Origin of the sequence: Curvibacter delicatus NBRC 14919 (assembly GCF_001592265.1) — a bacterium.
Taxonomy (GTDB): Bacteria; Pseudomonadota; Gammaproteobacteria; order Burkholderiales; family Burkholderiaceae_C; genus Hylemonella; species Hylemonella delicata.
The window spans coordinates 1-56577 of the sequence record NZ_BCWP01000002.1 but is presented as its reverse complement, the minus strand read 5'-3'; the positions used below and the strand labels follow the sequence as shown (position 1 = coordinate 56577).

Genomic DNA, 56577 nt, shown 5'->3' with positions numbered 1-56577 from the left:
GCAGTCGGTCACCGTCTTGGCGGCGCTGTACACGCGGATGGGGGCGCCGTGGTCGGTCACGGTCTGGATACCGTCGCTAAAGGCAGTGCCGCGCAGGCGCGTGATGCGCAGCGTGGGGTAGCTCAGCGCCGGGGTCTGGGTGCCTTCAGGCAGCGCAATCCACACTTCGTGCGGCAGTTGCGTACCGATCTCATGGAATTGCAGCGCACTCAGCAGGCACAGCACGGCCTTGGGCACGCGTTGGCAGACCTCGATCAGCGTCTGGTGCTCGGTGACTTCAGCATCGGGCAGTCCATACAGGCCACGGTCCAGCCGTTGCAGCTTGCCGGCGTGGTGCAGCCGGATCAGCAGCTGCGGCGACCAGCCGTGCTCGCGCACATCCGCCGCCCGCAGCACGCGTCGGTGCCGGGCCAGTTCGAGGATGTGGTCAGACTGGTTCATGAGGAGTGAGTTTAATATCCGCACTACTTTTGTTCAAGTGATGCGAAATTCAATCGGCCCCGCGCCGTGGGGTTCTACTGCTCGCCGATCTTGCGCATGGCCGCCGTGGCTTCTTCCATGGCGTTGCGAACCGGGGCGACGATCAATCGAGCGTAGACCTTGGTGGCTTCCGGGGTCTTGTGATTCAGAACCCTGCCGATGATGGGTAGGCTGGTGCCGCTGCTGGCAAGCCAAGATCCCAGTGTGCGGCGCAGGTCATGAATGTGCAGGTCACGCATCTCGTAGTGCTGCAAGTGCAGCCCGTGCTTCTCCGCCAATGGCGTGTAGCGTTCGATGGTCTGGACCGGGAAGTCGATGGCCTCTTCCAGGGCCAGTTGGTAGTCGAAGGTCTTGGCCGTTGCCTTCTCCGCCAACGCCTCAACCAAACCCAACGCCGTGCCGCGCGCCAGCATGCGCTCCCAAGCCCCTCGTGGCTCCACCAAATGACCGCATTCGCCGGAACCAGGGAACACGAAAAGAGAATTGCTGCCTTCGGCTGCCTTCTTTCTTCGCTTCAGAACCTCGATGGCCTCGGGGGTCAGCAGCACGGTCTGTGGCTCGCCATTCTTGGTTCTCTCGATGCTCCATTCCTTGCGTTCAAGGTGCACGTCTGGCCATTGCATAGCCAGGACATTGCTGCGGCGTGCCCCCGTGTACAGGGCGAGTTTCACGAAGTCACGCACCAGCTCGTTCGTTTCATGCTCCATGGCCAGCATGAGGCGGGGCATCTCATCGGGGAGTACGAATCTTGAGCGGGACTTCTCCCTGTACTTGTCCATTCCCCGGCAGGGATGGTTGCCGTCGAAGTAGCCCCACTGGATGGCACGGCTGTACATCGAGCTGATGAGTGCGATCACGCGGTTGGCCGTCGTCGGGATGTGGCCCATCTTTGCGTGATGGGAGATCAGCTGAGCACGCGTGATGTCCGACAGCCGCAGTTTTGCAAGGTTGACTCCGTAGTTATTCGTGTCGATGTGGCGCTCGAACTTCTCGAGGTCTTCCTTGTGGGAGATCTTGCGGACGGATGCGTGGCGCTCGTAGTACACCTTGAAGAAGTCGGCCAGCGTCATCTCATTGCGTCGGTCGCGCATCGACTCGGCAGGATTGAGGTCCTGCGCGATGTCTGCATTCAGCGCCGCGACGGTCTTGCGAGCTTGCTCAATGCTCACATCCGGGTAGCGCCCGATCTTGATGCGCTCCGGTCTGCCCTGGATGCGTCGGTAGAGCAAGAAACTCTTTCGGCCGGTCTTGCCGACGCAGATCGCGAGTCCTTTGGTGTCTGTGTCGTAGAAGTAGGCCACACCTTCGGACGGCAGCGTCAGCCGGTCGAGGACTCGTTTGGTGAAATTTAGGCGGTTGCTGGGGGTTGGTTGGTCTTTGTGCATGCGGGAAATCTTGCTACGCGGTGGCTACGAGCCACGTGCCTTTTGCAGAGATAGATCGCACGCTTGCTACGCCGAGCGTTGATCGAGGCCGGTCACGGTTTACCGAGACTTGCCGTTTGACCCGCAGGGCTGTTGAGGTTGTTAACGTCCGTTGTCCGCAGATGGCGACGAGTGGCGAAAAACAACATTAGCCGTAACCATGCTCATAATCCCTTGGTCGGGGGTTCAAGTCCCTCACGCCCTACCATTTCTCTGCCTTTTTCTTGTGCAATGTTTGCCGGCTCAATGCCGGTGCGGGTCGCGCGAGTTGTTCTTCAAGTTGTCCACAACTTAGGCCACAGGCATTGGGGGTAATTTGTTCGATTTGCGACCTCCTTTCGGAAGTCATCAAAGATCGTGCTATAATTTCATTTTTAGCGGCTGTAGCTCAGCTGGATAGAGTACTTGGCTACGAACCAAGGGGTCGTGGGTTCGATTCCTGCCAGCCGCACCAAAATAAAAAGCCTGCAACTGAAAAGTTGCAGGCTTTTTTCTTGTACCCACAATTCTGGTTCGAGGGGAAACGCCATGAGCAAGGCCTTTACCAGGGAATCTGACGCTGCGGACGACGACGATCCGCAACTGCCCTCATTGCCTACCGGCGGCAAGAACTACATCACACCGCAGGGTTACGCGCGTCTGCGCGCGGAGTTGCTGGATCTGATCGACAACGAACGCCCGAAGGTGGTCGACATCGTGCATTGGGCCGCCAGCAACGGTGATCGTTCGGAAAACGGGGATTACCTTTATGGCAAGAAACGACTGCGCGAGATTGACCGACGCATCCGTTTCCTGACCAAACGGCTGGAGATTGCCGAGGTGACGGATCCGAGCGTCCATCACGGCAGCGACCAGGTTTTTTTCGGTGCCACCGTCACTTATGTGGATCAGGCGGGGGTGGAGCGCACCATCACCATTCTCGGTATTGATGAAGCCGACAGCTTGCAGGGGCAGGTGAGCTGGATCGCGCCGATTGCGCGTGCGCTGCTCAAGTCGCGCGAGGGCGACGTGGTCAAGCTGGTCACGCCGCTCGGCGCGGAAGAGGTGGAGGTGCTGGCAGTGCGTTACCCCGCGCCAGCAGCCAGCTGAGATTTCTCAGGCCGCCTTGTTGCGTTCTGCGTGCAACACAGAAGGGGTGCGGCGCAGGTTGCGCAGTGCCGCTTCCAGGTGCGCCCGATCGCGCACCGAGATGACAAAACGCAGATCGGTGGTCTCCTGGGCGGCTTCCTGTCCCATGTCGATGTGGATGATGTCGGCTTCCGATGCGGCCAGTGCCGATGCGACGCGTGCCAGCACCCCCTGGCCATTGGTGACGGTGACCACCAGACCGGTTTCGAAGGCGCGGACAGGCTCGTCCGACCAGTCGACGCCGATGAAGCGTTCGCTGTCCTTGTTCAGAAGCTTGCGGGCGACGGCGCAATCCTCGATGTGAACGACCAGACCTTCGCCGCGGCCCAAGTAGCCGACGATGCTGTCACCCGGGACCGGCCGGCAGCAAGTCGCGAACTGGACGGAGGAGTTTTCGCTGCCGTCAATGGTGACCGCACCTTGCACGGCCGATTCGCGTGCCATCAGCCGCCCGCGGGTCAGTGTGAGTGCATCCGGTTTCTCGCCACTCTCGACCAGCAGGGTGGCGAGGCGTTTGGCGACAATGTTGGCAATGCGCTTGCCCAGCCCGATGTCCGTCAGCAATTCGGCGCGGCTGCGGTTGCCCGTGAAGCGCAACAGTTTGTCCCACAGGCCGGAGCGGATGGTTGCATCGTCATCGGTCGGGAATTTGTCGATGCCTTCGGCGCGCAGCGCCTGCAGCAGCAGTTTTTCGCCCAGTGCCTCGGATTCGGCATGCGCCATGGTCTTGAGGTGGTGCCGGATCTTGGAGCGCGCCCGCCCGGTGCGCACGAAGCTCAGCCAAGCCGGATTGGGCGTCGAGACCGGCGCTGTGACGACCTCGACCACATCGCCGCTCTTCAGCTCGGTGCGCAGCGGCACCTGCTCGCCGTTGATCCGCGCCGCCATGGCCCGGTCACCAATATTGCTGTGGATGGCGTAGGCGAAATCCACCACGGTGGCACCGCGCGGCAGCGCCATGATCTTGCTCTTGGGCGTGAAGACGTAGACAGCTTCCGGGAACAGGTCGACCTTGACGTGGTCCCAGAACTCGGCGGCATCGCGTGTCTCGCTCTGGATGTCGAGCAGAGACTGCAGCCACTGGGCCCCCAACCGTGCGGTGGTCGGGCTGTCGGGTTCCTTGGCCTTGTAGAGCCAGTGGGCGGCCACGCCCGATTCGGCCACGATGTGCATGGCCTCGGTGCGCAACTGGAATTCGACGTTCACGCCGGACGGCCCCACCAGTGTGGTGTGCAGCGACTGGTAACCGTTGACCTTGGGGATGGCGATGTGGTCCTTGAACTTGCCCGGCACCGGCTTGTAGAGCTGGTGCAGGGTGCCGAGCGCGGTGTAGCAGTCGCCGAGTGTGGGGACGATGACGCGAAAGCCGTACATGTCACTGATCTGGGCAAAGCTCAGGTGTTTTTCGTCCATCTTGCGGTAGATGGAGTAGAGCGTCTTCTCCCGTCCGGCAATGCGCACCGGCATGCCGATGGTGGCAAAAGCGCCTTCCACTTCCTTCTGCACTTTCTGGATCAGGTCACGCCGGCGGCCGCGCGATTTGGCGATGGCCTTGGCCAGAATGGCATAACGCCAGGGGCGCAGGTGCCGGAAGGCCAGATCCTGCAACTCCCGGTAGGTCTGGTTCAGCCCCAGCCGGTAGGCGATGGGTGCGTAGATTTCCAGCGTTTCCGACGAGATGCGTCCCCACTTGCTGCGCGGAACGTCGGACAGCGTGCGCATGTTGTGGGTGCGGTCGGCCAGCTTGATGAGGATGACGCGCACGTCGCGCGCCATGGCCAGCAGCATCTTGCGGAAGGATTCGGCTTGGCTCTCTTCGCGGGTGTTGAACTGCAGCTTGTCCAGCTTGGTCAGGCCGTCCACCAGCTCCGCCACAGGGGCACCAAAGCGTTCGATCAGTTCGATCTTGGTGACGCCGCAGTCTTCCAGGGCATCGTGCAGCAGGGCGGCCATCAGTGCCTGGGCGTCGAGTTTCCATTCGGCGCACTGCGCCGCCACGGCGATCGGGTGGGTGATGTAAGGCTCGCCACTGTTGCGCAGCTGGCCCAGGTGGGCTTCGTCGGCAAAACGGTAGGCCAGGCGCACCTGTTCCAGATCGGAGGGGGACAGGTAGTCCAGCTTGGCGGTGAGGCCGGCAAAACTGGCCGCAGTCGCATTGGCTGCGGCCGGGTTGGACGCAGCCTCCTGTGCGCCGGCGGGCAGACGCACCGGCGTGGTGGAGGTGGATTTGAGCAGGCTACTCACCCCCCAAATATAGCCTGAGGTCGACGTGGCTGCCGGGCCATAAAAAAAGCACCGCGATGCGGTGCTTTTTCTGTCTGGCGAATCCTGTGGTCAGGTCGGCACTTTCTTGAGCATTTCAATGCCAACCTTGCCGGCGGCAATTTCACGCAGGGCTGTCACGGCCGGCTTGTTCTTGCTTTCGATCTTGGGCGTGTGGCCCTGGCTCAGCATGCGCGCACGGTAGGTCGCGGCCAGCACCAGTTGAAAACGGTTGGGGATCTGCTGCAGGCAGTCTTCGACGGTAATACGGGCCATGAGAATTTCTCCGGAAAGCCAAAGGAGGCGGCAATTAAGGCAGTTGCAGCGCCTGGAAAGTTTCTGCACGGACGCGGCGCTGGGTCGGGTACCTGAGCCGCTGGGCGTGCACCACCGACTGGATGTCGGCAAGCGCGCGATCGAACAAGTCGTTGATTATAACGAAATCGAATTTTTCGGCCTGCGCCATCTCGGTGGCGGCGTTCTGGAGCCGCAGTGCGATCACTTCCGGCGAATCCTCGCCCCGCTTCTCCAGCCGGGCGCGCAACTCGTCCCAGCTCGGCGGCAGGATGAAGATGGTGATGGCATTGGCGAACTGTTTCTTGATCTGCATCGCGCCCTGGAAGTCGATTTCCAGCACGATGTCATCGCCCGCCAGGATCTTGTCCTCCACTGCCTGGCGCGAGGTGCCGTAGCGGTGGTTGTGCACATGCGCCCATTCGACGAAGGCATTGGCCAGCACCATGGCGTCAAAGGCGGCAGGCGAGATGAAGAAGTACTCCCGGCCGTTCTGTTCCTGGCCGCGCGGCGCGCGCGTGGTGTGCGAAACCGAGAGCTGGAGCTTGGGATCGCGCTCCAGCAGCGCCTTGACCAGGCTGGACTTGCCGGCCCCACTGGGGGCGGCGATGACAAACAGGTTTCCGGGATGATGATCCATGTGGGGGGGCGGCTGCAGGAGGATCGGCCTATTCTATGTTCTGGACCTGCTCGCGCATCTGCTCGATCAGCACCTTCATGTCGACCGAGATGTGGGTCAACTCCAGCGCGGCAGACTTGGAGCCCAGGGTGTTGGCCTCGCGGTGCAGTTCCTGGATCAGGAAGTCGAGCCGCTTGCCGATCTCGCCGCCTTTTTTGATCAGGCGTTCCAGTTCGTCCAGGTGCGAGTTCAGGCGTGTGATTTCTTCCGCCACGTCGATGCGGATGGCGAAGGCGGTGGCCTCGGTCAGCGCACGGTCCTGCGCTGCTTCGGGCAGGACGGCGCCATCAGTCAGGGCCATGGCCTCTTTCCAGCGTTCCAGGAAACGCTGGCGCTGCTGTTCCACCAGCTGCGGCACCAGCGGGCCGGCTTGCGCTGCCAGGGCTCGCAACTGGCCGATGCGCTCCAGCAGCATGGCGGCCAGGCGCTCGCCTTCACGCTGGCGTGCGGTCAGCAAGGCCTTGAGGGCTTTCTCGGCCAGCGGCATGACGTCCTGGCTCCAGTCGCGCGTGCCGGACTGCTCGCTGGCCGCCAGCCGCAGGATGTCGGCCACACTCAGGGCTTGAGCCTGCGGCAGCCAGGCCTTGATGCTGTCCTGCACGGTGTTGAGTCGCTGCATCAGCCGCGGCGAGGGCTCGCTGACGGCAGTGGCTGTGCCGCTTTCGATGAAGGCCCGCACTTCCACCTTGCCGCGCTTGAGCTTGGCGGTCAGCAGTTCACGCAGCGCCGGTTCGAAGGGGCGCAACTCCTCGGGCAGACGGAAAGTCAGGTCCAGGAAGCGGCTGTTGACCGAACGGATTTCAAGGCCGAGCCGACTGCTGGCCGCGTTGCGCGGCTCGCTTTCGCTGGGGGTGTTGGCTGCGCCGTGCTGGGCACTGGCATAGCCAGTCATGCTGTAAACTGGCATTGCGATGTCTTAATCTGTGGAATGTGCCCAAGAATAACCGGGTTGCGCCCGATCATCGAGCGCCTGCCGCTCTGAATTATGTCAAAGCTCAAACCCGCGCCCTTGCCTCCGGACACCCTTCTTGGGGGTTACCGCATATCCCGCAAGCTGGCCGCCGGCGGGTTTGGCGTGGTCTACCTGGCACAGGATCCGGACGGCCAGCAGGTCGCCATCAAGGAATACCTGCCTGCCTCGCTGGTGTCGCGCGCGCCGGGCAAGCTGTTGCCGGAGGTGCCACCGGAAAAGCTCTCGCTCTACCGCCTGGGTCTCAAGAGTTTTTTTGAAGAGGGCCGCGCTCTGGCGCAGATCTCCCACCCTTCGGTGGTGAGCGTGCTCAATTTCTTCCGCGAGAACGAAACCGTCTACATGGTGATGAACTACCTGGAAGGGGCGTCCCTGCAGGAATTCATCATCACCGCGCGCGACCTCAAGCAGCAGAAGGTATTCCGCGAGTCCACCATCCGCTCGCTGTTTGATGAGATCCTGCGCGGTCTGCGCATCGTGCACCAGCACAAGATGCTGCACCTGGACATCAAGCCGGCCAACATCTTCATCACCGACGACAACCGCTCGGTGCTGATCGACTTCGGCGCCGCGCGCGAGGTGCTGAGCAAGGAAGGCAACTTCATCCGTCCGATGTACACGCCCGGTTTTGCCGCGCCCGAGATGTACAGGCGTGATGCTGCCATGGGGCCGTGGACCGACATCTACGCCATCGGTGCCTGCATCTACGCCTGCATGCAGGGTTATCCACCCAACGAGGCGCCACAGCGGCTGGAGAAGGACCGTATCGGCGTTGCGCTTTCCAGGCTGCGCGGCATTTATTCGGACAACCTGATCGAAGTGGTCGAGTGGTGCATGGCGCTGGACCCGCTCTCAAGGCCGCAGTCGGTGTTTGCCCTGCAGAAGGAGCTGAGCCGCGAGAGTGAGCGTCGTTACACCAAACTCACCATGGGCGAGAAAGTGCGCCTGCAGTTCGACACCATGGTGGCCGACACCAAGAAGAGCGTGAAGGGCATGCCTGGACTGGGCGGAAAACAACGATGAGATTTTCGGTTTACCAAGTCAGCCGCAAGGGCGGCCGGGAGATGAATGAAGACCGCATGGGTTATTGCTACACGCGCAATACCGGTCTTTTCCTGTTGGCCGATGGCATGGGCGGCCACCCCGAAGGCGAGATTGCTGCCCAGATGACGCTGCAGGTCATGGCGGCCATGTTCCAGAAGGAAGCGCGGCCCGAAATCGCCGACCCGCGTGCTTTCCTGGCATCGGCGGTCATGGCGGCGCATCGCCAGATCCTGCGTTACGCTGCCGAGAAGGGCATGCTCGATTCCCCGCGCACCACGGTGGTGGCGGCCCTGATCCAGGGTGGCAGTGTGACCTGGGTTCACTGCGGCGACTCGCGCCTGTACATGGTGCGCGACGGCGAAATGCTGGCGCGCACGCGCGACCACTCCTACATGGAGCAGCGGCAGGACGAAGTGCCGCTCACCAAGGCCGGCGAGAAGATCAACCGCAACATCCTGTTCACCTGTCTGGGTTCGCCGGCCAACCCGGTGTTCGACATCACCGGTCCGGTCAGCCTGCAGCAGGGCGACAAGATCCTGCTGTGCTCCGATGGCCTGTGGGGCAGCCTGAGCGACGTCGAAATCGTCTACGACCTGGGCCTCAAGCCGGTCTCGCACGCCGTGCCGGACCTGGTGGAAAAAGCCTTGGCCAAGGCCGGTACCAGCAGCGACAACGTGACCGTGATTGCCCTGGAATGGGAAACGCCGGACGCCTTCGAGGCCACCCAAGGCGGCGTGACAACCGACAGCATCAACGAAGGCGTGTTTGCCTCCACGGTGCAGGCCAGCCTGCTGGACAATGTGGTGGAAGACCTGGATGACGAGGCGATCGAGCGCTCGATTGCCGAAATCAACGAGGCCATCCGCCGTACCGCGGCCCGTCGCGGTAGTGAACCGAAAGAACCATGAGCAAATACATCCGAGGCGGCGGGCGTGCCGCTGACCAGTTGCGCCCGGTGCGCATCACGCGCGGCTACACCATGCACGCCGAAGGTTCGGTGCTGATCGAATTCGGCAACACGCGCGTGCTCTGCACCGCCTCGGTCGAAGACCGGGTGCCGCCGCACAAGCGCGGCAGCGGCGAGGGTTGGGTTACGGCTGAGTACGGCATGCTGCCGCGCGCCACCCACACCCGCAGTGACCGCGAGGCCGCACGCGGCAAGCAGAGCGGCCGCACGCAGGAAATCCAGCGCCTGATCGGCCGTTCCCTGCGCGCCGTGTTCGACCTGACCAAACTCGGCGAGCGCACCATCACGCTCGACTGCGACGTGATCCAGGCCGACGGCGGCACGCGCACGGCCGCCATCACTGGCGCTTTTGTGGCGGCGCAGGATGCTGTCAATACCCTGCTGGCCGCCGGCAAGCTGAGCGAGTCGCCCATCACCGGCCACGTGGCTGCGGTGTCGGTGGGGGTCGTGCAGGGCACGCCGCTGCTCGACCTGGAGTACACCGAGGACTCGGCCTGCGACACCGACATGAATGTGGTGATGACCGGGGCCGGCCACTTTATCGAGGTGCAGGGCACGGCCGAAGGTGCTGCCTTCAGCCGCCAGGAGATGGATCTCCTGCTTGAGCTGGCCGACCAGGGCATCCGCGAACTGGTTCGTCTGCAAACCGAATCGCTATCAAAATAATAGCTGTTGGCGCAATATTCACGAGGCGTAAGGCCTGATTTGATGATGAAAATCGTATTGGCCTCCAACAACCAGGGCAAACTGCGCGAACTGCAGGACATGCTGGCACCGCTCGGGCTGGAACTGGTGCGCCAGGGCGAACTGGGCATTCCCGAAGCCGAAGAACCGTTTCGTACCTTCGTCGAGAACGCGCTGGCCAAGGCGCGCCATGCGGCCAGCCTGAGCGGCCTGCCGGCGCTGGCCGACGATGCCGGTTTGTGTGTGGATGCCTTCGGCGGTCTGCCGGGGGTGGACACGGCGTTCTACGCCACCCAGTTCGGCTACGCCAAGAGCGACGACAACAATGTGCGTGCGCTGCTGGAGCAGATGCAGGCCATCGACAACCGCCGTGCCGCCATGGTCAGCACCCTGGTGGCGGTGCGTTCGGCCGACGACCCGGAGCCGCTGATTGCGGTGGGTCGTGTCACGGGCGAGATCGCGCGCGAGCGCCGCGGCACCAATGGCTTCGGCTTTGACCCGGTGATGTTCATCCCCGAGTTCGGCAAGACCTTCGCCGAGTTGCCCACCGATGTGAAGAACGCCAACAGCCACCGTGGTCGCGCCGCGCGGCAGATGGTGGAGCTGATCCGTCAGAATTGGCTTTGAGCAACGTGCAACAGCCCGACATTCAACACTACCTGCGCCCCGGCACGCTGCAACTCAGCAGCCTGCCGCCGTTGGCGCTCTACGTGCACCTGCCCTGGTGCATCCGCAAGTGCCCGTATTGCGACTTCAACTCGCACGAGATGCGTGCCGGTGACATGCCCGAGCAGCGCTACATCGATGCGCTGGTGGCTGATCTGGAGGCTGCGCTGCCGCTGGTGTGGGGCCGCACGGTGCACAGCATCTTCCTGGGTGGCGGCACGCCCAGCCTGTTTTCGCCGCAGGCGATCGACCAGCTGCTGGCCGCCATCCGCGCGCGCCTCAAGCTGTCGGCCGACTGCGAGATCACGCTGGAAGCCAACCCCGGCACCTTCGAGAAAGACCGCTTCCGCGCCTTCCGCAGCGCTGGCGTCACGCGCCTGTCGGTCGGTGTGCAGAGTTTCAACGACGAACACCTGAAGGCCATCGGCCGCGTGCACGACCGCGCCCAGGCCATCGCGGCACTGGAAGAGGCCGCGCGCAGCTTCGACACCTTCAACCTTGACCTGATGTACGCGCTGCCGGGTCAGACCCAGGCGCAGCTGCGGCAGGATGTGGACCAGGCGCTGGCCTTTGCGCCGCCGCACCTGTCGATCTACCACCTCACCATCGAGCCCAACACCTGGTTCGCCAAGTACCCGCCCCAGGTGCCGGAAGACGACGAGGCCTATGCCATGCTCGACATCATCACCGAGCGCACCGGCCTGGCTGGCCTGCAGCGCTACGAGGTGTCGGCCTACGCACGCAGCGGCCACCACTGCCGGCACAACCTCAACTACTGGCAGTTCGGCGACTATCTCGGCATCGGTGCCGGTGCCCACAGCAAGCTCAGTTTTGCGCACCGCATCGTGCGCCAGGTGCGCCTGCGCGAGCCACGGCTTTACATGGACAAGGCGCTGCAGGGCTTGCCGATAGCGCAGGAAGAAGAGATCCGCCGCGCCGACCTGCCCTTCGAGTACATGCTTAATGCGCTGCGCCTGCGCCAGGGCTTTGCACTGGCCGAATTCAGCGAACGTACCGGCCTCGCCCTGACCGCCATCCAGCACGGGCTGGAAGAGGCGGAACGCAAGGGCCTGGTCACGCGCGACCTGGCCCGCGTGATGCCGACCGAACGCGGCTTCGATTTCCTGAGCGATCTGCAGTCCCTGTTCCTGGCCGGCGATTGATCCTGGGGGCGCCTTTCCACGGGCCGGTATATTGCGCACTATCGACAGCGCAAAGAGGCAAGCAACATGTTCTCGGTTTACGGCGTCACGGGGCGAGTGTTCAAAGGGGCGATGGAGGAGTTGCGGCAGGTCACGGCCGTGGGCGCTGTCGCACGCACGCGCGGCATCGAACCGCTGAGTCCGCAGGTCATGCCTGAGACGACCGCGGGCAGTACGGCATCCCATGCGGCAGCATCTGCGGGGCGTCGCAGCCCACTGGCGGCCTATGCGCAGGCCGGCGCGGCACAGACGCAGCGTCACCCGCTCAGCAAGGTCGTCGACGTGATGAGTCGTGGCGTGACGTCCGTGCCGGCCGACATGCCGGTGCTGGATGCCTGGCAGCTGCTGGCCGCACAGGGGCTGGGGCAGGCGCCAGTGGTCGACGCGCGGGGCTGGCTGGTCGGCCTGCTCACGCGTGCCGACCTGCTGCAGCCTGACAAGCTGCCGCTGCCCGGCGCCAACTCCCTGGTCTGGCGTGCCATGCTGAACCAGCCGGTGGCCGACATCATGTGGACCCCGGTGCCCGCCGTCGGCCCCGATACCGATCTGCGCCGTGTTGCACGTGTGCTGCTCGACACCCACCTGCCTGGTCTGCCGGTGGTCAACGATGACGGCACGGTCACCGGTTTCGTGTCGCGCACCGACATCCTGCGCGCCGTGGTGAACGACCCGCCGCTTGACCTCTGGAGCTGAGCCAAGAAGAACGCCATGCTTGGTGGGCATGACGTTGGTGTCAGTCGGGGGATGGCTACGGCGTGGGCATGAGCCCGAGCCGCATTCCCGTGTCGCGCTGAGGCCCGATGTTCCAGGCGGTTGCAGGCTTCGAACTCGATCCCCATGCACGCGGGGTGTCGACCACTTCACTGACAAAGGCGTGCAGCTCCACGAGTTCTGCATTCGTCAGCTTGAAGAGTTCACTGCCATCCGCCATGGCCGCGCGAATACCGTAGCAGATGCAGGCCGGGTCTTCGATGTTGGCCCGGACGTATGCTTTGGCAAGTTCAAGGCTGTTGTGCATGGCAGACTCCTTCATGGGTGTCATTTGTACTCACCTGCAGCGATCCCAAACACCGTAATAAGACGGAAAATCCCGGTCTTTTGCGTCGTCCGCTGGCAGCTTGCCCGCTGGGGTGAGTGCAATTAATGGGATGATCGGCCAGGACGAAAGCGTTGGGTCCAACAACAAAAAAGGGTGAAAGTGTTCAAGAATTTGATGGTGTATCGAGTCGGACCCGATTGGTCCGCAACCCTGGCGGAGATGGAAGACGGTCTGGATGGCGCCCGGTTCACGCCTTGCGGCGCCAGCCAGGAAAAGTCGGTGGGCTGGGTCGAACCGCGCGGCGAGGCCCACGGCCCGCTGGTGGAATCAGTCGGCAGGCAGCTGATCCTGAAGCTGAAGATTGAAACCAAAACGGTGCCCGGTTCGGTGGTGACCCGCAAGGCCAAGGAGCGTGCGGCCCAGATCGAGGAGAGTACCGGACGCAAACCCGGCAAGAAGGCCATCCGCGAACTGAAGGACGACATCAAGCTGGAATTGATGCCCATGGCCTTCGCCAAGGAGGCCTCGGTTTTTGTCTGGATCGATCCGGATGCCAGGCTGCTGGTGATCGATGCCGGCAGCCAGGCCAAGGCCGACGATGTCGTCACGATGCTGGTGAAATGCCTGGAGGGACTGGCCGTGACGCTGCTCCAGACCCAGCAAACCCCGACGGCGGCAATGTCCGAGTGGTTGATCGCCCAGGAGGCACCGGCCGGTTTCAGCGTGGACCGGGAGTGTGAACTCAAGGCCGCGGATGAATCCAAGGCGGTCGTGCGTTACACCCGCCACCCGCTGGACACCGAAGAGGTCAAGCAATACGTGCAAAGCGGCAAGCTGCCCACGCGGCTGGCCCTCACCTGGAACAGCCGTGTGTCATTTGTACTGACCGAGGGGCTGCAGCTCAAGAAGCTGGCGTTCCTGGATGTGGTGTTTGAAGGGGCCTCCACCGACAAGGACGACGGCTTCGATGCCGATGCGGCAATTGCAACCGGAGAACTGTCCAAACTCCTGCCGGATTTGATCGACGCGCTGGGTGGTGAGATGCCGCTTGCGTGAAGATGGTGCGTCAGTTGGCGCATCCAGGATTCGTGTTGCCACTTGATGCTGAACGGCACAAGGACCATTGTGGCAAGCAGTTGACTCGCTGGCGGAAGCGGTGAGATTCGAACTCACGGACGGTTGCCCGTCGCCGGTTTTCAAGACCGGTGCAATCGACCACTCTGCCACGCTTCCGGGAGTCGCTGGATCGAAGGCGTCATTCTACCGTTGAACCTGCCACGGCTTCGTCGGCGGGTTCGACCGAGCGTGAGCCGGTGCGCAGCCGCAGGGCGCCGGCTTCGCGCTTGGGTTCGCCCAGCGTGGGGCGTACGCTGGCAGGGCCGAAACGGGTGCGCAGTTCCTGCACGACGGCGGTCAGTTGCTCCAGGTCTTCGACCTTGGCGGCATAACGCTGCAGCACCAGATAGGCGGTTTCAACCAGCTTGGCGTTTTGCGTTTCCTCGCCATGGGCAATCAGGTCCTTGACGGCCGCCGTGGGGTTGCCGCCCATGCTCAGTGTCATGGCGTTCTCGGCGTACTTGAGGACTTGGGCGTTGCGCAGCCGGATACGTTCCGCATAGGTGGGATACACCGCAGCCGAGCCGGCCAGCAATTCGGCCAGCGAGCGGCTGGTGCAAAAGCGCATGCCCAGCGTGTCCACCACCCGGTCGACTTCGTCGAGCTGGATGGCTTTGTTGGCCAATTGGCCCATGAGGGCCAGCAGGTTGGATGCGGATTCGAAGTCGAAGCTGGGCTCCATGACCCGGGCGGCCATGTCGCGCACCGCATCTACCGAACGGGCGAACTGGCGGTCCAGGATCAGGATCAGGGCGTCGACGATCGCCGCCAGCCGTCGGTAGCGCGGATTGTCGCCATGGCGTTCCAGCAGTTTGATGAAGTCGTCCTGGCAGTGCTGCACACCTTTGCGGTCGTTGTTTTCCAGACGAGCAAAAGCCAGCAACACCAGGGTCTGGGGGTCGAACATCTTGGAGTCCAGGCCCACGCGCGCTGTTTTGCCCAGGATTTTTTCCGCCTCGGCCCGGTCGCCGCTGTAGTAGGTCATCATGCCCAGGTTCTGCAACCGGACGACGGAATGCGGGGTCATGGTGCACGCCATCTTGTAGGTGTCGAGCGCACGGTCGAAGCGGCCGAGTTCGAACTGGGCGCGACCGAGCACGTCGTAGGCATCGGCATAGGTCGGGTCTTCGGCGATCAGGTTTTCCAGCGTGCTGATGGCGCGTGTCGGCTCACCACTGCCGAGCAGGGAACGCGCCACGCCCAGCTTGGCCCAGGGCACCGTCTTGGCGGCAACCACAGCTTCATACAGGCGCTGGGCATCGGCGTATTTTTCGATGCGCATCAGCAATTCGGCACCGATGCGTGCGGCATAGAGCCAGAACTGGCCGCGGCTTTCGAAGCGTTCCATGCACAGCGTGGCCGCGCGCTTGAAATCGTCGACCTCAATGGCGGCAAAGATGTCCTGCAGCGAGATCTTGCGCTGGCGCGCCTGGAACAGACGGTCGCCCAGGTTGGTGGCCGTGTGCGGTTTGAGCAGGTAGCCGTCGAGTGCCGATTCGGCCGCTTCGGCCACCTTGGCGTAGCTGGCCTCGCCCGTGACCATGACGAATACGGTGGAGAACGGCAACAGCTGGTTGCGGCGCAGATCGTCCAGCAGGTCCTGGCCGGTGGCGGAGTCCTTGCCGAAGTGGTGTTCGCACAGCACGATGTCGAAAGTCTTGAACTCCAGCTGGCGCCGTGCATCCACCACGCGTGTGCACTGGGACACCGAGCCCACGCCGAAATCGCGCAGCTGGTTGACCAGAATCGCCCGGGAGGTGGGGTTGCTGTCGACTACAAGTGCGCTTGCCGAGGAGAGGTCGTCTTCAATCTGGGCAGATTCAAGATTCGTCAAAGGCCACAACGACGTTCTCCATTCTGGGTGTTAGGCATGCTTGTGATCGGGACAGGCAAGGACAACGGTCAGGCGGAATGGCCTGCGGTCTGCAAGTGCTTGATGACTTATATCGGCAAAAATGATAACACCCTGAGCCCTTTCTGAAAAGAGCGCAGGGTGTCTGCCGTGCAAGACGGTGGGGCTGTTTCAGGCGTCAGGTGCCACCGGATGCTGGGCCAGCGCTTCCAGCGCTTTCACCAGCGCAGAATGGTCGGCCTGACCGTGGCCAAGGGCGGCGCAGGCCTGCATCAGCTGTGCAGCGTTGGCGGTCTGTGGCAGCGCCACGTTGAGCGCCTTGGCGCCCTGCAAAGCCAGGTTGAGGTCCTTCTGGTGCAGCGCAATCCGAAAGCCCGGGTTGAAGGTGCGCTTGATCATGCGCTCGCCGTGCACTTCCAGGATGCGCGAGGAGGCGAAGCCGCCCATCAGCGCTGCACGCACCTTGGCCGGGTCGGCGCCGGCCTTGGAGGCGAACACCAGCGCTTCGCTCACGGCGGCAATGTTCAGCGCCACGATGATCTGGTTGGCCACCTTGCAGGTCTGGCCGTCGCCGTTGCCGCCGATCAGGTTGATGTTCTTGCCCATCAGGTCGAACAGCGGCTTGACGCGGTCGAACACGGCCTGCTCGCCGCCGACCATGATGGTGAGCGAGGCCGCCTTGGCACCGACTTCACCGCCGGAGACCGGGGCGTCGAGGTAGTCGCAGCCGAGTTCGTTGATCTTCTTCGCGAAGGCCTTGGTGGCGATCGGGTCGATGGAACTCATGTCCACCACTACCTTGCCCTTGCTCAACCCCTTGGTCACGCCGTTGTCGCCGAACAGCACTTTTTCCACATCGGGCGTGTCGGGCACCATGATGAAGATGATGTCGGCGCGCTCGGCCACACCGGCCGGGGAGGTGCACACCGTGGCGCCGGCTTGCGCCAGTTCCGGCGCAACCTTGCTGCGCGTGTTGACGAACAGCACGTGGCCGCCGTTGATCAGGTTCATGGCCATGGGCGTGCCCATGATGCCCAGGCCGATGAAGCCCACTTTGAGTCCGGATTTGGTCATGTTGTCTCTCTGTCTCTCAATCGCTTTTACTTGTTCAGGGTCTTGATCCAGCCCAGGCCTTCGACCGTGCTGGTCTTGGGCTTGTACTCGCAGCCGATCCAGCCGGTGTAGCCGATGGCGTCGAGGTGGCGGAACAGGAAAGCATAGTTGATTTCTCCCGTGCCGGGCTCGTTGCGGCCGGGGTTGTCGGCCAGCTGGATGTGGGCAATGCGCGGCAGGTATTTCTGCACCGTGGCGGCCAGTTCGCCCTCCATGCGCTGCGCGTGGTAGAGGTCGTACTGGATGAACAGGTTGTCGCTGCCCACCGCGTCGAGGATGGCAGCGGCCTGTGCCGTGGTGTTGAGGAAGAAGCCCGGGATGTCGTAGCTGTTGATCGGCTCGATCAGCAGCTTGAGGCCGGCGGCCTTGAGCTTGTCGGCGGCGAACTTCAGGTTGGTCACGAAGGTGGCCTGCGCCTGCTCGCGGCTCACGCCGGCGGGCAGCTTGCCGGCCAGGCAGTTCAGCTGCGGGCAGCCCAAGGCCCGGGCGTAGTCGATGGCGCGGTCCACACCGGCGCGGAATTCGTCCACGCGGTCGGGGTGGCAGGCGATGCCGCGCTCGCCGGCATCCCAGTCGCCGGCCGGCAGGTTGTGCAGTACCTGCTTCAGGCCGTGGGTCTTGAGGGCTTGCGCCAGTTCGTTCTTGTCAAAAGCGTAGGGGAACAGGTATTCCACCGCCTCGAACCCGGCCGCCTTGGCAGCAGCGAAGCGCTCCATGAAGGGCACTTCGTTGAACAGCATGGTCAGGTTGGCTGCAAATTTGGGCATCTCAGTCAGTCTCCATTGTCTCTGTCTTAGTCCAGCATCGAGGCGACGGCGGTCGGTGCATCGGCACGCGTTTGCGCCAGGTCCTCGAACTCCATGATATTGTCGATTTCCGTGCCCATGGCGATGTTGGTCACGCGTTCCAGGATGACCTCGATCACCACCGGCACCTGGTGCTGCGCCATCCAGGCCTCGGCCTGCTTGATGGCCGAGGCCAGCTGCTCCGGCTTGTGCACGCGGATGGCCTTGCAGCCCAGGCCTTCCACCACCTTGATGTGGTCGATGCCGTAACCTTTGGCCACCGCGTCGGTTTCGGTGTTGATGTTGTCGAAGCCGAGCTGCACGCAGTAGTCCATGTCGAAGCCGCGCTGCGCCTGGCGGATCAGGCCGAGGTAGGAGTTGTTGACCACCATGTGGATGTAGGGTAGCTTGAACTGCGCGCCCACGGCCAGCTCCTCGATCATGAACTGGAAGTCGTAGTCGCCCGACAGCGCCACGATCTTGCGCGTCGGATCGGCGGCGCGCACGCCCAGAGCGGCCGGCACCGTCCAGCCCAGCGGGCCGGCCTGACCGCAGTTGATCCAGTGGCGAGGCTTGTAGACGTGCAGCATCTGCGCGCCGGCGATCTGCGACAGGCCGATGGTGCTGACGTAGCAGACGTTCTCGCCGAAGGCCTCGTTCATGGCCTGGTAGACGCGCTGCGGCTTCATCGGCACGGCATCAAAGTTGGTCTTGCGGTGCAGCGTGCCCTTGCGCTGCAGGCACTCGGCGGCCCAGGCGCTGCGGTCGGTCAGTTTGCCGGCGGCCTTCCATTCCCGGGCCACCTGCACGAACAATTCGAGTGCGGCCTTGGCGTCCGACACGATGCCGTAGTCGGGTGCGAAGACACGGCCGATCTGGGTCGGCTCGATGTCCACGTGCACGAAGGTGCGGCCCTTGGTGTAGACCTCGACCGAGCCGGTGTGGCGGTTGGCCCAGCGGTTGCCAATGCCCAGCACGAAGTCGGAGGCCAGCATGCTGGCGTTGCCGTAGCGGTGGCTGGTCTGCAGGCCGCACATGCCGGCCATCAGCGGGTGGTTGTCAGGGATCGAGCCCCAGCCCATCAGGGTCGGAATCACGGGCACGCCGGTGAGTTCGGCGAACTGCACCAGCAGCTCGGAGGCGTCGGCATTGATGATGCCGCCGCCGGCGACCAGCAGCGGACGGGCCGACGCGTTGAGCATGGCCAGCGCCTTCTCCACCTGGGCGCGCGTGGCGGTCGGCTTGTAGACCGGCAGGGGTGAGTAGGTGTCGGGGTCGAACTCGATCTCGGCCATTTGCACATCGAACGGCAGGTCGATCAGCACCGGACCGGGGCGGCCCGAGCGCATCAGGTGGAAGGCCTGCTGGAAGGCGCGCGGCACCTGGGCCGGCTCGCGCACGGTGACCGACCACTTGGTAACCGGCTTGGCGATGGATTCGATGTCCACCGCCTGGAAGTCTTCCTTGTGCAGGCGCGCGCGCGGTGCCTGGCCGGTGATGCACAGGATCGGGATGGAGTCGGCCTGCGCCGAGTACAGGCCGGTGATCATGTCGGTGCCGGCCGGGCCCGAGGTGCCGATGCACACGCCGATGTTGCCGGCGTTGGCGCGGGTGTAGCCCTCGGCCATGTGCGAGGCACCCTCCACGTGGCGCGCCAGGATGTGGCTGATGCTGCCCTGTTTGCGCAGCGCCGCATAAAGCGGGTTGATGGCGGCGCCGGGCACGCCGAAGGCCTGCGTGATGCCTTCCTTTTCCATCACCCAGACCGCAGCTTCGATTGCTTTCATTTTGGCCATGTCTTGTCTCCTTGGATTCCATCGAACAATGGGCGAACTGTATGAACCCCTGTGCGCTTGCGGAAGACGGCTGCGCTCCATAACATCTATTCCAGATTGGAATGAATCAGGAGAAGGTGATGGATCGACTGCAGGCCATGAATGTGTTTGTGCGGGTGGTGGAAACCGGCAGTTTTTCGCGCGCGGCGCGCGAGTTCGCCATCACGCAGCCTACTGTGACCAAGCTGGTGGCCAGCATTGAAGAGCGACTGAAAGTGCGCCTGCTCAACCGCAACACGCGCGGTGTCAGCGTCACCGAGTCGGGCGCGCTGTACTACGAGAAATGCAAGGTCATCGTGCGCGAGTCGGACGAGGCCGAGAACATCGTACGTCTGCGCCAGACCCAGGCGCAGGGGTTGCTGCGCATTGGCACCTCGGTGGCGTTCGGGCGGCGCGTCATCACGCCGTTGGCGCTCGAGTTCATGGCCAAGCACCCGCAGGTGCAACTCGACCTCAGCTTCGAGGACCGCTACACCGACCTGGTGGCCAACGGCATCGATCTGGCCATCCGCATGGGCAAGCTGGCGGATTCCGGCCTGGGCGCGCGCTTTCTCGGCGTCAACCCCTGGCTGATGGTGGCAGCACCGAAGTACCTGCGCAAGCACGGTACGCCGAAGCAGGCCATGGACCTGAGCCAGCACCCGGCGCTGATCTACAGCAGCGTACTGGGGGACGACGTCTGGCGACTGACGTCACCAAAGGGCGAGACGGTGACGGTACCGGTAAGCGGTCGGTTGCGCTCCAACAACCTGTCGGCCGTGCTCGCGGCAGCGCGCAACGGCTTCGGTATCGCGGCCATGCCGCGTTATGTGGCCAGCAACTCGCTGCAGTCCGGCCATGTGGTGGAGGTGCTCAAGGGCCATACGCTGCCCGAGCAGGAAATTCATGCCGTGTTTCCTTCGCCCAAGCTGGTGCCGGGCAAGGTGCTGGCTTTCATTGCCTTCATGCAGGGGCGTCTGGGCGAGCGCTGGTGGGACAGCTTGGCGAGGGTGTGAGTATTGGCATACCCCCAGGCTGCGCGCACTTCGTGTCGCTCATCGCCGTGGGGCCTCGGCCAGAGTCCGAAGCTCTTCGACCTGTCCAAGCCTGCGTATGCAGGCTTGGAGCCGCAGGTCTCGGCCCCCTTGCAGGGGGCAACGCCAGTGGCCCGGCAAAGCCGGTTCCACGGCGTTTTCTGGTTGGAACCCTTCACTCGGCGTGGTTTGTGGCGCTTGGGAGCGCTTGCCTATGTCAAAAAAACGGCCCGCATCAGGCGGGCCGTTGTGTGTGTGCCAAGTCAGACGATCAGGCCTGGCCTTCGGTCAGGGTGTCGAGCTGGAAGCGGCCGCTCTTGTGCCACAGCCAGGTGTCGGTGTAGGTCACGCGGCCCATGCGTACCGGGGCCGGGAAAGGCGCTGCCTGGCGCACGGTGCGCTCAATCTCGGCCATCACTTCAGGGGCATGGCGCGGTGCGCGCATCCAGCTGGTGCCGATCACCTGGCCGCGGCTGTCCACTTCCACCTGCAGCACACCGACTGCGTAAAGCAGGGGAGGCATTCTGCCTTTGAAGATGCGTTCGCCGTTTTTGCCATACAGGTGGCTGGCCGCGTCGCGGCGGTAGGCGCGCGGTGTGGTGGCGGCTGATACCTTGTCGGGCGGCGGCAGGGTGGCGACCGGCTCAGGCGTGGGCGTCTCGGCCTTCTCGACCGGGGGCGTGGAACAGGCGGCCAGCAGCGTGGCGATGCCCGTGGCCGAGGCGGCCAGCAGCAGCTGGCGGCGTTCAGTGGACTGTTGCATGGGGGCTCTCCTCATCCGGTGGGCCGCCCAAGGGTGAGGGCGGCAGTTCATGAAGAGGAATTTGCCACAAATCGCGGTGCTTGTGGCACGAAATTACGTGTCCAGAGGTGACAGTTTGTGCCTTTAGGTGTCACCGCCCCGGCTGCCAGGCCAGGCCAGGGCGGCAGGCTCAGTCGGCCGTGATGCCGGCGCTTTTGATGGTTTTGGCCCAGAACTCGGTCTCGCGTTTCACCAGGGCATCGAGCGCGGCGGGCGGCAGGTAACGGATTTCAATACCGGCGGCGTTGGCGCGGGTCTTGGTGTCAGGCTGTTCCATGGCCTGCTTGATGCTGCTGCTCAGCTTGGCGATCACCTCGGGTGGCGTGCCGGCCGGTGCAAAGATGCCGACCCAGGCCTCCAGCTCGAAACCCTTGAGGCCGGCCTCGGCGGTGGTCGGCACGTTGGGGATGCCGGGGTGGCGCGCCTTGCCGGCCACGGCCAGCCCCTTGAGCTTGCCGGCCTGGATGTGGCCCATGATCGACGGCGGCGTGGTGATGAACACCTGCACCTGGCCCGACAGCACGTCCTGCACCGCCGGACCGGAGCCGCGGTAGGGGATGTGGACCATGCTGGTGTGGGTCTGCATCTTGAACATCTCGGTGCCGATGTGCGAGAGCGAACCGTTGCCTTGCGAAGCGTAGCTCAGCTTGCCCGGATTGGCCTTGAGGTAGCTGATGAACTCGCCCAGGGTGTTGGCCGGGACCGAGGGGTGGATGGCAATCACGTTGGTGGCCACGGTGATCAGGGCCACCGGGGCCAGGTCTTTCTGCGCCCAGGGCAGCTTGGGGTTGAGGTTGGGATTGCCGACGTGGTAGGCCGAATAGGAGGTCAGCAGGGTGTAGCCGTCAGGGGTGGACCGTGCCACCAGGCCATAGGCCACATTGCCGCTGCCGCCACCCTTGTTGTCCACCACCACGGACTGGCCCAGCACACGCGACAGCGGTTCGCTCAGCAGCCTGGCCGAGGCATCCACGAAGCCGCCCGGCGGGTTGGGCACCACCAGCGTGACGGGCTTGCTGGGAAAGCTCTGGGCGGCGGCCAGTCCGCTCAACAAGACGGTGGCGGCGGCCAGGGTGCGCAGGGAATAACGGCGTGTGGTCATGAACATGTGTCTCCGGGTGAGGTGTGCGTGGCTGAACGCACGGCAGTTTTTTTTGATCAGTTTAGTGGGTTTGCCAAGGGTGCTGCGGTTCAAACTGTTTTGCCGGTTCAGCCGCCGGTTCCTGACCACCCACAGCCGGCACAATGGCAGCAGGAGACACCAAGAATGACATGCCCAGATCCCCGCACCCAACCGCGCGAGTTCCTGACCCATCTTTATGAAACCGCGGTGCGGCGTGCCCTGCCGCTGCACAACACGGCCGCTTACCTGCCCTCGCCACCCAAAGGCCGCACCATCGTGATCGGTGCCGGCAAGGCAGCCGGCTCGATGGCGCAGGCGGTCGAGGCCTTGTGGCCGGTCGATGCACCGCTGTCGGGTGTGGTGGTGACACGCTACCACCACACGCCGCAGCGGCCGGCCGGACTGCCGCACCGCATCGAGGTGCTGGAGGCATCGCATCCGGTGCCCGATGCCGCCGGGCTGGCGGCATCGCAGCGCATCCTGTCATTGGTGCAGGGGCTGACGTCGGACGACCTGGTGCTGTGCCTGATCTCCGGTGGCGGCTCGGCCCTGCTGACCTTGCCGGCCGAGGGCCTGACCTTGCAGGACAAGCAGCGCATCAACCGCGACCTGTTGCACAGTGGCGCCAACATCGGCGAGATGAACTGCGTGCGCAAACACTTGTCGCGCATCAAGGGCGGGCGGCTCGCCGCGGCCTGCGCACCGGCGCGCGTGGTGACGCTGACCATCAGCGATGTGCCGGGTGACGACCCGTCGGTGATCGCCAGCGGGCCGACCGTGCCGGACGCCACGACCTGTGCCGATGCGCTGGCGATCCTGAAGCGCTATCGCATTGATATTCCGGCGCCGGTGCTGGCCCAATTGGAACAAGGTACGCTGGAAACACCCAAGCCCGGTGATGCGCTGTTCACGGGCCATGCGGTGCACATGATTGCCACGCCGCAGCAGTCGCTCGAGGCAGCCGCAGCTGCCGCGCGCGCCGCGGGTCTGGCGACCTACATCCTGAGCGACGAGATGGAAGGCGAGTCGCGCGAGGTGGGCAAGGTGCAGGCCGCCCTGGCACGCGCGGTCGCGCAACGCGAGCAGCCGTTTGCCAAACCCTGCGTGATCCTGAGCGGCGGTGAGACCACCGTCACGGTGCGTCCGGTGCCGGCCGGTGAGACACGTGGCCGTGGCGGCCGTGCCGGCGAGTTCTGTCTGGGGCTGGCGGCGGCATTGCAGGGGCAGCCGGGCGTGTGGGCGCTGGCGGCCGATACCGACGGCATCGACGGCATGGAAGAGAATGCCGGTGCCTGGGTCGAACCCGGCACGCTGGCGCGGGCGCAGGCCTTGGGCATGAAGGTGGACCGCTACCTGGACCGCAACGACGCCTACGGTTTCTTCCAGCCGCTGGGCGATCTGGTGGTGAGCGGACCGACCCACACCAACGTCAACGATTTCCGTGCGTTGCTGATCATCTAGGGCCTGATCAATGTGAACAGGCCCTAGTTCGCGCCATTCCCGACTGATTTCGTGCGTTTTGTTTGATTTTGCTCAAGGTCAACGAGCGGCAAGGAGCGCACAGTTGCGTCCATGCTACCCGCCGAATTCATGGACCAATCTGCCGAGCGACGCGTTATCGCGCCCGGATCGGTACTGCTCAAGCGCGGCGCTTCGCCAGCGTGGGCCATGTACATCGAAAGCGGTCGCGTGGCACTGGGCGTGATGGAGGGCGACGCCATGGAGCATCAGCTCGGTGAAGTCGAAGGCCCGTTCTGGCTGGAAGCCACTGCTGCCGTGCTGAACCTGCCGAGTGCGGTGGACGCCGTGGCCGAAGGCGAAGTGGTGATGCGGCGCATTGCCTTGCCCAAGTTCCGCCAGTCGCTGGCGGCCATGCCGGTGGCAGCACGCACCGTGCTGCAGGACGTGGCCACGGCGCACCGGCGCCAGACCGAACTGGCGGTGAGCCGGCTGGCCAAGGACGCCGAGGCGCGCTGTGCCGAATGGCTGCTGCGCCATGCCAAACCGGGTGAAAAAGGCTGTCAGTCGGTGCTGCTGCAGCAACGCAAGCGCCTGATTGCCGCCCAGCTGGGTATTGCGCCGGAAACACTGTCGCGTGTGCTGCGTCATCTGCGTGAACGCAGCCTGATCAGCGGCACCGGACGGGTGCTCAACCTGCTCGATCCGGGTGGCCTGCGCATGCTGGCCGGCGTCTAGCGCTGCATCCACTCAAAAAAAAGCCGCCTGATGAGGCGGCTTTTTGTTTACGAGCACAGCGCTTTTATCTCTGCCGGGACTGGGATGGCGCGGATGCCCTTGCCGTCTTCCCGGTGGGCGGCAAAGATGCGCACTTCGTCGCATTCCATGATCAGGTCGCCGCCGCGCATGACCCGATAGCGTTGCACATAACTCTTGTCGCGCCATTCGGCCACGCTGGTGTGAATGTCCAGCGTGTCGCCATAGCTGGCGGTCTTGACGAACTTTGCATGGGTGTCGACCAGCGGCGTGCCGATCAGGCCCATGGTTTTTTCCGTTTCGTGCCAGGGCGGTACGCCGCACTGGAGGAAGAAGTGGCGCGAGGCCGCATCGATCCAGCGGAAGAAGTTGGGAAACCACACGATGCGTGCCGGATCGCAGTCGCCGAACTCGACGCGCACGGTGTAGACGATGACCCGCGAGGTGGCGGGTGTTGCAGAGGTGTCAGTCATGGGGTCAGGAGCCCCTCTCCGTTCATGGACGAGGGGCGCGGGTGATAGCTTAATCGCCAACGATCTTGCGTTCCTTGATGATGGCACCAAAGCGCTTGGAATCTTCCATCGCCTTGGCGTGGAACTGGGCCGGGGTCAGCGGCAGCGGTGCGCCGCCCAGGCTGTTGATGCGCTCCTTCACCGCCGGCTGGCTCAGGGTCTTGTTGATCTCGCTGTTGAGGCGGTTGATGACGGCTGCCGGTGTGCCGGCCGGGGCGTAGAAGCCGAACACGGTGTCGGCGTCGAAGCCCTTCAGGCCCACTTCGTCGAGCGTCGGCACGTCGGGGAACAGCGGCGAACGGTGCAGGCTGCCCACGGCCAGCAGCTTGAGCTTGCCGGCGCGCACCTGGTTCAGGCCGATGCCCGGGTCGAAGGCGTAGTCGATCTGGCCGGCCAGCAGGTCCTGCAGGGCCGGCGCGGCGCCGCGGTAGGGTACGTGCACGGTGTAGAGGCCGGCCTGGCTCTTGAACATTTCACCGGCCAGGTGCGGCGAGCTGCCGTTGCCCGGCGAGCCATAGGACAGCTTGCCCGGGTTGGCCTTCACGTAGGCCATGAATTCCTTGATGTTGTTGACCGGCAGCGTCGGGCGCACCGTCAGGTACACCAGCACGCGCGCGGCCGAAGCCACGGGCACCAGGTCCTTGGCCGGGTCGAAGGGCATCTTGGGGTAGATGTGCGGGTTGACCGACACCATGCCGCCCGAGCTCATCAGCAGGGTGTAGCCGTCGGCCGGCGACTTGGCCACCACGTCGCCGCCGATGTTGCCGCCGGAGCCGCCACGGTTGTCGATCACCACCGGCTGGCCCAAGGCCTCCTGCAGCGGCTGCGCCACGGCGCGTGCCAACTGGTCGGCGGCGCCGCCGGCCGGGAAGTTGACCACGACCTTGATCGGCTTGCTCGGCCAGCTTTGCGCATGGGCGGCGGGCAGCACACCGGCGCTGGCCACCAAGGCGGCCAGCAGCGTGCGACGCAGGGGATTGAGGTTCAGTTTCATGAGGTCTCCTTTGCTTTGTTGTCTCAACTGGTTTTGTTCAATCGCGGATTGCGCACCCAGCGGATCGGCTGCGGCTTGATGGGCCGTGCCGGTACGCCGTGTTGTACCAGAGTCCGGTCCAGCGCCTGGCCGGCATCGTCGGCCAGTGCTGCGGTACGGGCGGCGGCAATCGCCTCAGCCCGGATATCGTCCGAGGCGAAGCTGGTGGCCGCAGCCAGGTGCTCGATGACATGCAGCAGGTTGTCCTTGCCGCGTTCGTTGGTGCTGCCATAACCTTTGATGAGGCGGCCGCACTGGGCGATCTCCAGGCCGGCTTGCCAGTGGCGGCGCGTTGTGCTCACCACGGCTGCCAGCCATTGCTCGATCAGCGCCTGCTCGGTGGCGAAGCGGCTGCCCAGCGGGCGCAGCCATTTGAGCGAGGCCAGCCCGCGCAGCGCGATCATGCCGCCCACCGAGTGGGTGCCGATCTTCAGCGGCAGGGCCCATGAGGCCTTGCCGTCGTTGACGCGCCGGCGGTCCCAGGCCAGCACGTGCTGCGCCAGGCTTTGCGGCAGCAGGGCGGCGAACTCGGGGGCACCGGGCTTGAAGTGGTCGTAGACCTTGAGCAGGTCGTCGCTGCCGGCTTTCACTTCGCCCTGCACGCGCTGCCAGCGGCGGGCACGGCTCTTGAGGTCGGCCACGCGCACGATGTCGTCGAACGCCATCCACAGCGCCAGCCAGCGTGCGGTTTCTCGGGTGACGGCAAAGCCGTGGGCGCCGGCCGGGTCGCTGCTGCGTTCGGCCAACAGCACCTGCTGCAGGCGATCGATGTAGCGCTGGGCGTAGGCCGTGCCCTGGTACTCGACCAGACGCGCATGGCCCAGTGCCACGATGTCCTGCACCGCCGGCGGAAAAATTTGAGCCAAATCAGGCTGCAGGGCAGGTGGTTTATGCGCCAGATGCTCTGAATCTGATAGCAGTTCCTTGACCAGGCGGGCCTGCGACTGCTGGCCCTGCACCAGCTCGAAGCCCTTGGCGAAGCCGCGCAGGCTGGCGGCCGTGCCCTTGCCCCCGGCCTCGATCACGCCTTCGTAGGCGGCACGCGTGAAGGGGAACAGGCCGCTGCCGGCAATCGCGCCCAGCATCACGGCGCTGACGATGGTGCCGCTGCTGCGTGCCAGCTCGCCCATGTCGAACACATGGTGCTCGCGGCTGTGCGTGCGCACCAGCTCCAGCAGTGGCGCGGTGTCGGTGCGGCCGTCGCCGAGCTGCATGCGTTCCTGCGTGGTGAGGGTGCGGTTGCTGGAGGTGATGACCAGCGTGCGTTCGGCCGCGCTCATGCTGTTGCCGATCTGGCGCGCCGTCTCCAGCAGCTCGGACGAGACGATGGCATCAAGGCTGCCGGGTGCCGGGTAGAGGCTGAACACCGGGCACTTGCCGCCGAGCTCGGCCAGCGGTACCGGAAACACTTCGACGTAATAGGTGGTGGCGCCGGTGCGCTGGGCCACGCCGGGGATGGAGGTGCTCTGCGCCGGGTAGCCGCTGGCGCGCGCGACGTCGATCAGCCATTCGGAGAGCACGCCGCCGCCTTCGCCGCCGAGGGCGCAGATCAGCAGGGTGATGGGTTTTTGCTGGTGCATGTTTTTTTTAAATGGGTTGCAGCACGCGGACGAAAGCGGCGCGCAAAGAGCCGAGCAGGCGCTCGTGCCACTTGGGGTTCTGGATCACTTCGGCGCGGTAGAACGACGGGCACAGCGTGGCCGCATGCGCGTTGGCGCCGCACAGGCCGCAGCCGACGCAGCCGTCGATCACGGTTGCCACCGGGTCGACCTTGAGCGGATCCGGGTTGTCCTTCAGCGTGAGCGTGGGGCAGCCGGAGAGGCGGATGCAGGCGTGGTCGCCGGTGCAGACGTCCTCGTCCACGCCGTACTTGACGCGTACCACACGCTCGCCCTTTTTGAGCAGGCTGGCGATCCAGGGCTTGATGCGGCGCTGGCGCTCCAGCTGGCATTCGCCTTCGGCCACGATCACCTTCAGGCCGTTGAACTCGGTGGTGAAGGCCTCGTTGAGGGTCTTGCGCATCTCGGCCACTTCGTAGCTGTGCACGGTGCGCAGCCACTGCACCCCCATACCCTTGAGCGTGTTCTCGATCGCCTGGTTGGTGTGCACGATGCTGGTGCTCTTGTCCTGCGCGTCTTCCTTGGCGGCATGGCTGGGGGTGGAGATGATGTCCTGCGTGCCGGTGGCCGAGGTGTAGCCGTTCTTGAAGATCATCAGCACGGCATCGTCGCCGTTGAACAGCGCACTCTGCACGCCGGTCAGCAGACCGTTGTGCCAGAAGCCGCCGTCGCCCATGATGGACAGGGTACGCCGCTGCATCATGGGTGAGACGCCGGCGCGGCTGGCCAGACTCATACCGTAACCGAGGATGGAGTGGCCGAAGGAGAAGGGCTCGAAGGTGCCGAAGGCATGGCAGCCGATGTCGGCCGCGATGTGCACCGGGCCGACGTCCTGCTGCGCCAGCTTGAGCGCCGAAAACACCGGCCGCTCCGGGCAGCCGACACAAAAACCCGGTGGGCGGGTGGGCAAGGTGGTCTGGGCCTGGGCCAGCTGCTGTGCCGCGGCGCTGCGGCGCTCGCCATTGCCCTTGAGCCAGGCGCTGGCGGAGGACGCGTCCACATCGCTGGCGTGCTTGGCCAGAAACGTGATCAGGCCGGCGGTCAGTGTCTCGACGTTGTATTCGCCGCCGGAGGGCAGCATGTCCTTGCCGTGCAGCGCGGTGTTGATGTCACGCCGGCGCAGGAAGGTGGCGATTTCCTGCTCGATGTACTCGGGCTGGCCCTCTTCGACCACCAGCACGGCGCGCTTGTTCAGTGCGAACTCGGCCACCTGCTCCGGCACCAGCGGGTAGGTGACGTTGAGCACCAAGAGTGGAATGTCGCTGTTGCCGAAGGCATCGGCCAGGCCGAACTGCTGCAGCGCGCGAATGAGGGCGTTGTAGATGCCGCCCTGCACGATGATGCCGAGCTCCTGGCGTGGGCCGTCCATCAGTTCGTTGAGCTTGTGCTCGACGATGTACTGGCGCGCCGCCGGAATGCGCTGCTCCACCTTGAGTTTTTCCTGGCGGAAGGTCACTGGCGGATGCGCCAGCTTCATGTAGTCGAACTTGGCCGGTTCGGCCATCAGATGGCGGGTGGAAACGGCCGGCGGCACGTTGTCCTTGCATTCGAAGCTGCCGCGCACATGGCAGGTGCGGATGCGCAGCTCCATCATGGCCGGCATGTTGGAGGCTTCCGACAGGCGGAAGCCCTGTTCCACCATCTCGACCATCTGGCCCAGCTCGGGCCGCGGGTCGAGCAGGATCATGCCGGACTTGAGCGCGTAGGCATGGCTGCGCTCCTGGATCACGCTGGCGCCTTCGCCGTAGTCCTCGCCCACCACAATGAGCACGCCGCCGGTGACACCGGGTGAAGCCAGGTTGCTCAAGGCGTCTGCCGCCACATTGGTGCCGACGATCGACTTCCAGGTGACGGCGCCGCGCAGCGGGTAATGGATGGAGGCGCCCAGCATGGCGGCGGCCGAGGCTTCGTTGGAGCAGGCTTCCACGTGCACGCCGAGCTGGTCCATGTAGTCCTTGGCCTGCACCATCACGTCCAGCAGGTGCGACACCGGCGCGCCCTGGTAACCGCCGACGTAGGCCACGCCCGATTGCAGCAGCCCTTTGGTGATGGCCAGGATGCCTTCACCGTGAAAGGTGTCGCCCTGGCCCAAGGCCAGTGATTTGATTTCCTGGCTGAATGAAACTTCCACGCTTGTCTCTCGATGTTCTGATGGGGGTGGCGCAGTGTCGCGTGCAATTCAATATCAATCAATAAAATAAAGTGACTAATTAATATTAGATATATGAATATCAAGGACATCGACCTCAACCTGCTGCGCGTCTTTGATGCGGTCTACCGCACGCGCAACGTCAGCCGCGCTGCCGACACGCTGGACCTGACGCAGCCGGCGGTCAGCCAGGGCCTGACGCGCCTGCGCCTGCTGATCAAGGACCCGCTGTTCATGCGTGCGGCCGGTGGCGTGCAGCCGACACCGAAGGCCGATCGTCTGGCGCCGGTCGTGCGCACAGCGCTGGGCCTGCTGGAGCAGGCGCTCAACGAGTCGGTGCAGTTCGACCCGCTGCAGTCGCAGAAGACCTTTCGCATCCACATGAGCGACATTGGCGAAGGCCGTTTCCTGCCCGACCTGATGGCCCACCTGCGCCAACAGGCGCCGGGTGTGCGCGTCGAGACCCAGGCCCTGCCGCTGGCAGCCATTGCCGATGCGCTCGACAGCGGCCAGATCGACTTTGCCTTCGGCTTTCTGCCCAGCGTCAAGGACACACAGCGCCGGCAGCTGCTGAAGGACCGCTACATCGTCCTGCTGCGCGAAGGGCACCCGTTTGCGGCCGAATACCAGCGGCGCCGGCGCAGCGGCAAGGCCCTGCTCGACGCCCTCCAGCAGCTGGAGTTCGTCGCCGGGCGTACCCACTCCGACGCGCTGCGCATCCTGCAGCTGCTCAAGCTGGAGGACCGCGTGCGCCTGACCACCGAGCACTTCATGGTGCTGCCGGCCATCGTGCGAGCGACCGACCTCGGGGTGGTGATGCCGCGCAACATCGCGCACGGTTTTGCCGAGCAGGGTGGCTATACGCTGATCGAGCCGCCGTTTCCGTTGCGCGATTTCACGGTGTCGCTGCACTGGAGCAAACGCTTCGAGACCGACCCGGGCAACCGCTGGCTGCGCCAGACGCTGGTGGCGCTGTTCGGCGTCGCCTGAGCCAGATCAAGAATGCGGTGGCCCCCCCCCCCGCTACGCAGGTCGGGCGGCTGCCAAGGGGCACTGAAAGCCTGCCTACAATCAACGGATTCCCAGGAAACCCCATCATGAGCATCAAGAGCGACAAATGGATCCGCCGCATGGCCGAGCAGCACGGCATGATCGAGCCCTTCGAACCGGGCCAGATCCGGCAGGACGCTGCCGGCCACAAGATCGTGAGCTACGGCACCAGCAGCTACGGTTACGACATCCGCTGTGCGCCCGAGTTCAAGGTCTTCACCAACATCCACAGCACGGTGGTGGATCCGAAGAACTTCGACGAGAAGAGTTTCGTCGACATTGAGAGCGACGTCTGCATCATCCCGCCCAACAGCTTCGCGCTGGCGCGCACCGTGGAGTACTTCCGCATCCCGCGCAATGTGCTGACCATCTGCCTGGGGAAAAGCACCTACGCGCGCTGCGGCATCATCGTCAACGTCACCCCCTTCGAGCCCGAGTGGGAAGGTTATGTGACGCTGGAGTTCTCCAACACCACGCCGCTGCCGGCCAAGATCTACGCCGGCGAGGGCTGCGCCCAGGTGCTGTTCTTCGAGAGTGACGAGGTCTGCGAGACCAGCTACAAGGACCGCGGCGGCAAGTACCAGGGCCAGCGCGGCGTGACGCTGCCCAAGACCTGAGGCTCAGATCGGCAGCGCCAGCCGCGCCGCCGCCAGATCCCAGCCGGCCCAGCCGCAGCTCTTGAACAGAACCGGTCCGACTTTCGAGTCCGACCGGTTTTTCTTTTCCCGCAGCACATCCTGCAGCGTGGCGAAGCGTGTCAGGTCCAGCTCGGCCTGCAGCAGGTCGCCGGCTTCGTGGTCGGCGTCGCGTGTGTCCAGCACCACCGTGCCTTGCGTGGCGATGTGACGGCACAGCTCGGGGCTCAGTTCCACCATCTTCGGCGTGAAAGCGCCCACCGCCGCGATAAAGGCGTCCGGCCGCGGCAAGGCCTGCAGCACAACGCCGCTGGCCGGGGTGCAGGTGACCACCAGCGGGCAGTCGGCCAGCACGGCATTCGGATCGGCCACGACGCGGGCACGCAGGCCCAGGGTGCGGGCGTGGTCGACCAAGGCTTGTGCGCTGGCGGCGCTGCGCGAGGCGATCATTACTTCCCCTACATCCAGACCAGCGGCAAACGCTTCCAGGTGCGCATGGCCCTGGACGCCGGCACCGACGATCAGCAGCGGGCCCTGCGTGTTGGGTGCCAGGGTTTGCGCGGCCAGCAGCGAGACGGCAGCGGTGCGGTGCGCGGTGACGGTGGGTCCGTCCAGCACCAGCCGGCGCTCGCCGGTGGTGATGTCGAACACCACCACATCGCCCTGGATGGCGGGCCGATCGGTGCCGGCATTGGCCGGGGTGTAGCTGATGAGCTTGGTGATGGCAAGGCGGCCATCGAGCGCCGGCATCACGAACAGGCAACCGCCGCCGGGCAGGGCCTGTACCAGGCGTGGCGGTACCTGGACGCTGCTGTCCTGCAGCAGGGTGCTGATTTCGCGCGCGAGTTCGGGGTAGGGCAGGCGGGCGGCGGTGTCGAGGGCGTTGAGCAAGGGCATGCCGGCACTGTAGCCGAGCCGTCCTGCGTTGCCGGGCGTTCAGCCCGGCACGTTGGCCATGGCTTTTTTCAGTGCAGCGTAGCAGTCCGGGTCGAGCGCGGTACCGACTGTTTTGGCCATCATCTCCAGCGTCTGCGGGATCGGTACCGCGCCGCGGTAGGGCCGTTCGGCGGTGATGGCGTCGAAGATGTCGGCCGTGGTGATGATGCGCGTCTCCATGCAGATGTCTTCGGCCTTGAGGCCGCGTGGGTAGCCGCCTCCGTCGAGCCGCTCATGGTGGGCGCCGGCCACCACGGCCAATTCACTGAAGGCCTCGATGCGCGACAGGATGGACTCGGTCAGCGCGGCATGGGCCTGCACCGCCTTCCATTCCTCGGCGTCGAGTTTGCCGGCCTTGTCGAGCACGCTGTTGCTCACGCCCAGCTTGCCGACGTCGTGCAGCAACGCACCGCGCTTGAGCCAGCGCCGCCGCTCCAGGTTGAAGCCCAGCGCCTCGCCGATCAGGTCGGTGTAAAGCGCCACGCGGGCGCTGTGGCCGCTGGTGTAGGGGCTTTTCGAGTCCACCACCTGGCCGAAGGCGGCGGCGATGTCGTCCAGGTAGTCCTCGTCCAGCGGCACCTCGTAGCGACCCGGCTCCAGCGCCAGTACGGCGCGCTGGATGTCTGGCGCGGCTAGCGTGGTCCAGAAAGCCTCGGATTGCGCGACGGACTGGAAAGCCTTGACCTGTGCCGGGTCGAACCATTGGCCGGAGCGGGCACTGACTTCATCAAGCGCGGCCTGGCGACCGCCGGCGGTGTGGAAAACGTCGATCACCTGGGCCAGCAGCGCGATGCGGGCGTAGACCGGAATCGCCTCGCCGGCCAGGGCGTCTGGCTTGCCGCCGCCATTCCAATGTTCGTCCAGGCTGTAGATGCCGCCGGCAATGCCTTCGGAAAAACGCAGCTGGCGCGCGATGTCGGCGCCGCGTGAGCAGCGGGTCTGGATCAGTTCCTGGGCAATCTCGCTGCCGTCGCGGAAGATGTGCAGCACGCTGTGGAAGCGCTCGGCCAGGCCGGCCTTGAGGCCGGTATGCTGCAGCACGAAACGCACCACCTGCGGCAGGCTGTCGCCGACCTGCTTGAAGTCGCGCTTGAACTGCAGGTCGTCGGTCAGGTAGAGCTCGCAGATGCGTGCGGCGTTGCTGCTGCAGCCAAGGTCCTTCAGCAGCAGTGTGTAGTAGAGCTCCCACAGCTGCTGCTCGCTCAGGCCGATCTCGCGCCCGACGTGCATGCCGATCCAGCAGCAGCGGATGCAGTGGCCCTCGGGCTGGCCTTCCGTGATGTCCAGCGCATGGCTGAGGGCCGCCATCAATTCGGAGAGTTTGAGCCCCGCGGCCACGGGGCTGAAGGTCGCTGGGTGGGCGAGGTACATGCCGGCCATTCTAGGAAGGCCCGGATGGGCTTGTTGCCGGTCCGGGCATTGGCCGCCGGACCGGATCAAGCCGCTTTGTGGTAGATGGGGGATAATACGGGCTGCCCCAAGTTTCGGGCACCTACCGCCGGCCACCGGGCCCTCCGGACTACTGGCGACACAATCCCAGGTATCGATGACCCAAACCACCCCCGAATCCAGCACCCCCGAGCTTCAGCGTTATGCCGATCTGACCCTGGCCGAACCCCTGCGGCGCGCCGTGGCCGAGATGGGCTACGAGACCATGACGCCGATCCAGGCGCAGGCCATCCCCGTGGTGCTGACGGGCAAGGACGTCATGGGCGCGGCCCAGACCGGCACCGGCAAGACGGCCGCCTTCTCGCTGCCGCTGCTGCAGCGCCTGCTCAAGCACGAAAACAGCTCCACCTCGCCGGCGCGCCATCCCGTGCGCGCCCTGGTGCTGCTGCCCACGCGCGAGCTGGCCGACCAGGTGGCGCAGCAGGTCAAGCTCTATGCCAAGTACACCAACCTGCGCAGCGCGGTGGTGTTCGGTGGCATGGACATGAAGCCGCAGACGCTGGAGCTGAAAAAAGGCGTCGAGGTGCTGGTGGCCACGCCGGGCCGCCTGCTGGACCACATCGAAGCCAAGAACGCGGTGCTCAACCAGGTGGAGTACGTGGTGCTGGACGAGGCCGACCGCATGCTCGACATCGGTTTCTTGCCCGACCTGCAGCGCATCCTGAGTTACCTGCCCAAGCAGCGCACCACACTGCTGTTCAGCGCTACCTTCTCGCCCGAGATCAAGCGCCTGGCCGGCAGTTACCTGCAGGACCCGGTGACGATCGAGGTGGCGCGCTCCAACGCCACCGCCTCCACCGTGGAGCAGCATTTCTACAGCGTGGGCGAGGACGACAAGCGCCATGCCCTGCACCAGATCCTGCGCCAGCGCGGCATGAAGCAGGCGTTCGTGTTCGTCAACAGCAAGCTCGGCTGCGCCCGGCTGGCCCGGTCGTTGGAGCGCGAAGGCCTCAAGACCGCCGCCCTGCACGGCGACAAGAGCCAGGACGAGCGCCTGAAAGCGCTGGACGCCTTCAAGAAGGGCGAGGTCGACCTGCTGGTGTGTACTGACGTGGCCGCACGCGGCCTGGACATCAAGGATGTGCCGGCGGTGTTCAATTTCGACATCCCGTTCAACGCCGAAGACTATGTGCACCGCATCGGCCGTACCGGCCGCGCCGGTGCCTCCGGCCTGGCGGTGAGTTTCGTCTCGGGTAAGGATGCCCGCCTGGTGAGTGACATCGAAAAGCTCATCAAGACCAAGATCGAGCTCGAAGCCGTGGAGTTCGACGAGGACACGCCGGACATCCGCAAGCAGGGCCGCATCAACGACGGCCGGCGCCTGTACGAGCAGAGCGAATCGATCGTGCGGCGCGAACGCCGTTCGGCGCCGCGTGACTACGCCCGCCCGGCACCGGCACCGAAAGACCCCTTCTTCGACAAGCCCTACGAAGCGCCGGCTGCCGAGGCAGCACCGGCCTGGGAGGCGACGGCCAAGCCGGCGAGCCGCCTGTCGGCCAACATCAAACCCAAGCGCAAGGTGGCGGCCCTGTTCAAGGCCAACGAACCGACGGCCTAAGCCTCAATCACCGCGCACCCTTGGCGTTTGCGCGGCGACACACTTCACCTGGATCAGTTCATGCGCCCGGGCCGCGCCCAGGCGTACGGCACTCAGGCAGCCGCCCCAGACGCAGCCGGTATCCAGCGCCAGCACATCGGGCCGGTCCAGCCAGCCCAGCGTGGACCAGTGGCCAAAGGCCACCGTCACATTGGCAGTCTGCCGCCCTGGCACTTCGAACCACGGCAGGTAGCCGGCGGGTGCCGCCCCGGCACCTTCCTTGGTGGCGAATTCCATCTCGCCTTCGACCGTGCAAAAACGCAGCCGGGTCAGTGCATTGACGATCACGCGCAGCCGTGCGGTTCCCGTGAGCGCATCGTCCCAGTGTGCCGGTTCATTGCCGTACATCTGGCGTAGAAAGTCCGGCAGCTCGGGGCTTTGCAGAACGGCTTCCACTTCGCTCGCAATTGCTATTGTTTTTTGTAGCTGTCCACGCAGGCAGGACACCAGCGTGGACCATCAAAACCTCTTCATCGTGGCAGCGCTCCAGCAACGCCAGGTGCTGCCGGCACAACCAGTCCAGCAGGGCGGGGCGGTCCGGGGCCTGCAGCACGTCGTCCAGCGTGTCGCTGCGGCTGGGCCGACGCACGCCGTGCACGATGGCCAGCAGGTGCAGGTCGTGGTTGCCCAGCAGGCAGCGCGCTGAAGTGCCATAGCCCATGAGGCGGCGCAGCACGGCGGCCGAGTCCGGCCCGCGGTTGACCAGGTCGCCCAGCAGGAACAGTGTGTCGCGGCTGGGCGAGAAGGAAATTTCGTCGAGCAGACGCTGCAGGGCGGCATCGCAGCCCTGCACGTCACCAATCAGGTAAAGTGCCATGGTGTTTATTCTCGCTCGGGTTTCATGGAAGTCTTTCTGATCGCGCTGTTGACCCTGCTCAACGGCGTGTTCGCCATGTCGGAGCTGGCCCTGGCGGCCAGCCGCAAGGCACGCCTCATGGCCATGGCCGAGGCGGGCGACGGCGGCGCACAGACGGCGCTGATGCTGCTCGACAACCCGAACCAGTTCCTCTCCACGGTGCAGGTCGGCATCACCTCGATTGGCGTGCTCAACGGCATCGTCGGCGAGGCAGCCTTCAGTGACAACCTGGCCGGCTGGCTCGTGAGCCTGGGTGTGACGGATCGGGCGGCATCGATTTCCGCCACGGCGCTGGTGGTGACGGCCATCACCTTTGTCACCATCATCTTCGGTGAGCTGGTGCCCAAGCGCATCGGCCAGCTTTATCCCGAGGTGGTGGCGCGCTGGACGTCACGCCCCATGCACTGGCTGGCCCTGGTGGCCAAACCGTTCGTGAAGCTGCTGGCGGCCACGACCCAAGGCATTCTCAAGCTGCTACGCATCCCGACCGACGTGGCGCGCAGCATGACGGAAGAAGAGATCCGCCACAGCCTGGAAGAGGGGGTGGATGCCGGCGTGATCGAAGCGCAGGAGCACCAGATGGTGCAGAACGTGTTTCGTCTCGATGACCGGCCGTTGACTTCGCTGATGGTGCCGCGCAGTGATGTGGCCTGGCTGGAAGCAAGCCACAGCGTGGCGCAATGCCTGCAGCTGGTCGGTGAAGCGGGTGAGCGCAGTGCGCATTCCTGGTATCCGGTGTGCCGCGGCTCGCTCGATGACGTGGTGGGCCTGATCAGCGTCGGCAAGCTGCTGGCGCTGGGTGTCGGGCAGGAGGGGCTGATCGAAGCCCACGTGCAACCGGCCGTCTTCGTGCCCGAGACGCTGTCGGGCATGGAGTTGCTGGAGCAGTTCCGCTCGCGCTCCGGGCGCATGGTGTTCGTGGTCGACGAGTACGGCGTGGTGCAGGGCCTGGTGACGCCGGGCGACCTGCTGGAGGCGATCACCGGCGAATTGCAGCCGGTGGCGCAGATCGATGCCTGGGCGACGCCGCGCGAGGATGGTTCCTGGCTGCTCGACGGGCTGATGCCGGTTGATGAGCTCAAGAGCCGGCTCAGCATTCGTGACCTGCCCGACGAGGGCCGCGGCCGCTACAACACGGTGGCCGGCCTGCTCTTGGCCGTCAGCGGTCATCTGCCAAACACCGGGGAGCGCATCGAGTGCGCCGACTGGCTGTTCGAGGTGGTGGACATGGACGGCCGTCGCATCGACAAGGTGCTGGCGATGCCGCTGGCCGTGACGGAGCCGCAGCTCACTCCCACCTGACGATGCGATTGCGCCCTGCGCGCTTGGCCCCGTAGAGGGCTTCGTCGGCCTGCTTGATCAGCGTTTCGGCGCTGGCCTGGTCTTGCAACTGGGCGAGCCCGGCGGAGAAGGTGGCACTGAACCAGGTTTCATTGAACGGGTGCTTGATCAGGCTGAAGTCGCGCCGGATCCGGTCGAGTATTTCGGTGGCCAGGTCGGCATCGGCCGCAGGCAGCAGCAGCAGGAATTCTTCGCCGCCGTAACGGCCGATCAGGTCGGTCTTGCGCAGGCGCTGCTTGAGAAACCAGGCCACGCTGCGGATCACCTGGTCGCCGGTCTGGTGACCGTAGCTGTCGTTGATTTTCTTGAAGTGATCGATGTCGATCATCGCCACCGACAGCGGCTGCTGTTCGGCCACGGCCTGCTGGATGGCGGCGGCCAGTTTTTCCTTGGACGCGATGTGGTTGAGCAGGCCGGTCAGGCTGTCGTGCTGCATGGCGCGCCGCAAGGCTCGGTAGCGTTCGATCTTGCTCTGGACAATGGCGTTGAGCACCACCGGATTGAACGGCTTGGTGAGGAAGTGGTCGCCCCCGAGGCGCAGCGCTTCGATCTGCATGGGGACATCGGTGTCGCCGGACAGATAGACGATCGGGGTGGAGAGGAATTCGGGGTGCTGGCGAATCACCCGGGCCGCTTCGACGCCGGTACACCCCGGCATGAACATGTCCATCAGGATCAGGTCGGGCTGAAAGCGCGTCAGGCACTCCAGCACTTCATGCGGCTTGGAGATGGCGTGGGTTTCAATGCCGCACATGGCCAGGGTGCGCTGAATGGATTTGCTCGCCGTGGGTGAGTCTTCCACCACCAGGGCGCGATAAGGCGCTTCCTCCTGGTTGCCGCACAGCTCGATGATCTTGGCCAGAATGCCCGACGGGGCGCTTGTGTGGGTGAAGCAGAAATCGCAGCCCGCTGTCAGTGCAGACTTCAGGCTGTCAAAGTCGATTGGCAGTCGAGCGACCAGCAGGGTGCTGGCGGAAAAGCGTGCACGCAGCTGTTGAATTTCGATGCTGACCTGCTGGGTGGTCAGGCCTTCGGCGTCCAGCAAGACAATCGCCGGTTCGTCAGCATGGCTGGGCAACTCCTGCGTCTTGTGGAACTCGGCGTCGATGCTGAAGTAGCCGAGTTGCAGCACCAGTTCCTGCCATGGTGCGGCCTGGTTGCCGACCAGCCAGACACGATGGCGCGGCGTGATGTCCATGGCGGCCGAACTGTCCGGGTGCGCACGCCGCTCCACGATCGGGCGGCTGTTGCTGTCGATGAAATCTGCCACCCGCATGCCCAGTTCCCGCACGCGCAGATTCAGCTCAACCAGGGTGGTTTGGGGAACGGCCCCGCCAGTGTCCACCTCAAACAGGGACATCGCCTGCTGTTCCAGATTGCGTGAAATCTGGTGCAGGCCCGACAGCCCCTTGCCGTGCAGGAACTCGGTGAAGCTCGAGACCGAAACGGCAAACTCCAGCAGATGATCGGTGGCGGGCAGGTCCTGAAAGGACTGCCATTTGGATGCCACGGCATCGCTTCGCTTTTTCAGCTCTTCTGGCGAACAGGACATGTGGGCAGACTCAAGCCAGAAGCGGACGGCAGGACGGGAGGTGGGAGACTGGCGGCATCGTCATGGTGGCCTCGGCATGAAGGAGACTTGCGTGCCATGTGTGCCGGGTTGGAGACGATTGCATGCGCCGAAGTATAGGGGGAGCGCTTGTATCAATTCGTATCAAAGGTACGCGTTTCCACCCCTCAGAGATGGCGTGTGCGGGACGCCGTCAGCAGGACCCGTGCCTAGGACTTCCCGCTCAGACGATAAGCCAGCAACCCCAGGTATTCGTGCAGCGCCAGATGCCACTTGTTGGCAGCTCTGGCGAGCGAGTAACGCGTCCACGGTGTTTCAGTGCCGGTGCGGAAATCCACTGGATAGGCAGTCACATTCCAGCCGGCTTTCTCGAAGGCCGCCATGGCGCGCGGCATGTGCCAGGCGGAGGTGAGCAGCAACCAGGGGCGGGTCTTGTCGACCTCCGGCAGTTGGGCACTCAGCACCGCGTTTTCATAGGTGGTGCGCGAGGCTGGTTCGAACAACAGACGCTGTGGCGCAACACCCATGTCGGCGTAGAAGATGCGCGCGCGCTCGGCTTCAGTCCAACCTGGTTCGAACAGCTCACCCGAGCCGCCGGTGAACAGCAGTTGAAGGTGGGGGTGGCGTTGCAGAAGTGGCAGGGCACCGGTCATGCGCTCGGCGGCCTCATTGAGTGCCGGCTGGCCATGTCCTTGCCAGGCATAGGTAGGTTCGAGCGCACCGCCCAACACCACGATGCCGGCGTAGCGCTGTGCATCCGGCAAGCTGCTCGTGGCAGGATAGCGCGCTTCGAGCCGACGTAGCAGCGCATCCGGCAACGGCTCCCAACCTTGCAGCAGCAGCGTGCCCAAGGCCAGCCAGATCAGCCCCAGGCCGCAACGGCGCCAGCGGCGCTGGGTCAGCAGGCCCAACAACAGCAACAGGGCGACCCAGGCCAGAGGCTGAGTCACAAAGGCAAGCAATTGGGCGGCGATGAACATGGGGCAGGATTGTCACCCGATTTGTCACGCCGTCATCACGGGGCTGGCTATGATGGGAGAAAGACATCCAGACCAAGATGACCCGCCCTTCCTCCTCATCACCCGAGCCTGCCATCCCCGCTGCCGTGAGTTTCCGAGAGGCGTTCTATTTCTGGCTCAAGCTCGGCTTCATCAGTTTCGGCGGGCCGGCCGGGCAGATTGCGGTCATGCACCAGGAGCTGGTTGAACGCCGGCACTGGATTTCGGAAAGACGCTTTCTGCATGCGCTCAACTACTGCATGCTGTTGCCCGGGCCGGAAGCCCAGCAACTCGCCACCTACATCGGCTGGCTGATGCACCGCACCTGGGGCGGCATTGTGGCGGGCGTGCTGTTCGTCCTGCCTTCGCTCTTCATTCTCATTGCGCTGTCCTGGCTCTACGTCGCCTTTGGCCAGACGCCGCTGATGGCCGGCTTGTTCTATGGCATCAAACCGGCGGTGACGGCCATCGTGCTGCAGGCGGCGTGGCGCATTGGTTCGCGCGCCCTGAAAAACAGTGCGCTATGGGCCATTGCGGCGGCTTCCTTTGTTGCCATCTTCGCGCTCAATGTGCCGTTCCCGGCCATCGTGGCGGTGGCGGCACTGGTCGGTTATGTCGGGGGGCGCATCGCGCCGGGCCGCTTTCGCCTTGGCGGACACGGGCCTAAGGTGAAGTCCTATGGCCCGGCCCTGATCGATGACGAGACACCCACACCGATCCATGCGCGCTTTCGCTGGCCACACCTGCTGCGGATCCTGCTGTTGGGGGCCCTGTTGTGGTCCGTACCGATGGCTGCACTGAGCCTGATCGGGGGCTGGAACCATGCCTACACCCAGATGGGCTGGTTCTTCACCAAGGCGGCGCTGTTGACCTTCGGCGGTGCCTATGCGGTGCTGCCTTACGTCTACCAGGGGGCCGTCGGCCACTACGGCTGGCTCACGCCCGAGCAGATGATCGACGGCCTGGCGTTGGGAGAAACCACGCCCGGGCCGCTGATCATGGTGGTGGCTTTTGTCGGCTTTGTGGGGGGGTATGGCCAGGCCTTGCTGGGGCCGCAACAGCTGTTTCTTGCGGGCGCTCTTGCGGCCGTGCTGGTGACCTGGTTCACCTTCCTGCCCTCTTTCCTGTTCATCCTGGCCGGTGGGCCTCTGGTCGAATCGACCCATAACGACCTCAAGTTCACTGCGCCATTGACCGCCATCACAGCGGCCGTGGTTGGCGTGGTGCTCAACCTGGCGTTGTTCTTCGGTTACCACGTGCTGTGGCCGCAGGGTTATGCCGGGGCGTTCGACTGGGTGTCAGCCCTGATCGCCTTGGCCGCTGCCGTGGCCTTGCTGCGCTTTCAGCGTAATGTGATGCACGTCATTGCCGCATGCGCCCTGCTGGGTCTGCTGCTGAAAAGCGCGGGGCTCTGAGCGCTCGTATTTTTCTTTAGCTGACAAAAGTGGCGCGCGTTGGTGCGGCGCAATATATGTTTCCTATCGATAGCATAGATAAAACATAAAAAGATTATCAATAGTTTGGATCTATAATTCCTCATCGGTTCAAAAAACCGGTGGCTCAATAACCAAGTCTTATCCATCTAACGGAGTTAATTCATGTCTCTGATCAACACCCAGGTTCAGCCCTTCAAAGCCAACGCTTTCCACAATGGCAAGTTCATCGAAGTGACCGACGCCAGCCTGAAGGGCAAGTGGTCCGTGCTGATCTTCATGCCGGCTGCCTTCACCTTCAACTGCCCGACCGAGATTGAAGACGCTGCCGACAACTACGCCGAGTTCCAGAAGGCCGGTGCCGAGGTCTACATCGTGACGACCGACACCCACTTCTCGCACAAGGTGTGGCATGAGACCTCGCCCGCTGTCGGCAAGGCCAAGTTCCCCCTGGTGGGCGACCCGACCCACGCCCTGACCAACGCTTTCGGCGTGCACATCCCGGAAGAAGGCCTGGCACTGCGCGGCACCTTCATCATCAACCCCGAAGGCACCATCAAGACCATGGAAGTCCATGACAACGCCATCGCGCGTGATGTCAAGGAAACCGTGCGCAAGCTGAAGGCGGCTCAGTACGTGGCCAACAACCCCGGCCAAGTTTGCCCGGCCAAGTGGAACGAAGGCGCCAAGACCCTGACGCCCTCGCTGGACCTGGTGGGCAAGATCTAAATCTTGTTGATGAATGGCCCGCAGGCGCACAACGCCTGCCGGCTTTCGTGCAAGGCTGCCCGGCACACCGGGCGGCCAGCTCTCAGTGTTGCTTAAATACCAAGGACAGACATCATGTTGGACGACAACCTCAAGGCACAACTCAAGGCTTACCTCGAGCGGGTGACCCAGCCGTTCGAAATCGTGGCGTCGCTAGGCGACAGTGAAAGCTCGCGTGACATGGAAGGGCTGCTGAAGGACATTGCCGCACTGTCCAACCAGATCACCTTGCGCACCGACGGCACCGATGCGCGCAAGCCCTCCTTCGCGCTCAACCGCCTGGGCTACAACATGGGCCTGCGTTTTGCCGCCATTCCGCTGGGGCATGAGTTCACCTCGCTGGTGCTGGCGCTGCTGTGGGTCGGCGGCCATCCGCCCAAGGTCGAGCCCGAGGTGATCGAGCAGATCCGCAACCTCGACGGCGACTACAACTTCGAGGTCTACATGTCCCTCAGCTGCCACAACTGCCCGGACGTGGTGCAGGCGCTCAACCTCATGGCGGTGCTCAATCCCAAGGTGCGTGTGGTCACCATCGACGGCGCGCTGTTCCAGGACGAGGTCAACGAACGCCAGATCATGGCCGTGCCCAGCATCTACCTCAACGGCGAGCCGTTCGGCTCCGGCCGCATGGGCGTGGAAGAGATTGTGGCCAAGCTCGACACCGGCGCGGCGGCCCGTGATGCCGCCAAGCTTTCTGCCCGCGCACCGTATGAGGTGCTCATTGTCGGCGGTGGCCCGGCCGGTGCCGCAGCGGCTGTGTATGCGGCGCGCAAGGGCATCCGTACCGGCGTGGCGGCCGAGCGCTTCGGCGGCCAGGTGAACGACACCATGGCGATCGAGAACTTCATCTCGGTGCCTGAAACCGACGGCCCGAAGTTCGCGGCCGCTCTGGAGCAGCACGTCAAGGCCTATGACGTGGACATCATGAACCTGCAGCGTGCCGACAAGATCATTCCGGCCAGCGAGCCGGGTGGTTTGATCGAGGTCCAACTGGCCAACGGCGGTTCGCTCAAGAGCCGCAGTGTCATCCTGTCCACCGGCGCGCGCTGGCGCAATGTCAATGTGCCGGGCGAAGAACAGTACAAGAACAAGGGCGTGGCCTACTGCCCGCACTGCGATGGTCCCTTGTTCAAGGGCAAGCGCGTGGCGGTGATCGGCGGCGGCAACTCGGGTGTCGAGGCCGCGATCGACCTGGCCGGTATCGTGGCGCATGTGACCCTGCTCGAGTTCGGTGACGCCCTGCGTGCCGATGCCGTGTTGGTGGCCAAGCTCAAGAGCCTGCCCAATGTCACCATTCACACCCAGGCCCAGACCACCGAGTTCACCGGCGACGGCAACAAACTCAACGGCCTGACGTACACCGACCGCGCCAGTGGTGAGTCGCGCCATGTCGAGCTGGAAGGTGTGTTCGTGCAGATCGGCCTGGTGCCCAACACCGAATGGCTCAAGGGTACGGTGGAGCTGAGCCGACACGGCGAGATCGTGGTCGATGCCAAGGGTGCCACCAATGTACCGGGCGTGTTCGCGGCCGGCGACGTGACCACGGTGCCATACAAGCAGATCATCATCGCCACCGGCGAAGGTGCCAAGGCTGCACTCAGCGCCTTTGATTACCTGATCCGCACCCCGGTGCCACAGGTGGTGGTCGCCTGACAGTGCTTGTCAGATGACAAAAGGGGCTGACCTTCATGGTCAGCCCCTTTTCTTTTTCATAAGGGTGTTCAGACCCGTTCGAAGATAGCGGCAATACCTTGGCCACCACCGATGCACAGCGTGACCAGGGCGTAACGACCGCCGGTGCGGTGCAGCTCGGCAATCGCCTTGGTGGTGATGATGGCGCCGGTGGCGCCCACCGGGTGGCCGAGCGAGATGCCGGAGCCGTTCGGGTTCACCTTGGCCGGGTCGAAATTCAGTTCCTTGATGACGGCGCAGGCTTGGGCCGCAAAGGCCTCATTGGCCTCGATGACGTCGAGATCGCTCACCTTCAGGCCGGTGCGTTCCAGCACCTTGCGCGTGGCCGGAATCGGGCCGATGCCCATGTAGGCCGGGTCGACGCCGGCGTGGGCGTAGCCGACCAGGCGTGCCAGCGGTTTGAGGCCGAGCGCCTGCACGCGGCTGCCGGCGGCCAGCACCACGGCACCCGCGCCGTCGTTGATGCCGGAGGCATTGCCGGCCGTGACCAGACCATCCTTCTTGAAGGCCGGCTTCATCTTGGCCAGCGTCTCAACCGTGGTATCGGCCCGCACATGTTCGTCGGTGTCGAACAGCACGACGCCCTTGCGGGTCTTGACCTCCACCGGGACGATCTGTTCCTTGAAGCGGCCCTCGGCAATGGCGACGGCCGCACGGCGCTGGCTTTCGGCGGCCAGTGCATCCTGCTGCTCACGCGAGATGTTGTAGCGTGCCGCCACGTTTTCGGCCGTGACGCCCATGTGCATCTTCTCCCATGGGTCATGCAGGATGCCGAGCATGTAGTCCACCAGCGTGGCGTCCCCCATGCGCATGCCATAACGCGCCGAGGTGTCGAAGTAGGGGCCGCGGCTCATCGATTCGGAGCCACCGCCGATGGCGATGTCGCAATCACCCAGGGCAATGGCTTGTGCCGCCGACACGATGGCCTGCAGGCCCGAACCGCACAGGCGGTTGACGTTGAAGGCGGGCGTCTCGATCGGGCAGCCGGCATCGATGGCAGCAACGCGGCTCAGGTAGGCGTCCTTGGTGTCGGTCGGGATCACATTGCCCATTACCACATGGCCGACGGCGTCCGGTGCCACGCCGCTGCGCTCGATGGCGGCGCGCACCGCAGTGGTGGCGAGTTGAGTGTTGGGCACGTCCTTGAGCGCACCACCGAAGGTACCAATGGCGGTGCGGGCCGTGCCGACGACGAAGATGTCGCGCTGGTTCATGGAAATTTCTCCTGTAGGCAAGTCAATGTCAGTCACCCCTGAATTGTGCCGGCTGTTGGGTGAAGAAGGCGTGGATGCCGGCACGAAAATCTGCGGTTTGGGTGCATTGCCCAAAGGCGGCCCGTCGCAGGTTCAACGGTACAAGGTTTCGATTTCCACCGCGTAGGTCTTGTAGATGCTGGAGCGGCGCACTTTCATGGTGGCGGTGACTTCACCGTCGTCATGGTCGAGTTCTTTGGTCAGCAGGTGGAACTTGCGGATCTGCGAGACCTGGGCCAGGCGTTCATTGCCGCGGTCGATTTCAGTCTGGATCAGCTCGCGCACCTGCGGCGTCTCTACCAGCGAGCGGAAATGCGTGAACGGAATGCGGCGTGCCTCGGCCCACTTGCCCACCGTTTCCAGGTCGATCTGCACCAGGGCCCCGACGAACTTGCGCCCTTCGGCCACGATGATGCACTCCTTGATGTAGGGGCTGCCCTTCATCGTGTTCTCGATCTCCGAGGGCGTGAGGTTCTTGCCGCCAGCGGTGATCATGATGTCCTTCAGGCGGTCGACGATCTTTAGCTGGCCGCGTTCTTCGCGCACCACGTCGCCGGTGTGCAGCCAGCCGTCGCGGATGCTGGCGGCGGTGGCTTCCGGGCTCTTGTAGTAGCCGGCAAACACCATGTCGCCACGTACCTGCAGTTCACCCTCGGCGCCGATGCGGTGTTCGACGCCCAGGATGGGCACACCCACGGTACCGATGACCACGTCGTCGCGGCGGTGGCCGGTGATCATGCCGGTCGATTCGGTCAGGCCATACACCTCCACCAGCGGGACGCCGAGCACGCGGAAGAAGCGCACCACGTCGGGTGGAATCGGGGCTGCACCGGTGAGCGCCACCTGGGCGTTGCGCAGGCCGATGAAGTTCTGCAGCGAGCGGAAGATGCTCCAGTAACTGAGGCAGTAGGCGGCTTTGTCGCTCAGGCGCCAGGCCTTGCGCGGTTTCTCGGCCAAGCCCGAACAAGCCGCGTAGGCCCAGCGGAACAGGGCTCGGCGCAGGCCACCGGTTTCCTGCAGCTTGATGCTGATGGCCGCGTGCAGTTTCTCCCAGATGCGCGGCACGCCCAGGAACATGGTGGGGGCCACCTCGCGCAGGTCTTCCTGCACGGTGCGGATTGATTCGCCGAAGTTCACCTGCGAACCGACATAGACGGGCACGAAGGTGGTCAGCATCTGCTCGGCCACGTGGCACAGCGGCAGGTAGGACAGGTGGGTGGTGTCCGCCGACAGGCCGAGCCGCTCCACGATGCCGGGCACCACGCCGCGGATGTTGCGGTAGGAAATCATGGCGCCCTTGGGCTTGCCGGTGGAGCCCGAGGTGTAGATCATCAGGCCGATGTCATCCAATGTCTGATGAGTCAGGGCTTCGTCGATCAGGGCACTGTTGCCGCTGGCGGCGCCGAGCTGCTCGACCTCGTCGAAGGTGGAGATCAGCTGGCGCATCTCGGGCGCGAAGCTGCGCAGGCCCTTGGTTTCCATCACCACGATGCGGCGCAGGCGTGGCAGCTCATCCAGTGCCGCCAGCACCTTGTCGGTCTGCTCCTGGTCTTCGCAGACCATGACCTCGATGTCGGCATGGGCGACCACGTAGGCCACTTCGGGCGTCGGGCTGGTCGGGTAGACGCCGACCGTCACGGCACCGACCAGGCCGGCGCCCATCTGCGCCAGCACCCACTCGATGCGGTTTTCCGAAATCACGCCGACGTGGCCGCCGGCCAGCAGGCCCAGGGCGCGCAGGCCCAGACCGAAGTGGCAGGCACGCTGGTAGTAGGCATCCCAGCGCACCGGTTTCCAGATGCCGAAGTCCTTCTGGCGGATGGCGATGCGCGCCGGCATGGCCTGCGCCTGCTGGCGCAGCATCTGGGGCAGGGTCAGTTCGGGAAGGGCTGTGGGTGTCATGACAACCAGCGTTTGCGACGCTTGTAATGTTTGATGTCCTTGAAGCTCTTGGCTTCGCCACCACCACCCATGCCGAGGTAGAACTCGCGCACGTCGGGGTCGGAGGCCAGCCGCTCGGCGCTGCCGTCGATCACGATCTTGCCGTTCTCCATGATGTAGCCGCTGTGCGCCACGGCCAGCGCCACGGTGGCGTTCTGCTCCACCAGCAGCATGGAGACGCCGCGCTCGGCGTTGATACGCGCGATGATGGTGAAGATGTCTTCCACCAGCTTGGGCGACAGGCCGAGCGAGGGCTCGTCCAGCAGGATCAGCTCCGGTTGGGCAATCAGCGCGCGGCCGATGGCCAGCATCTGCTGCTCGCCGCCGGAGAGGTAGCCCGCCAGCCCTTTGCGCCGCTCGTGCAGGCGCGGGAAGTAGGTGTAGACCAGGTCGAAGTCGGGCTTGGCCCCATTGCGGCCGGTCAAGGCATAGGTGGCGGCCACCAGGTTTTCCTCCACCGTGAGGTCTTCGAAAACGCGGCGGCCTTCCATCACATGGCTCAGGCCCTGGCGCACCAGTTGCTGGGGTGCCAGCGCGCGCGTGGGCTGGCCGTTGAACAGGATCTGCCCGCCCTCGAGCTCGCCGTCTTCCAGCGTCAGCAGGCCCGAGATGGCCTTGAGCGTGGTGGACTTGCCCGCCCCGTTGCTGCCCAGCAAGGCCACGATCTGGCCGCGCGGCACGGCCAGCGACAGGCCGCGCAGGGCCTGCACCACCTTGTTGTAGACGACCTCGATGTTGTTGACCTCGAGGACGTGGTTTGATGCAGCGGAAGTCATGGTGTTGCGGAGGTGAAGGGGGTTCAACCCAGGGCACCCGTGGAACCGGCTTCGCCGGGCCACTGGGTGCGTCCCCCCTCCCGCGCGCAGCGCGAGAGAGGGGGGAAGGCGCGCAGCGACTCAGGGGGGTGACTCATCTCAATGCGGGTGATTCATCTCACAACGAAATCCAGTCGGAGGCCGGTACCATCTTCTGCGCCTTCATGTCGGCCTTGTAGACGCGTCCCACCGGGATGGAGTTGCCCTTGATGGTGATCGGCACGCCGATCAGGCCGCCGGTGTCGAAGTCCTTGATACTGTTGAGTGCGGCCTTGAGGTTCTTGCCGTTGAGCTCCTTCTTCGCGTCCAGCGTGCGCTTGGCCGCCTCGGTGAACAACATGGCGGCCAGGAAGCCCTGGATGTAGGCCGTACTCTGGTACTCGGGGCGCATCTGGCGGATCTTGTCGAGCATCGGCGCCTTGGCCGAGGTGTCGTAGTAGTAGCGGTAGGGCATCACGCCCATGAAACCGTCGCCGGCCTCGCCCATCTTCATGACGGTGGAGCTGTCCATGGTCCAGAAGGTGCCCATCCACTTGCTGGTCATGCCCTGCTGCTTGCCCTGGGTGATGAACTCGGGAATCGGCGCCAGGATGTAGCCGTGGAAGATGGTGTAGTCGGGTGCCGCGCGGCGCAGCTTGATGACTTCGGTCGACACGTCCACGCTGCCGGGCGGTGTCATGATCTTGATGACGACGTTCAGGCCGAGTTTCTTGGCCAGCGCTTCGCTGCTTTCGACCGGGTCGCGGCCGAATTCGGAGTCGGAGTAGACGAAGGCCACCTTGGCACCGGGTTTCTCCTTGGCGATGTGGCGTAGCAGGATGCCGAACATCTCGGTGTAGTCAGGGCCGACCAGGAACTGGTTCGGGTACTTCTGTGGATCGTTCAGTTCAGTGGCGAACGAGGCACCGGCCATCAGGATGTTGCCATTGCGGTCCAGCTCCGGGTTGATGGTCTTGGAGAAGGCGGTCGAGTCGCCGTAGTAGAGGCTCACCTTGTTCTGGCTGGTGATCTTCTTGTAGGCGGCCACCGAGACGTCCACCTTGTAGCCGGTGTCTTCCGGCACGTAGCGCACCTTGCGGCCCTTGATGCCGCCGCCGTCGTTGAGGATCTTGACGTAGTCGGCGATGCCGGCATTGATGCCGACGCCGGCAAAGGCAAACACACCCGTCATGGGGATGGAGCCGCCGAGAACGATGTCTTCACCGCCGGCTTGGGCATGCGCGGCCAGCGGCGCGGCCAGCGAAGCGCCTGCTGCGAGCAGCAGGGAGCGACGATTTTGGGAAATGCGTGAGTTCTGCATGCTTGTCTCCTTTTCGTTTGCGTTGCCCATGGGTCCGCTCAATTGCGGAACGGCCACAGATGGAAAAAACGGCGAATGCGCCGCCACACTTCTGCGAGCCCGTGCGGCTCGAACACCAGAAAGCCGATGATCAAGAGGCCGAAGATGATGGTGCGCACGGGCGACAGGAACACCGTGAGTTCCGTGCTGTTGGGCAGCAGATCGAACACCAGTTTCAGCAGTTCGGGCATCATGGTCATGAACACCGCGCCCAGAATGGCGCCCAAGATGGTGCCCATGCCGCCGACGATGATGGCGGCGAGGAAGAAGATGGACATCAGCAGCGGGAAGCTCTCGGGTGTCACCACGCGGAAGAAGTAGGCCCACAGGCCGCCGGCCACGCCGGCATAGAAGGACGACAGACCGAAGGACAGCAGCTTGTAGCGCAGCAGCGGAATACCAAGAACCTCGGCCGAGATGTCACGGTCGCGGATGGCGATGAAGGCGCGCCCGACGCGGGTGCGGAACAGATTGGCGGCGCCCAGCAGCATCAGCACCGTGACCGGCACGATCACCCAGTACAAGCGGAACGAGGTGTCGAGCAACACGCCGAAGGCGCTGGCCGGCGGCAGTGTGAGGCCGCCGGTGCCGCCGGTGAAAGACGTGTTGGCGAAGATGAAGTGGGTGATGAAGGAGGCGGCGATGGTGGCAATCGCCAGGTACAGCCCTTTCACGCGCAACGAGGGGATGCCGACGATCAGGCCGCCCAGCATGGCGACACAGCCGCCGGCCAGGATGTTGAGCAGGAAGGGCGTGCCCAGGCGCAGCTGCATGATGGCCACCGTGTAGGCACCCAGCCCCATGAAGGCGGCCTGGCCCAGGCTCACCAGCCCGGTGTAGCCGGTCAGGATGTTGAGGCCGGTGGCGCTGGCCACGTTGATGCAGACCAGACAGGCCAGGTACAGCCAGTAGTCGCTGGCCACAAAGGGAAACAGAAGCAGCAGGATGGCCGCGACCGCCAGCCAGATTTTCTGCGTGCGTGAGTCAAACAGCGCCGCGTCGGCGATGTAGGACTCCTTGAGGGTACCTATTCTCATCAGAGTCTCTCGATCTCGTGGGTGCCGAACAGGCCGTAGGGCCGGATCATCAGGATCACGACCAGCACGATGAAGGTCGCCAGCAGCTTGTACTCGCCGCCCAGGTAGGCGCCGGCCAGTGCCTCGACCAGACCGATGAACAGGCCACCGACCAGCGCGCCCAGCACGCTGTCCAGGCCACCAACGATCACCACCACCAACACCGACAGACCGAACACGCCCATGGTGGAAGAGATGCCGCCGATCGAGCCGACGATGATGCCCGACAGGGCCGCCAGCATGGCTGACACCACCCAGGCCAGCGAGAACACGCGCGGCACGTTGATGCCCATGGAGTAGGCGGCCGCTTGGTCGGAGGCGGTGGCGCGCAAGGCGACGCCGCCGCGCCAGAAACGGAACACCAGCAACACGGCGGTTATGAAGACCACGGCGATCACCGCGCCCCAGAAGATCTTGGGCGCCAGGAACGCATCACCGACCATGATGGCCTTCGTGAGCATGAAGTCGGGCAGGCGCTTCTGGTCCGCTGTCCAGATCATTTCGACCAGGCCCACCAGCACCGAGGCCAGGCCCACGGTGACCATGAAGACAGAGATCGGCGGCTCGCCCAGCAGCGGGCGGATCACGGTGCGCTCGATCACCGCACCCAGCAAACCGGCACCCAGCACGGCAGCCGGAATGGCCAGCCAGATCGGCAACGCCAGCATCGAGGCGAAGGTGAAGAACAGGTAGGCGCCGGCCATCAGCATTTCACCGATGGCGATGTTGACGACGCGCGTGGCCTTGTAGACCATGACGAAGGCGAGCGCCGCCAGCGCATAGAGGCCGCCACTGGCGATGCCGGTCAGGCTGATCTCGAACAGGTAGGCCCAATCCATCAGACGGCTCCCGCTGTTGCATGCAGCTTGCGCCGCAGATCGCCGACATCGCCGGAGCCGAGGTAGGCGCGGATCACTTCCGGATCGGCCTGCACGGTGGCCGGGGCGCCCTGGGCAATGACCTGGCCGAAGTTGAGCACCACCACGTGGTCCGACAGGTCCATCACCATGCCCATGTCGTGTTCCACCATCAGCACCGTGACGCCCCATTCGGCGCGCACGTCGAGGATGAAACGCGCCATGTCCTCGGTTTCCTCGCGGTTCATGCCGGCCACCGGTTCATCGAGCATCAGGATCTCGGGCTGCATGGCCAGCGCGCGCGCCATTTCCACGCGCTTTTGCAGCCCGTAGGACAAGGCCGACACCGGTGCATGGCGGATGTGGTCGATCTCCAGGAAATCGATGATGCGTTCCTCGATGTCGGCACGCAGTTCGGCTTCCTCGCGGCGCGCCCGGCCGATGTAGAACAGGGCGTCGAGCACGTTGCTCTTCAGGTGGGCATGGCGGCCGAGCTTGATGTTGTCCAGCACCGTCATGCCGCGAAACAGGGCAATGTTCTGGAAGCTGCGGCCCAGGCCCATCTTTGCGCGCCGCGGCGCAGGAATACGCGTGATGTCCTGCCCCTGGTAGCGCACGCTGCCGCTAGTGGGGCGGTAAAAGCCGGAGATGGTGTTGAACAGCGAGGTCTTGCCGGCACCGTTGGGGCCGATCACCGCGGTGATGGAGCCGGGCGCCACGTCGAAACTCACGCCGCTGAGCGCCTTCACGCCGCCAAAGGCCAGCGTGACGCCATCGACGCTCAGCAGAGGCTGAGTCTGGGGGGGCCTGCAGGCGTGTTCTCCATCGGCGTCACTACGGGTTTGTGCGAATCGGAAAATTTCTACTTATGCGTAAACTTTTTACTCACGAGTAGATTCTGGAATTTGCCAAGCCTTCGGGCATCAGGACTTTCCCGTAGCACCTGTCATGACAACGACACGTCCGCAACGCCGCAAGATGGCGGCCCCCGCTGCCGCGGCTTCGCCCTGGGCGCCACCGTCCATGCGCGAGCAGCAGCGTGAGGCCAAGCGCAATGCCGTGCTGTCGACCGCGGCGCAGCTGTTCAACGAGAAGGGTTTTCACGCCACCTCGCTGGACGACATCGCGGCCCGGCTCAATGTCAGCAAGCCCACGCTCTACTACTACGTCAAGAACAAGGACGAGATCCTGATTGCTTGCGTGCGGCGCGGGCTGGAGATGATGCACGAGGGCATCGAGGCCAGCCGCGAGGCGGGCGGCTCCGCGGTCGAGCAGCTGATGGCCTGCATGCGCGTCTACACCCGCATCGTCACCATGGATTTCGGCATGTGCGTCATCCGCATTGCCGACGACGAGTTGCCACCCAAGAGCCGGAAGGAGCTACGGCGCCTCAAGTCCGGCATCGACATGGAATTCCGCCGTCTGGTGGCGGCCGGGGTGGAAGAGGGGGCGATTGCCCCGTGCGACCCCAAGATGACGGCCTTCCTGATTGCCGGTGCGCTGGGCTGGATCGGCCGCTGGTACCAGCCGGACGGCGAGTACGAACCTGAGCAGATTGCCGATCAGTTCATTGCCACGCTTTGCCACGGGGTGCTGCGGCCTGTCGATGAAGGTCTGACCAAAGGCAAGCAGAAACCCCTGGCCAGCCGCAAGCGCAAAAGCATTGCCGCTTGACGGTACGCAAGCATCTGCTGTGCAGGAATGGTGTGCCGGCTTGCAACTTGGGGCGAAGCAGTTCAATAATGAGCAGCCTCCCTGATCTGCATCCGGTGTGATACGGAATGCCGATCGCGAAGGGACGGCACCGAATCTTGAGGGGCTGTATGCAAGCAGGCGAATTGAACGTGTCGGCAGTGCAGGCTCATGCGGTTGCGCGGAACAACCGCATCGCCAGTGAGTTGCTGCTGCTGGCCTATCGCAACAACCGGGCCAGTGTGCTGGTGAATCTGGCGGCCACGGTGGGGGTGGCGATTGCGTTCAGCGGTCAGGGGCAGGTGTGGCCTTGGCTGTGGCTGGGCATTGTGCTGTGCATCAGCCTGCTGCGCCTGGGGCTCGATCTGGCCTTCTCGCGTCAGTTCGGCACTGGGGCACTGCTGACATCAACACAGCGCTTACGCTGGCAGCGGCCCTATGAAGTCGGCTTGGTACTGGGCGCCCTGATGTGGGTTGTGCTGGTCTGGACCCAGCTCGACAAGCAACCTGCCGAAGGGCAGTTCGTCATGCTGATTGTGGTGTCCGCCTTGGCCGGTGGGGCCACCGGCGTGCTGGCGCCCTTGCTCGGGGTCGGTCGTATTTATATCGGTTTGCTGTTGGTGCCCGCGTGTCTGAAGCTGTATTGGCTGCCGCATTCAGAGCCCGTGTTGGCCACACTGGGACTGATCTTCTTTGTTGTCATGCTGGTCGGCCATAAGAACAACCACAAGATTGTGGTGCGTTCCATCGCCTTGCAGGAAGAAAACACCGATCTGGTGGCCCGGCTGACGCAGCACAACCACGAGGTCGAGGCGCTCAACGCCAGCCTGGAGAAACGCGTTGCCGAGCGCACGGAGGCTTTGCAGACCATGGCCCATCGTGATGCGCTCACCGGCTTGTTCAACCGGCGTGGCCTGCAGCGTTGGATGGATGAACGCATTTTGCAGGCCTCTCCCGAGGGCATTGCCGTGCTGTTTCTCGACCTGGATCGCTTCAAGCAGATCAACGATGGCCTGGGGCACGACCTGGGTGACCGCGTGTTGCAGGAAATCGCCCGCTGCTTCGAGGTACGTATGCCGGCGGATGCGGTCGTGGCACGCTGGGGCGGTGACGAGTTCGTGGTGGCCATTCCTTTGCTGCCGGATGATGCCGACCGGGGCATGCGTCTGGCCATGACGCTGCGCGAACGTGTGATGGCGCCGTTGCAGGTGGACGATGAATTGCTGCATGTCGGCGTCAGCATCGGGGTTGCACGCTTTCCGCGTGATGGCAAAACGCCGTCAGACCTGATCCGGGCCGCTGATCTGGCCGCGACCGAGGTGAAACGCTCCGGGCGAGGTCATATCCTCGCCTACCATGAGCTGCTTTCCCGTGTGCAAAGGCGCCGGCTGGAAATCAGCCAGGCGCTGCGTGATGCTACCGTGGATGGTTCGCTGAGCGTGGTCTATCAGCCGATCGTTGATGCCAGTAGCGGCGAAGTGGCCGCCCTGGAAGCTCTGCTGCGCTGGGAGCATGCCGTGCTGGGGGTGATCCGGCCCGAAGAGTTCATCCCGATTGCAGAAGATTCGGATCGCATTGTGGAGCTGGGTGAATGGGTGCTGAAACGGGCCTGTACCGACGCCATGGTCTGGGGCGCAGGTCATGATGCCCCTGCCGTGGCTCTCAACGTTTCCATCCGGCAATTGCTGGTGGCTGGTTTTGCGGACATGGTCGCCGAGGCATTGGCCACGGCCGGCTTGCCGGCGGCGCGCCTGGATATCGAAGTCACCGAATCCATTTTCGGCGAACAGCACACGACGCCGGCGCTGGAGACCCTGGTTCGGCTGCGCAAGCTCGGCGTGCGTGTGCATGTGGACGATTTCGGTACGGGTTATTCCTCGCTCTCGCGCCTGCACGAGTTCCCGCTCGATGCCCTGAAAATCGATCGCTCCTTCGTGCATGCCATCCATGGACATGGACACGCCATCATCGAAGGGGCGATCCTGATCGCACGGCGTTTTGGCCTGCGCGTGATTGCCGAGGGCGTGGAAAACTTCGAACAGGCCGCGGTGCTTCAGTCGCTGGGGGTGGACCTGCTGCAGGGGCATGCCTTGGGTGAAGCTTCCGCCGCCCCGCGGATCGAGGCGGTCGATCCGGTCTGGGTCGCTTCGGGTGCGAAGGCGTCGGCCTGATGAAGTGGGGCGTGCGAGTTCAGCATCACATGCCATAGAGCCAAGAAAAAACCCGCCAATCTTGCGATTGGCGGGTTTTTTAACTGGTGCCGGAGAGATGAATCGAACACCCGACCTTCTCATTACGAACCGGTCTAGGGTAGGTCTGGCGGGGCTTTTACCCTTGGCGTGTAACTCATGTTGGCTGTCATTGGCTACACAGGAGTTACGCAAATGTTCGCTATCTGCCACACCCGGCAGTCGCGCCGCTTGACGTGCGCGCGCAGTCGGTATCACAATAAAAACGCTTGTCCACCCGCCACCAATATATTTCGGGCAAGCCATAGAACCAAATACGGCGGTTTTTTACTTTCGGGCATAGCTCCCACACATTCGGCCATTGCGCCTGACCTAGCAGGATTCCCGACCAATCGGGCTTCTGGTCCCTGCACTCCTACTTTCGTTGCGCCGTTTTCGAGTTTTCAACTCGGATCGGCTGCGGCGTGTTCACAACCGAACCGTGTGGAGGCCTGCTATGGCTAAGTCAATTTTCAATGGGGATGCTTCGTCGGCTCCGGCTGGGGATGCGCTAGCGCCCCTGCCGGGGCCGGCGAAGCCGGCCCTAGATTTATCACTAGGACACTTTGGAACAACAAGGAACGGAAAACGTTCTTTTCGCAGCGAAGAACAGGTGTTCCGTTTGGTCGTTGACAAGGCGTCACGAACTGCTGTCCTTCATGTGAATGCCGATGCCTTCGAGAGCAGGGCTGAGAGGCGTCGTGCTCAAAAGGCTTTTCTCAAAGAAGCTACTCAGCTGATTGCAGGTATGAACTTGCGAATGGATGAGGGGGGCAGGAATGGACTTTGATTCCAACCCCTACCTTGATCGTGTTGTCGCCCGTATGAGAGCTGATAACGCGGTCGGAAAGCTTCAGGCGCACTGGTCGGCTCGCTCCCAGCGCCATCTTTATCGAGTTGGCTACTGGATTGAGCATGCGGGCTTTTTAAGGCTGTCGGCTCGATACGAGTCGTGGATGGGGCCGTTGCATAACTGGCTGGCTGAGCGCCAGCGGGTCTTTCTTCGGAGGTACTTGTAATGAGTGCCTTCACTAACCGCCTCTATG

48 protein-coding genes, 2 tRNA genes and 1 pseudogene (1 of these 51 only partly in view) are annotated in these 56577 nt (G+C 64.1%); 21 read left to right on the top strand and 30 right to left on the bottom strand.

Features of this window, described 5'->3' with window-relative positions:
• Positions 1 to 441: the 5' portion of a type IV toxin-antitoxin system AbiEi family antitoxin domain-containing protein gene (locus tag CDE01S_RS01485; protein WP_066702663.1), read on the bottom strand. It extends 159 nt beyond the left edge of the window; only the first 441 of its 600 coding nucleotides appear in the window; it begins with the start codon at positions 439 to 441; its stop codon lies beyond the left edge, outside the window.
• Between the two features lie 74 nt (positions 442 to 515).
• A complete protein-coding gene (locus CDE01S_RS01480; RefSeq protein ID WP_066702660.1) occupies positions 516 to 1865 on the bottom strand; it encodes a tyrosine-type recombinase/integrase in 1350 nt (449 codons plus the stop codon).
• Positions 1866 to 2281: 416 nt separating this feature from the next.
• Here CDE01S_RS01480 and CDE01S_RS01475 point away from each other — a divergent pair.
• Positions 2282 to 2358 (top strand) — tRNA-Arg (locus CDE01S_RS01475).
• 74 nt (positions 2359 to 2432) lie between these two features.
• The gene (gene greB, locus CDE01S_RS01470) at positions 2433 to 2993 is read left to right on the top strand and encodes a transcription elongation factor GreB (protein WP_066702658.1); all 561 of its coding nucleotides are present in this window, start codon (positions 2433 to 2435) and stop codon (positions 2991 to 2993) included.
• A 6-nt stretch (positions 2994 to 2999) separates the two neighbouring features.
• Here the strand turns inward: greB and CDE01S_RS01465 are convergent, their stop codons facing one another.
• From CDE01S_RS01465 to CDE01S_RS01450, 4 genes are all read right to left on the bottom strand, one after another.
• Positions 3000 to 5240 carry a RelA/SpoT family protein gene (locus CDE01S_RS01465; protein WP_066702655.1) on the bottom strand — a complete coding sequence of 747 codons (2241 nt, stop codon included), beginning with the start codon at positions 5238 to 5240 and terminating at the stop codon, positions 3000 to 3002.
• Between the two features lie 126 nt (positions 5241 to 5366).
• On the bottom strand, positions 5367 to 5570 hold the full coding sequence (rpoZ, locus tag CDE01S_RS01460; RefSeq protein ID WP_066702651.1) for a DNA-directed RNA polymerase subunit omega: 204 nt from the start codon (positions 5568 to 5570) through the stop codon (positions 5367 to 5369).
• Between the two features lie 34 nt (positions 5571 to 5604).
• Positions 5605 to 6228, bottom strand: a complete 624-nt coding sequence (gene gmk / locus CDE01S_RS01455) for a guanylate kinase (RefSeq protein WP_066702648.1) — start codon at positions 6226 to 6228, stop codon at positions 5605 to 5607.
• A 28-nt stretch (positions 6229 to 6256) separates the two neighbouring features.
• Positions 6257 to 7174 carry a YicC/YloC family endoribonuclease gene (locus tag CDE01S_RS01450; protein ID WP_066702645.1) on the bottom strand — a complete coding sequence of 306 codons (918 nt, stop codon included), beginning with the start codon at positions 7172 to 7174 and terminating at the stop codon, positions 6257 to 6259.
• A gap of 78 nt (positions 7175 to 7252) precedes the next feature.
• Here CDE01S_RS01450 and CDE01S_RS01445 point away from each other — a divergent pair, with 78 nt between their 5' ends.
• The 6 genes from CDE01S_RS01445 to CDE01S_RS01420 all read left to right on the top strand — a co-directional run bounded on the left by CDE01S_RS01445 (position 7253) and on the right by CDE01S_RS01420 (position 12493).
• Positions 7253 to 8260, top strand: coding sequence for a serine/threonine protein kinase (locus tag CDE01S_RS01445; RefSeq protein ID WP_066702642.1), 1008 nt, complete (start codon positions 7253 to 7255; stop codon positions 8258 to 8260).
• Positions 8257 to 9189 carry a PP2C family protein-serine/threonine phosphatase gene (locus tag CDE01S_RS01440; protein ID WP_066702639.1) on the top strand — a complete coding sequence of 311 codons (933 nt, stop codon included), beginning with the start codon at positions 8257 to 8259 and terminating at the stop codon, positions 9187 to 9189. Before CDE01S_RS01445 ends, CDE01S_RS01440 begins: the two co-directional genes overlap by 4 nt.
• Positions 9186 to 9914 (top strand): ribonuclease PH, encoded by a 729-nt coding sequence (rph, locus tag CDE01S_RS01435; protein WP_066702634.1) that lies wholly within the window; start codon positions 9186 to 9188, stop codon positions 9912 to 9914. The genes CDE01S_RS01440 and rph overlap by 4 nt, the downstream gene beginning before the upstream one ends.
• A 45-nt stretch (positions 9915 to 9959) precedes the next feature.
• Entirely contained in the window at positions 9960 to 10559 is a 600-nt protein-coding gene (rdgB, locus tag CDE01S_RS01430; protein ID WP_066702980.1) for an RdgB/HAM1 family non-canonical purine NTP pyrophosphatase, read from the top strand.
• 5 nt (positions 10560 to 10564) lie between these two features.
• Complete coding sequence (gene hemW / locus CDE01S_RS01425) at positions 10565 to 11761, top strand: radical SAM family heme chaperone HemW (RefSeq protein WP_066702985.1); 1197 nt, start codon at positions 10565 to 10567, stop codon at positions 11759 to 11761.
• Between the two features lie 66 nt (positions 11762 to 11827).
• Positions 11828 to 12493 (top strand): CBS domain-containing protein, encoded by a 666-nt coding sequence (locus CDE01S_RS01420; RefSeq protein WP_084382626.1) that lies wholly within the window; start codon positions 11828 to 11830, stop codon positions 12491 to 12493.
• A gap of 55 nt (positions 12494 to 12548) precedes the next feature.
• Here CDE01S_RS01420 and CDE01S_RS01415 read toward each other — a convergent pair whose 3' ends face one another.
• Positions 12549 to 12818: a hypothetical protein gene (locus CDE01S_RS01415; RefSeq protein WP_157077009.1), complete on the bottom strand. Its 270-nt coding sequence runs from the start codon at positions 12816 to 12818 to the stop codon at positions 12549 to 12551.
• 180 nt (positions 12819 to 12998) lie between these two features.
• On the opposite strand from CDE01S_RS01415, the gene CDE01S_RS01410 reads away from it, so the two are divergent.
• Positions 12999 to 13895 carry a recombination-associated protein RdgC gene (locus tag CDE01S_RS01410; RefSeq protein WP_084382636.1) on the top strand — a complete coding sequence of 299 codons (897 nt, stop codon included), beginning with the start codon at positions 12999 to 13001 and terminating at the stop codon, positions 13893 to 13895.
• 89 nt (positions 13896 to 13984) lie between these two features.
• Here CDE01S_RS01410 and CDE01S_RS01405 read toward each other — a convergent pair.
• From CDE01S_RS01405 to gcl, 5 genes are all read right to left on the bottom strand, one after another.
• Positions 13985 to 14072 (bottom strand) — tRNA-Ser (locus tag CDE01S_RS01405).
• 22 nt (positions 14073 to 14094) lie between these two features.
• Positions 14095 to 15789, bottom strand: coding sequence for a response regulator (locus CDE01S_RS01400; protein WP_245636076.1), 1695 nt, complete (start codon positions 15787 to 15789; stop codon positions 14095 to 14097).
• Positions 15790 to 15978: 189 nt separating this feature from the next.
• Positions 15979 to 16881 carry a 2-hydroxy-3-oxopropionate reductase gene (gene glxR, locus CDE01S_RS01395; protein WP_066702629.1) on the bottom strand — a complete coding sequence of 301 codons (903 nt, stop codon included), beginning with the start codon at positions 16879 to 16881 and terminating at the stop codon, positions 15979 to 15981.
• Positions 16882 to 16907: 26 nt separating this feature from the next.
• A complete protein-coding gene (gene hyi / locus CDE01S_RS01390; RefSeq protein ID WP_066702626.1) occupies positions 16908 to 17687 on the bottom strand; it encodes a hydroxypyruvate isomerase in 780 nt (259 codons plus the stop codon).
• A gap of 26 nt (positions 17688 to 17713) precedes the next feature.
• Positions 17714 to 19501 (bottom strand): glyoxylate carboligase, encoded by a 1788-nt coding sequence (gene gcl, locus CDE01S_RS01385; RefSeq protein WP_066702625.1) that lies wholly within the window; start codon positions 19499 to 19501, stop codon positions 17714 to 17716.
• 119 nt (positions 19502 to 19620) lie between these two features.
• On the opposite strand from gcl, the gene CDE01S_RS01380 reads away from it, so the two are divergent.
• Positions 19621 to 20535, top strand: coding sequence for a LysR family transcriptional regulator (locus CDE01S_RS01380; RefSeq protein ID WP_066702622.1), 915 nt, complete (start codon positions 19621 to 19623; stop codon positions 20533 to 20535).
• A gap of 289 nt (positions 20536 to 20824) precedes the next feature.
• Here CDE01S_RS01380 and CDE01S_RS01375 read toward each other — a convergent pair whose 3' ends face one another.
• Together CDE01S_RS01375 and CDE01S_RS01370 are read right to left on the bottom strand one after the other, a co-directional pair.
• Positions 20825 to 21316 (bottom strand): hypothetical protein, encoded by a 492-nt coding sequence (locus CDE01S_RS01375; protein WP_066702619.1) that lies wholly within the window; start codon positions 21314 to 21316, stop codon positions 20825 to 20827.
• Positions 21317 to 21485: 169 nt separating this feature from the next.
• Entirely contained in the window at positions 21486 to 22457 is a 972-nt protein-coding gene (locus tag CDE01S_RS01370; RefSeq protein ID WP_066702971.1) for a Bug family tripartite tricarboxylate transporter substrate binding protein, read from the bottom strand.
• A 165-nt stretch (positions 22458 to 22622) separates the two neighbouring features.
• Here CDE01S_RS01370 and CDE01S_RS01365 point away from each other — a divergent pair, with 165 nt between their 5' ends.
• Together CDE01S_RS01365 and CDE01S_RS01360 are read left to right on the top strand one after the other, a co-directional pair.
• A complete protein-coding gene (locus CDE01S_RS01365; protein WP_066702616.1) occupies positions 22623 to 23939 on the top strand; it encodes a glycerate kinase type-2 family protein in 1317 nt (438 codons plus the stop codon).
• Between the two features lie 111 nt (positions 23940 to 24050).
• Positions 24051 to 24674 (top strand): Crp/Fnr family transcriptional regulator, encoded by a 624-nt coding sequence (locus CDE01S_RS01360; RefSeq protein ID WP_066702613.1) that lies wholly within the window; start codon positions 24051 to 24053, stop codon positions 24672 to 24674.
• 47 nt (positions 24675 to 24721) lie between these two features.
• Here CDE01S_RS01360 and CDE01S_RS01355 read toward each other — a convergent pair whose 3' ends face one another.
• From CDE01S_RS01355 to CDE01S_RS01340, 4 genes are read right to left on the bottom strand one after another with little or no spacing between them, the layout of a single operon-like run.
• The gene (locus CDE01S_RS01355) at positions 24722 to 25165 is read right to left on the bottom strand and encodes an acyl-CoA thioesterase (protein ID WP_066702610.1); all 444 of its coding nucleotides are present in this window, start codon (positions 25163 to 25165) and stop codon (positions 24722 to 24724) included.
• A 49-nt stretch (positions 25166 to 25214) separates the two neighbouring features.
• Positions 25215 to 26198, bottom strand: a complete 984-nt coding sequence (locus CDE01S_RS01350; protein WP_066702608.1) for a Bug family tripartite tricarboxylate transporter substrate binding protein — start codon at positions 26196 to 26198, stop codon at positions 25215 to 25217.
• Between the two features lie 23 nt (positions 26199 to 26221).
• Positions 26222 to 27817 (bottom strand): indolepyruvate oxidoreductase subunit beta family protein, encoded by a 1596-nt coding sequence (locus CDE01S_RS01345; protein WP_066702605.1) that lies wholly within the window; start codon positions 27815 to 27817, stop codon positions 26222 to 26224.
• A 7-nt stretch (positions 27818 to 27824) separates the two neighbouring features.
• Positions 27825 to 29987 (bottom strand): thiamine pyrophosphate-dependent enzyme, encoded by a 2163-nt coding sequence (locus tag CDE01S_RS01340; RefSeq protein ID WP_066702602.1) that lies wholly within the window; start codon positions 29985 to 29987, stop codon positions 27825 to 27827.
• A gap of 93 nt (positions 29988 to 30080) precedes the next feature.
• On the opposite strand from CDE01S_RS01340, the gene CDE01S_RS01335 reads away from it, so the two are divergent.
• Together CDE01S_RS01335 and dcd are read left to right on the top strand one after the other, a co-directional pair.
• Positions 30081 to 30995: a LysR family transcriptional regulator gene (locus tag CDE01S_RS01335; RefSeq protein WP_066702597.1), complete on the top strand. Its 915-nt coding sequence runs from the start codon at positions 30081 to 30083 to the stop codon at positions 30993 to 30995.
• A gap of 107 nt (positions 30996 to 31102) precedes the next feature.
• The gene (dcd, locus tag CDE01S_RS01330; RefSeq protein ID WP_066702594.1) at positions 31103 to 31672 is read left to right on the top strand and encodes a dCTP deaminase; all 570 of its coding nucleotides are present in this window, start codon (positions 31103 to 31105) and stop codon (positions 31670 to 31672) included.
• 3 nt (positions 31673 to 31675) lie between these two features.
• Here the strand turns inward: dcd and CDE01S_RS01325 are convergent, their stop codons facing one another.
• Together CDE01S_RS01325 and CDE01S_RS01320 are read right to left on the bottom strand one after the other, a co-directional pair.
• Positions 31676 to 32587, bottom strand: a complete 912-nt coding sequence (locus CDE01S_RS01325; RefSeq protein WP_066702592.1) for a delta(1)-pyrroline-2-carboxylate reductase family protein — start codon at positions 32585 to 32587, stop codon at positions 31676 to 31678.
• A gap of 39 nt (positions 32588 to 32626) precedes the next feature.
• On the bottom strand, positions 32627 to 33997 hold the full coding sequence (locus CDE01S_RS01320; RefSeq protein WP_066702968.1) for an HD-GYP domain-containing protein: 1371 nt from the start codon (positions 33995 to 33997) through the stop codon (positions 32627 to 32629).
• Positions 33998 to 34172: 175 nt separating this feature from the next.
• Here CDE01S_RS01320 and CDE01S_RS01315 point away from each other — a divergent pair, with 175 nt between their 5' ends.
• Positions 34173 to 35633 carry a DEAD/DEAH box helicase gene (locus CDE01S_RS01315; protein ID WP_066702590.1) on the top strand — a complete coding sequence of 487 codons (1461 nt, stop codon included), beginning with the start codon at positions 34173 to 34175 and terminating at the stop codon, positions 35631 to 35633.
• A gap of 3 nt (positions 35634 to 35636) precedes the next feature.
• Here the strand turns inward: CDE01S_RS01315 and CDE01S_RS01310 are convergent.
• Positions 35637 to 36489: pseudogene (locus tag CDE01S_RS01310) on the bottom strand (symmetrical bis(5'-nucleosyl)-tetraphosphatase).
• A gap of 24 nt (positions 36490 to 36513) precedes the next feature.
• Between CDE01S_RS01310 and CDE01S_RS01305 the strand changes: the two are divergent.
• A complete protein-coding gene (locus CDE01S_RS01305) occupies positions 36514 to 37830 on the top strand; it encodes a hemolysin family protein (RefSeq protein ID WP_066702585.1) in 1317 nt (438 codons plus the stop codon).
• On the opposite strand, the gene CDE01S_RS01300 is transcribed toward CDE01S_RS01305, so the two are convergent.
• Together CDE01S_RS01300 and CDE01S_RS01295 are read right to left on the bottom strand one after the other, a co-directional pair.
• Positions 37817 to 39421 (bottom strand): GGDEF domain-containing response regulator, encoded by a 1605-nt coding sequence (locus CDE01S_RS01300; RefSeq protein ID WP_084382624.1) that lies wholly within the window; start codon positions 39419 to 39421, stop codon positions 37817 to 37819. The two genes, CDE01S_RS01305 and CDE01S_RS01300, sit on opposite strands and share 14 nt — an antisense overlap.
• A gap of 227 nt (positions 39422 to 39648) precedes the next feature.
• Positions 39649 to 40419, bottom strand: coding sequence for a YdcF family protein (locus CDE01S_RS01295; protein ID WP_066702583.1), 771 nt, complete (start codon positions 40417 to 40419; stop codon positions 39649 to 39651).
• Between the two features lie 77 nt (positions 40420 to 40496).
• Here CDE01S_RS01295 and chrA point away from each other — a divergent pair, with 77 nt between their 5' ends.
• The 3 genes from chrA (at position 40497) to ahpF (ending at position 44291) form a co-directional block, all read left to right on the top strand.
• Complete coding sequence (gene chrA, locus CDE01S_RS01290; protein WP_066702581.1) at positions 40497 to 41852, top strand: chromate efflux transporter; 1356 nt, start codon at positions 40497 to 40499, stop codon at positions 41850 to 41852.
• A 183-nt stretch (positions 41853 to 42035) separates the two neighbouring features.
• Entirely contained in the window at positions 42036 to 42599 is a 564-nt protein-coding gene (gene ahpC / locus CDE01S_RS01285; protein WP_066702578.1) for an alkyl hydroperoxide reductase subunit C, read from the top strand.
• Positions 42600 to 42713: 114 nt separating this feature from the next.
• Positions 42714 to 44291, top strand: a complete 1578-nt coding sequence (ahpF, locus tag CDE01S_RS01280; RefSeq protein WP_066702575.1) for an alkyl hydroperoxide reductase subunit F — start codon at positions 42714 to 42716, stop codon at positions 44289 to 44291.
• Positions 44292 to 44359: 68 nt separating this feature from the next.
• Here ahpF and CDE01S_RS01275 read toward each other — a convergent pair whose 3' ends face one another.
• From CDE01S_RS01275 to CDE01S_RS01245, 7 genes are all read right to left on the bottom strand, one after another.
• Positions 44360 to 45544, bottom strand: a complete 1185-nt coding sequence (locus tag CDE01S_RS01275; protein WP_066702573.1) for an acetyl-CoA C-acyltransferase family protein — start codon at positions 45542 to 45544, stop codon at positions 44360 to 44362.
• Between the two features lie 132 nt (positions 45545 to 45676).
• Positions 45677 to 47485: an AMP-dependent synthetase/ligase gene (locus CDE01S_RS01270; RefSeq protein ID WP_066702562.1), complete on the bottom strand. Its 1809-nt coding sequence runs from the start codon at positions 47483 to 47485 to the stop codon at positions 45677 to 45679.
• Positions 47482 to 48300, bottom strand: a complete 819-nt coding sequence (locus CDE01S_RS01265; RefSeq protein WP_066702560.1) for an ABC transporter ATP-binding protein — start codon at positions 48298 to 48300, stop codon at positions 47482 to 47484. The genes CDE01S_RS01270 and CDE01S_RS01265 overlap by 4 nt, the downstream gene beginning before the upstream one ends.
• A gap of 157 nt (positions 48301 to 48457) precedes the next feature.
• Positions 48458 to 49639 carry an ABC transporter substrate-binding protein gene (locus CDE01S_RS01260; RefSeq protein WP_066702962.1) on the bottom strand — a complete coding sequence of 394 codons (1182 nt, stop codon included), beginning with the start codon at positions 49637 to 49639 and terminating at the stop codon, positions 48458 to 48460.
• A 38-nt stretch (positions 49640 to 49677) separates the two neighbouring features.
• A complete protein-coding gene (locus CDE01S_RS01255) occupies positions 49678 to 50715 on the bottom strand; it encodes a branched-chain amino acid ABC transporter permease (protein ID WP_066702557.1) in 1038 nt (345 codons plus the stop codon).
• Positions 50715 to 51593 carry a branched-chain amino acid ABC transporter permease gene (locus CDE01S_RS01250; protein WP_066702546.1) on the bottom strand — a complete coding sequence of 293 codons (879 nt, stop codon included), beginning with the start codon at positions 51591 to 51593 and terminating at the stop codon, positions 50715 to 50717. The genes CDE01S_RS01255 and CDE01S_RS01250 overlap by 1 nt, the downstream gene beginning before the upstream one ends.
• Positions 51593 to 52360: an ABC transporter ATP-binding protein gene (locus CDE01S_RS01245; protein ID WP_245636074.1), complete on the bottom strand. Its 768-nt coding sequence runs from the start codon at positions 52358 to 52360 to the stop codon at positions 51593 to 51595. The genes CDE01S_RS01250 and CDE01S_RS01245 overlap by 1 nt, the downstream gene beginning before the upstream one ends.
• Positions 52361 to 52559: 199 nt before the next feature.
• Here CDE01S_RS01245 and CDE01S_RS01240 point away from each other — a divergent pair, with 199 nt between their 5' ends.
• Together CDE01S_RS01240 and CDE01S_RS01235 are read left to right on the top strand one after the other, a co-directional pair.
• On the top strand, positions 52560 to 53285 hold the full coding sequence (locus tag CDE01S_RS01240; protein WP_066702543.1) for a TetR/AcrR family transcriptional regulator: 726 nt from the start codon (positions 52560 to 52562) through the stop codon (positions 53283 to 53285).
• A 149-nt stretch (positions 53286 to 53434) separates the two neighbouring features.
• The gene (locus CDE01S_RS01235) at positions 53435 to 55474 is read left to right on the top strand and encodes a putative bifunctional diguanylate cyclase/phosphodiesterase (protein WP_066702542.1); all 2040 of its coding nucleotides are present in this window, start codon (positions 53435 to 53437) and stop codon (positions 55472 to 55474) included.
• Positions 55475 to 56577: the final 1103 nt, after the last annotated feature.

Coding starts and splice junctions, on each gene's coding strand:
- CDE01S_RS01480 (WP_066702660.1), bottom strand. CDS start 1,865: ATGCACAAAGACCAACCAACCCCCAGCAACCGCCTAAATTTCACCAAA.
- greB (WP_066702658.1), top strand. CDS start 2,433: ATGAGCAAGGCCTTTACCAGGGAATCTGACGCTGCGGACGACGACGAT.
- rpoZ (WP_066702651.1), bottom strand. CDS start 5,570: ATGGCCCGTATTACCGTCGAAGACTGCCTGCAGCAGATCCCCAACCGT.
- gmk (WP_066702648.1), bottom strand. CDS start 6,228: ATGGATCATCATCCCGGAAACCTGTTTGTCATCGCCGCCCCCAGTGGG.
- CDE01S_RS01450 (WP_066702645.1), bottom strand. CDS start 7,174: ATGCCAGTTTACAGCATGACTGGCTATGCCAGTGCCCAGCACGGCGCA.
- CDE01S_RS01445 (WP_066702642.1), top strand. CDS start 7,253: ATGTCAAAGCTCAAACCCGCGCCCTTGCCTCCGGACACCCTTCTTGGG.
- CDE01S_RS01440 (WP_066702639.1), top strand. CDS start 8,257: ATGAGATTTTCGGTTTACCAAGTCAGCCGCAAGGGCGGCCGGGAGATG.
- rph (WP_066702634.1), top strand. CDS start 9,186: ATGAGCAAATACATCCGAGGCGGCGGGCGTGCCGCTGACCAGTTGCGC.
- rdgB (WP_066702980.1), top strand. CDS start 9,960: ATGAAAATCGTATTGGCCTCCAACAACCAGGGCAAACTGCGCGAACTG.
- CDE01S_RS01420 (WP_084382626.1), top strand. CDS start 11,828: ATGTTCTCGGTTTACGGCGTCACGGGGCGAGTGTTCAAAGGGGCGATG.
- CDE01S_RS01415 (WP_157077009.1), bottom strand. CDS start 12,818: ATGCACAACAGCCTTGAACTTGCCAAAGCATACGTCCGGGCCAACATC.
- glxR (WP_066702629.1), bottom strand. CDS start 16,881: ATGACCAAATCCGGACTCAAAGTGGGCTTCATCGGCCTGGGCATCATG.
- hyi (WP_066702626.1), bottom strand. CDS start 17,687: ATGCCCAAATTTGCAGCCAACCTGACCATGCTGTTCAACGAAGTGCCC.
- gcl (WP_066702625.1), bottom strand. CDS start 19,501: ATGGCCAAAATGAAAGCAATCGAAGCTGCGGTCTGGGTGATGGAAAAG.
- CDE01S_RS01380 (WP_066702622.1), top strand. CDS start 19,621: ATGGATCGACTGCAGGCCATGAATGTGTTTGTGCGGGTGGTGGAAACC.
- CDE01S_RS01375 (WP_066702619.1), bottom strand. CDS start 21,316: ATGCAACAGTCCACTGAACGCCGCCAGCTGCTGCTGGCCGCCTCGGCC.
- CDE01S_RS01370 (WP_066702971.1), bottom strand. CDS start 22,457: ATGACCACACGCCGTTATTCCCTGCGCACCCTGGCCGCCGCCACCGTC.
- CDE01S_RS01365 (WP_066702616.1), top strand. CDS start 22,623: ATGACATGCCCAGATCCCCGCACCCAACCGCGCGAGTTCCTGACCCAT.
- CDE01S_RS01360 (WP_066702613.1), top strand. CDS start 24,051: ATGCTACCCGCCGAATTCATGGACCAATCTGCCGAGCGACGCGTTATC.
- CDE01S_RS01355 (WP_066702610.1), bottom strand. CDS start 25,165: ATGACTGACACCTCTGCAACACCCGCCACCTCGCGGGTCATCGTCTAC.
- CDE01S_RS01350 (WP_066702608.1), bottom strand. CDS start 26,198: ATGAAACTGAACCTCAATCCCCTGCGTCGCACGCTGCTGGCCGCCTTG.
- CDE01S_RS01345 (WP_066702605.1), bottom strand. CDS start 27,817: ATGCACCAGCAAAAACCCATCACCCTGCTGATCTGCGCCCTCGGCGGC.
- CDE01S_RS01335 (WP_066702597.1), top strand. CDS start 30,081: ATGAATATCAAGGACATCGACCTCAACCTGCTGCGCGTCTTTGATGCG.
- dcd (WP_066702594.1), top strand. CDS start 31,103: ATGAGCATCAAGAGCGACAAATGGATCCGCCGCATGGCCGAGCAGCAC.
- CDE01S_RS01325 (WP_066702592.1), bottom strand. CDS start 32,587: ATGCCCTTGCTCAACGCCCTCGACACCGCCGCCCGCCTGCCCTACCCC.
- CDE01S_RS01320 (WP_066702968.1), bottom strand. CDS start 33,997: ATGTACCTCGCCCACCCAGCGACCTTCAGCCCCGTGGCCGCGGGGCTC.
- CDE01S_RS01315 (WP_066702590.1), top strand. CDS start 34,173: ATGACCCAAACCACCCCCGAATCCAGCACCCCCGAGCTTCAGCGTTAT.
- CDE01S_RS01305 (WP_066702585.1), top strand. CDS start 36,514: ATGGAAGTCTTTCTGATCGCGCTGTTGACCCTGCTCAACGGCGTGTTC.
- CDE01S_RS01300 (WP_084382624.1), bottom strand. CDS start 39,421: ATGTCCTGTTCGCCAGAAGAGCTGAAAAAGCGAAGCGATGCCGTGGCA.
- CDE01S_RS01295 (WP_066702583.1), bottom strand. CDS start 40,419: ATGTTCATCGCCGCCCAATTGCTTGCCTTTGTGACTCAGCCTCTGGCC.
- chrA (WP_066702581.1), top strand. CDS start 40,497: ATGACCCGCCCTTCCTCCTCATCACCCGAGCCTGCCATCCCCGCTGCC.
- ahpC (WP_066702578.1), top strand. CDS start 42,036: ATGTCTCTGATCAACACCCAGGTTCAGCCCTTCAAAGCCAACGCTTTC.
- ahpF (WP_066702575.1), top strand. CDS start 42,714: ATGTTGGACGACAACCTCAAGGCACAACTCAAGGCTTACCTCGAGCGG.
- CDE01S_RS01275 (WP_066702573.1), bottom strand. CDS start 45,544: ATGAACCAGCGCGACATCTTCGTCGTCGGCACGGCCCGCACCGCCATT.
- CDE01S_RS01270 (WP_066702562.1), bottom strand. CDS start 47,485: ATGACACCCACAGCCCTTCCCGAACTGACCCTGCCCCAGATGCTGCGC.
- CDE01S_RS01265 (WP_066702560.1), bottom strand. CDS start 48,300: ATGACTTCCGCTGCATCAAACCACGTCCTCGAGGTCAACAACATCGAG.
- CDE01S_RS01260 (WP_066702962.1), bottom strand. CDS start 49,639: ATGCAGAACTCACGCATTTCCCAAAATCGTCGCTCCCTGCTGCTCGCA.
- CDE01S_RS01255 (WP_066702557.1), bottom strand. CDS start 50,715: ATGAGAATAGGTACCCTCAAGGAGTCCTACATCGCCGACGCGGCGCTG.
- CDE01S_RS01250 (WP_066702546.1), bottom strand. CDS start 51,593: ATGGATTGGGCCTACCTGTTCGAGATCAGCCTGACCGGCATCGCCAGT.
- CDE01S_RS01240 (WP_066702543.1), top strand. CDS start 52,560: ATGACAACGACACGTCCGCAACGCCGCAAGATGGCGGCCCCCGCTGCC.
- CDE01S_RS01235 (WP_066702542.1), top strand. CDS start 53,435: ATGCAAGCAGGCGAATTGAACGTGTCGGCAGTGCAGGCTCATGCGGTT.